Origin of the sequence: Collinsella intestinalis, assembly GCF_902501455.1 — a bacterium.
In the GTDB taxonomy this organism is placed as follows: Bacteria; Actinomycetota; Coriobacteriia; order Coriobacteriales; family Coriobacteriaceae; genus Collinsella; species Collinsella intestinalis.
This window is the reverse complement of the sequence record NZ_CABWIC010000003.1, coordinates 1-57,671: the sequence shown is the minus strand read 5'-3', so window position 1 is coordinate 57,671 and position 57,671 is coordinate 1. Positions and strand designations below refer to the sequence as shown.

Sequence of the window (57,671 nt, the reverse complement as noted above, 5' to 3'; positions counted from 1 at the left end):
CCGACCTGGGCTACCCGCCGCTCGTAACCCCGCTGTCCCAGATGGTGGGCTCCCAGGCCCTCATGAACGTCATCTCCGGCGAGCGCTACAAAGTCGTCCCCGCCGAGATCAAGGACTACGTGCGCGGCCAGTACGGCCGTCCGCCCGTGACCATCTCCGAGAAGATCCGCCGCCAGATCATCGGCGACGACGAGGTCATCACCTGCCGTCCGGCCGACCTGATCGAACCCGCGATGCCGCGCCTGCGCGAGGAGATCTCGCAATACGCCCGCTCGGAGGAGGACGTGCTGTCCTATGCCCTGTTCCCCGAGCAGGCACGCGACTTCCTGGGTCGCCGCGAGGATCCGTTCTACGACGTCCCCGTCCAAGAGGTCAACGTCTCCATCGACGTGGCGTAAAGACCGCGCAACATAGCGTTTCCCTACGGCGGGCGCCCGCATCTCCTTCGCGGGCGCCCGCATTTTCATGCTCGACCTCCTTGCCCGGTCGAACAACGGCTTGCCCGCGCGTCCCGAACGCACCGTGGCCCGCGACGGCAACGTCGCGGGCCACGGACCACGTTCTATGAAGCGGGTAGGGTCTACGCCGGACGGATGCAGACATCCACGGCGTCATAGGTGTCCACGATGCCCCCATCGTGCGAAACGAGTGCGTGGCCATACCCATCGACGCCCAAGAACAGCCCACAGACCAACTCCTCGCCCTCGATGGTGATGACGCGGACCCGCGTGCCGATAAACGCCAACGAGGCGTTATATGCGGCAAGCAGCGGCGCCAGAGGGCCTTCGGCTCCGCCACGCACGGGATCTTTGATCCAACGATCGACCTCGGCGCTCGACGTCTGCTGCGCGGAGCTATCCGGGCTCGGGTATTTGCGATTCCAACGGTCGGCCGCCGACCAGCCCTCCACGAACTTGAGGATGCCGTCTCGAATGGCATCGGCAAGGACGTCCAAATCGGGACAGGAGGCCCCGGGGGCGAGGGCGTCGCGCAGTCCCGTCGCCGGCAGCGGAGCCAAGGCGCCGTCACTCGCAGGGAGCTCGAGGGTCTCGATGTTCACACCGATGCCGCACACGGCGAACGCGCCCTCGTCGGACATGGCGAGCTCCGTGAGCACGCCCGCGAGCTTGCGGCCACCCACGACGATGTCGTTGGGCCACTTGAGACGCGCGCCCGGGCAACCCGCCTCACGCAAAGCGCCCATGGCGCCCATCGCACAGGCAACGGGCAAAGCGGGCAACGCGGTGGCGGACACATCGGGCCTGAGAAGAACCGAGAGATACAGGCCTCCGGCGGGAGACGCCCACACATGGGTGCGCTGACCACGGCCGGCAGTCTGAACGCGTGCACGAAGGGCGGCGCCATGCGGCGCGCCCTCACGGCCGCGTCTCTTCATTTCGGCATTGGTCGAACCGATCTCATCGACCACCTCGATGAGCGGCAGATTCTCCCCCATCTCGATCCCCTCTTCCGCTGGAGGCCCCTCGCATATGCGAATAAGGCGGCGCGGGCGGGTACTCCCGCCAACGCGCCGCCTCAGCAGATTCAGCGGGTAAAACACCCTACCTGTCTAGCATACGGAAAAATCTTGCCTCGAGCTCTGGGTTTTCGACGAACGCACCCCTACGGGCGAGAGTGGCGGTTTTTGTGCCCGGTTTTTGGACACCGCGCATGGTCATGCACATATGCTCGGCCTCCATGTACACGATGGCACCCTTGCAGTCGAGCTCGGCCATGAGCGCATCGGCGACCTGCGCGGTCAGCTGCTCCTGCAGCTGCAGACGACGGGCAAAGACCTCGACCGTGCGGGCAAGCTTGGAAAGTCCCGCAACGCGACCGTTGGGAATGTAGCCGATGGCCGCCTTGCCGTAGAACGGCAGCATATGGTGCTCGCACAGCGAGTAGAAGGTGATGTCGCGCTCGATGACGAGGTCGTCGCCGGAGACGGCGAAGGTCTTGGACAGATGCTCGGAAGCGCTTCGGTCCATGCCGTCGCAAAGCTCGGAATACATGCGCGCAACGCGGTCGGGTGTCTCGACAAGCCCCTCGCGCGTGGGGTCCTCGCCGATACCCTCGAGCAGCAGGCGAACCGCCTCGCGCACCTTGTCCTGATCGACCATCTCTACCAGCTTTCCTCGCACCACGGGGTGCCTCGCGACTCAATCTGCAAGATATGGTACCACGCGTCGACAACCGCGCTTAATCCATCGCGTGCGTGGCGTAAACGCGCTCATCCCCCCATAGGCGCACGGCGTCCGCAGGGGCAATCCCCGCCGCAACGGCCTCGAGCGTCTCGGGCATGTCGATGAGGCGTTGATTCGAAGATCCCCGGAAACGAAGCGTGATGTCATGCAGGTCCTGCACGAAGGGGCCATCCACCAAAACATCCACGCACCTCAAGATGCGATCGGTGAACTCAGTGTGATGGCGGCCACCGTCCACGAGCTCCACATCCCAGGTATCCCCCGTGAAGCACCATATGGTCTTGCCACTCTCGCGCGGAAACTCATCACGCACGCGCTCGACGAAGGCGACGAGTCCTTCCTGATTATCCGGCTCCATGGGTTCGCCGCCCAAAATGGTCAGGCCGTCGACATACGCCGGGCGCAGGCTCTCGATGATCTCGTCGGCCACCTCGGCCGTGAACGGCTTGCCCGCGGCGAAGTTCCACGCCACCTCGTTGAAGCAGTTCTTACACCCCCGGCGGCATCCGGACACGAACAGCGTCGTACGAACCCCCTCGCCGTTGGCGATATCGAAATGCTTGATCTCAGCGTAGTTCATGAGCCCGATTCCTCCTCAAGAGCCCTCATGCGTCAGCCCGAGGCCCTAGCAGCACAGCCCCACATAACCATAGCAACTGCAGGGCAAGAGCAGGGGCTGTCCGGGCGCATACCATCCGTCGCGAGTTCCGCACGAACAGAAGGCCCGGTGGGGCCTTCGTCGTGAGCAGGGCTGCCCGAGCAGCGGATGGTATGCGCCCGGACAGCCCGCCAGGATCGCCCCCTACAGATGCAGCACGCGATCGCGAATCTCCTCGGTACGGCCCTGATTCCAGAACTGCGTACCGATATAGCCGCACGTACGGCGGGCGACGTTCAGCGTCTCCTGGTTGCGGTTGCCGCAATGCGGGCACTCCCACACCAACTTGCCGTCGTCCTCCACGATCTTAATCTCACCGTCGAAGCCGCACTCCTGGCAGTAATCGCTCTTGGTGTTCAGCTCCGCGTACATGATGTTGTCGTAGATGTACTGCATGACGCGGATGACGGCCTTGAGGTTGTCCTGCATGTTGGGCACCTCGACGTAGGAGATGGCGCCGCCCGGGGACAGGCGCTGGAACTGGCTCTCGAACTTGAGCTTGTCGAACGCGTCGATCTCCTCGGACACATGGACGTGGTAGCTGTTGGTGATGTAGCCCTTATCCGTCACGCCGGGGATGATGCCGAAGCGGCGCTGCAGGCACTTGGAGAACTTGTAGGTGGTGGACTCGAGCGGGGTACCGTAGATGGAGTAGTCGATATCCTCGGCGGCCTTCCACTCGTTGCACTTGTCGTTCATGCGCTGCATGACCGCCATGGCGAACGGCGTGCCATGCTCGTCGGTGTGGCTCGCGCCCGTCATGTACTTCACACACTCATACAGGCCGGCATAACCCAGGCTGATGGTGGAATACCCGCCAAAGAGCAGCTTGTCGATCTTCTCGCCCTTATCCAGGCGTGCCAGGGCGCCATACTGCCACAGGATCGGGGCGGCGTCGGACAGGGTGCCCAGCAGGCGCTCGTGGCGGCAACGCAGGGCGCGATGGCACAGCTCCAGGCGCTCATCGAAGATCTCCCAGAACTTGTCCATGTCGCGCTGGGAGGAGAGAGCCACATCAGGCAGGTTGATGGTCACAACGCCCTGATTGAAACGACCATAGTACTTGGGTTTGCCGGGCTCGTAATTCTTGGCGCGGGCAACATTGTCATAGCCGTTACCCGTGCGATCGGGCGTGAGGAAGCTGCGGCAGCCCATGCAGGTGTAGCAATCGCCGTTGCCCTCGGTCTCGCCCTTGGAGAGCTTGAACTCGCGCATCTTCTTCTCGGAGATGTAATCGGGCACCATGCGCTTGGCGGTGCACTTGGCCGCGAGCTGGGTCAGGTAAAAGTACTCGGAGCCCTCGTAGACGTTATCCTCCTCGAGGACGTAGATGAGCTTGGGGAACGCGGGGGTGATCCACACGCCCGCCTCGTTCTTCACGCCCTCGTAGCGCTGGCGCAGGGTCTCCTCGATGATCATGGCAAGATCGCGCTTCTCGGCCTCGCTGCGGGCCTCATTGAGGTACATGAACACCGTCACGAAGGGAGCCTGGCCGTTGGTGGTCATGAGGGTGACGACCTGGTACTGGATGGTCTGAACGCCACGGCGAATCTCGTCGCGCAGGCGGGTCTCCACGACCTCGGAGACCTTCTCCTCAGGCGCCTCGACCCCGAGCTCCTTGAGCTCGGCATCGACCTGGCGGCGGATCTTTTGACGGCTCACCTCGACGAACGGGGCGAGATGCGTGAGCGAGATGGATTGGCCGCCGTACTGGCACGAAGCGACCTGGGCGATGATCTGCGTGGCGATGTTGCAGGCGGTGGAGAAGCTGTGCGGGCGCTCGATGAGCGTGCCGGAGATGACCGTGCCGTTCTGCAGCATGTCCTCGAGATTCACGAGGTCGCAGTTGTGCATGTGCTGGGCGAAATAGTCGGAATCATGGAAATGGATGATGCCCTCGTTGTGGGCCTCGACGATCTCGGCGGGCAGGAGCACGCGCTGCGTGAGGTCCTTGGAGACCTCACCGGCCATATAGTCGCGCTGCACGGAGTTGACCGTGGGGTTCTTATTGGAGTTCTCCTGCTTGACCTCTTCGTTGTTGCACTCGATAAGGGACAAGATCTTATCGTCCGTGGTGTTCTTCTGGCGCTTGAGGCCCTGGACGTAGCGATAGATGATGTAGCGGCGAGCGACCTCAAAGCGGTCGAGGGCCATGATCTCATCCTCGACCATGTCCTGGATCTCCTCGACGGAGACGGTGTGGCCGGCGGACTCGCAGCGATCGGCGACGTTCTGCGCGGCGTAGACCACCTGGCGATCGGTGAGGCGCTCGGCCTCCTTGACCTCGCTGTTGGCGCCCTTGATGGCGTCGATGATCTTCTGGATGTCGAAGTTGACCTCAGAACCGCTGCGCTTGATGATCTTCATGGCGTTCCTCCGCGAATCGCTCTACTAACCCGTACATGCCACAATGATGGGAAAACCTCGGCTCCACACGATATGACAGCGCGCGGACAAACCGAGGCCATAAGTTGCCTGGGACAGTATGATAGGCCATTTTTGCATCAATATCTGGTATCACTTTTTTAGACCAACACTATATATTGTGTTTCAGCAGGTCAGAGATAATGTGCTGACTTCTTCCCGCATTCAAATCTGCGAACCTGCGGGACGCCGAAAACAAGACGTAGGCGCCCAACCTGCGCGGATGCAAAAACAGCGACGCAAAAGGCCGGCGGGGTGTCCATAACTTCTCCGCTTGACACGGGACGATCGCCTCGAGGCATGCTGGGCGAATCATGATCGGCCTACATGTTGTGCGCAGCGCGCAACCAAGCTCCCCCACGAATAACGGAGCCAGAGGTCCGGTCGCGAAGAGGTCGCATGGATTCGCCAAAAGAAAACGGACGCCCCGAAGGACGCCCGTTTACAATGCTATGGAGGCGAAGCCCGGATTCGAACCGGGGGTAAAGGCTTTGCAGGCCTCTGCCTTACCACTTGGCCACTTCGCCGTATATGCAAAGGGCCGATTGAAATCGGCCCCGGCACATTCAATGGAGCGGACAACGGGGCTCGAACCCGCGACCCCAACCTTGGCAAGGTTGTGCTCTACCAACTGAGCCATGTCCGCATGTGGTGGGCGATACAAGATTTGAACTTGTGACCCCTTCCGTGTCAGGGAAGTGCTCTCCCCCTGAGCTAATCGCCCGTCTCAGGTGTGCGCCTCAGCGCGGGATTAACTATAGCCGAGCGGAATTTCAGATGCAACAACATTTTTCAAAATTTTTGAAATCGTTTGGTTTTCCCTGGTAGAACGCGAGAACCGACCAATTTCCCGCACCTTTGCAGAGCGCATCGCATCATATTGCCGTATGCGGAGCCCACATCCGACCGTCCACAAACGGCCCTCCCCCTCCGACGAAAGCCTCTCCGAAAACCAGTTTCCATTATTTTCAAATGAGGCCTTGCGCTTGAACGGGCGATTGCGTATAGTACTTCTTCGCAAGCGGACATGGCTCAGTTGGTAGAGCACAACCTTGCCAAGGTTGGGGTCGCGGGTTCGAGCCCCGTTGTCCGCTCCATTGCATTTGAGGAGCCGGTTGTTTCAATCGGCTCTTTTCATATCACGGCGGCTTGGCCAAGTGGTAAGGCAGAGGCCTGCAAAGCCTTTACCCCCGGTTCGAATCCGGGAGCCGCCTCCATCGCAGCATCAACGGGCGTCCCATGGGGCGCCCGTTTTGCATAGGGCGGCTCTTTGCCCCTATCCCACCAGCTTGATCAGACGGACCTGCGTACCCGGAGCATCCGCACGGCGTCGAACCTCCACGCTGTCCACGAGCATGCGCATGAGCTTGATGCCGCGACCGCGTTCGAGGCTCTCGGCGGGCTCCTCCCCGTCTGCGATCTCATAGCCGCAACCGCAGTCTCGCACCTCGATGATCACGCGATCGGGATATGCATAGACGCTCATGGAACCGCCCTCGCCGCCGCAGGCATGGTCGTACGCGTTGGAAAGCGCCTCCCCCGCCGCAAGCGCCACATCGAAGCACTCCTCACGCGTGAGCGGAAGCGTGCCCAAAAGCTCCGCCACGCGATGGCGGTATTCGGCAAGGTGCTCGACACCCCGCTGGATGGTGAAGCTCTTGCTCCACAGCGGCGGTACATCGGGTGCTATGACCGGGATTGCGGGGCGCTCGACGGTCGATACATGCAGGATGTCGATCAGGCGCGCGATCTGCAAAAAACGCGCGACATCGGGAGATGCGTTCACGAGCGACAGGAGCCCCTCGCGCCCGTAGAGGGCGCGGGCGCGCGACAGCAAGAAGGCGAGGCCCGTCGAATCGATGAACGTCACGTTCTGGCAGTTCACCAAGATGCGACGCACGCCGCTGTCGATCAGGGCGTCGACCTGCTCGCGCAGGCGCGGCACCGACGCGAGGTCGATGTCGGTCGTGGGCGCGATGACGGCTATGTCGTTCCATTCATTCATGCTGCTATGGTTCCCCAAACTCCCCCATCCGATACGCCGTCCCACCGCGGGACGGCCTCGCACACGGCCCTAGGACTCGTCCATGCGCAGCGCGACGAGAGCGATATCGTCGTCGAGCGCGGAACCGGTGAACGCATCGAGTTCCGCCAGGACCTTTGAGCACAGACCGTCGATGCCGGCGGAAGCGGAGCGCAGCAGAGTCTCTCGCAAGCGGGCCTCGCCGAAAAAGCCGCCCGAAGCATCACGGGCCTCGATGGCGCCGTCGGTATACATGAACAGGATGTCGCCGGGATTGAAGGCGAACGCGCCGTTCTCATACACCATGGAGGGGAACGCCCCCACAACGCCCGACTGAACGCTCAACAGCTCCGCCTCGACGCCGCCGGACGCATCCCGTCTCAGCAGCATGGTGGGCGGATGGCCCGCCGAGCAATAGGTCGCCCTGCCGTGACGCAGATCGATCTTGGCGATGAACACCGTCACGAAGGTCTCCACCCTCGAAAAGCTCATGAGCATGCGGTTGAGTGAGCGCGCCATGCGCGCGGGGCTCGAACCCTCCCATGCATAGGCGGTGAGCGCCGTCTTGACGAGGGCCGACATCGAGGCGGCCTCGACGCCCTTGCCCGACACGTCGCCCAAGATCATGACAGCGCGGTCATCGGGCAAACGGATAAGCGTGTAGAAATCGCCGCCCACAAGCGCCTGGCGCGTAGCGGACGAGTAGAGCGAATCTGTCGTGATGCCGGGGACGGAGCCGAGGTCGTTGCGCATGCCGGCCTGCAGCGTCTGCGCGATGCGGCGCTCGCTCTTCTGCTGCAGGGCGCCCTCCATGATGAGCTCGAAATCGTGCGCTACGTGCGTGAGGTAATCGAATTCCATGTCGTCGACGGGCTCTTGGGAGCCATCACGCAACAAGAGGAAGCGACGCGGCGGAAGCACCGTGGAGAAGGGGCCCGCGTCCTCGACGAACACCGCCTCCTCCAAATTGGGACCATTATCCATAAACACGCCCTGGCACGGCAGACCGTGGCGCTCGAGCCACTCGCCAATCCACGTGATGCGGTCGACACGGGCCAGCCTGATCTGCTTGGGGTCCTCCGTGACGGAAAGCGGCCCCGTGTCCGCGTTGAAGGCGTCGGAGCGTGACGAGGCGCCCACGCGAGCGGCGGGCGCGGTCACAGAGAAGAACATCTCGTCGGCGTCGCACGGCAGGTCGATGCGGCGCCCGCCATCGAGCTCGATGATGTAGACGCCGCGCTCCATGTCATTCAACACAGGCAGCAAGCGGCAGGAGAGTTGCTCGAGGACCTCCTCTATCATCTCGCGCCATGCGGCAACCGGATCCGACCCTGCGGCGTACAAGGCCTCGCGAATGCGCGTGAGCGACCGTGTGAGGCCGGCCGTGCGGGCGGCTCGCAGGGAGCTCACCACGCCGACCAATTCGATGGAGAGATAGTCGCAGATGACCTCGAGCACACGCACGTCGGATACCCGCGGCGAACAGGGCCGCGTCCATCCGAGCTCGACGATGCCGAGCACCTGCGTGCCGAAGTAGACGGGAACGGCGATGAGCGTCTTGAAAGGCGGCATGTCCTGGCTGCGGACATTATGACGGATGCGCGCATCCAGATCGTAAAACGATCCGGGGACCGTCGGGTCGTCCGGATCACCGGGAACGAGCGAGATGCGGCACGCCCGCTGCTCGCGCAGGACGTGCGTCGCCACACCAGCGCCATAGGGAATGAACGCCGGAACACGGGAGCCCATGAGGCCGCGGCTCACGCCGCGCAGCTTGAATCCGCCACTCTCGGCGAAATAGATCGTCGTGCCCGCGGCGTCGAGCGTCTCGGCCATACGATTCAAAACGGTATCGAGCAACGTGGGCATATCGTTGGAACCCACCGTGGACATGATCACGGACAGCGTGCCTGAAAGGCGCTTGTTCGCCGCTTTGAGCTCAGACAACAGGCGCTGCGTCTTGCGGTCGTAGGCGTACTGCTCCTCGAGGCTCCTGATGGCCACGACATAGCGATGCGCATGTCCCCCCTCGCCCTCGGGGGTCCCGGAAAGCTCGATGGCGCGCACGCGGACGGGAATGAAGGAGCCGTCCGCAAGTTTGAGCATGAGCGTGTTCTCGGAACCGTCTGCCGTGAAGGGCACCTTGTGGCCCATTGAGCGCTCAAATGAAACGCTATACAGCAAGTCCTTGATGTCGGCGCCGACGACCTGCTCCCTGCCGATCTTCCCTAGCGAGAGCATCTGGCGGTTCACATGGGCGACCGTGCCGTCGGCGTCGCAGATGGCGACGGCGTCGCTCGTCACCTCGACGAGTCGGGCGACATCACTCAATTCCTCGTTGTGCATGCGTTCCATGCGCATCCTCCCGCCGACTCGACACGGCACGGGCGCGCTCATCGCACGACCGCGTGCGATAGATAGTAAAAAACCCAAACCCCGAAGGGTTTGGGTACTGTTCACGTGGTGTCGGAGGCGGGACTTGAACCCGCATGACCAAAATCGGTCACTAGCACCTCAAGCTAGCGCGTCTGCCAATTCCGCCACTCCGACGTTCGCAACAGGGAGTATATTAACCTGGATTCCGCCGACTGTGCAAGTCTTTTTTCCAAAAAAGTTAGAAATATTTTTCCAGACGCCATTACACCAGCTCAGAGGCAAAAAGATCGATCTTTCCGAAGGCGTCGACGGCAGAAGCGGCAACACGGTCGGACGCGATCTTGGTATATGCCGGGTGCGCGAGCGGGATGAGGGGCAGGCTCTCCCCCGCCATGGATAGGGCATCTTGGATCAGCGCACGGCGGGTTGCGACGTCTATCGTCCGGCGCGCCTCGGCGAGAACGTGGTCGAGCCGCTCGTCTCGATACACGCTGATTCCCGCCGACGATCGATCATATGTGAGCAGCTCATCCGCAATCGCCTCGAGAGCGGGCACGGGCGGCTCAAGAGTTCTCAGCGCGCAATCGAACTCGGCGGAGCGATAGCGCTTCACAAAATCATCCGTATCCAACGCCTCGGTCTTGACCGAGAACCCAGCGGCCTCGAGATCGCGCACGACATGCGCCACCACCCGGGCGCCCGTTCCTCCCTTGCGGTAGATCAGATCGAGATCGAGCGGATCGGGCAAGGGCGCATCGGTCTCGGTGCCCTCTTCGGCAGAACCCTCCCCTTCCACGGGATCATTCTGCAGCGCCGCGAGCTTGGCGGCCTCGACCAGCTGAAGCGAACCCTCAGGATCGTACGTGCACGCATCCCAGGGCTGTATCTCGGCAACGCGAGGGGAAATGGGACCGAGGGCGGGCTCGCCGCTGAATTTGAGCACCTTGCGACACAGGGCCTCGCGATCGACGGAAAGACAGGCGGCACGACGCATCTCGGGGCGGGAAAACACCCCGGACACGCAGTTGAGGGAGAGATAGAGCAAGCCGCCCTCGACCCCGTGCGCAAGACGGGCATCCACCGCCATCGAACGGCCGTCAGGAGCGGGGGTCGCGATATCCTCGGCGTCAGAGAGCTGGTCGACGGGAACGTCGGTGATATCGATATTGCCAGCTCGGAACTGCTTGTACGCCGCGACCGTGTCAGCCATGGGGTCGAGCAAGACGCCCGCGGTAAGCGGCGCGCCGATGGCGCAGTCGGCGAAAGACGCGAGCATCACACCGCGCCCGCGCTCCCACGGGTACTTGAGGGCAAAAGGCCCGTTGCCAACAGGCTTCAAGGCAAATGCCTCGGGATCAGCCAATGCCGCGGCGGGGACGGGACCCAGCGCGGGATGAGCCGTCACGTGATCGAAATATGGACACGGCTGGGTGAGGGTGACCACGAAGGTGGCATCATCGGGGCAGCGAAGACCGACCATCTCCGAAGCCCGACCCGCGCGCAGCGCCGCGTAGCCATCAACCAGGTGCAGCAACGAACCCCACCGCCCGAACAAGGGCTCGGCATCAGATGCGCTCTCACCGCTGGGAATGGCGCGTACAAGGCGCTCCCATGCGATCTTGAAAGACGATGCGGTCACGCGCTCCCCATTGTGAAAGACAGCGTGCGCCGGAAGCTTGAACGTGAACGTGCACGCGTCGTCTGAGACGGCGCACGACAGCGCAGCGCCGGGGACAAGCTCCCCGTTGGCATCGAACCGCATCAGGGGCGTGAAAACGGCGGAGAGCACCTGCAGGCCCGCACGATCTTGAACCAGCAGGGGATCGACCTCGGAAAGCTTCCCAACACGGCATTTCAACCAGGATGCGGGGACGGTCTCCGCACCACCTTGGGATCCGCCCTCCTGCCCCCCGCACGCGGAGAGCGCGGACATCGCGGCGATGCCCATGGCCGCACCGCAAAGGGTTCGTCTATCGATCATCAAAAGTCCTCCCGGCTTTCGCGCGGTTGCATATTGCATCCACTCTAAACGAAATGAGCGCGCAAGGACCGACATTCCACGCACTATTCAGGCGGCGCATCGAGGCACTTCACCCTGTTCGGTAAAAAGAAGGACCCGCAGGGAGCGGGTCCTTCGAATGTTCGATGCAAAGCGCGTCGTCAGACGGGCTTACAGATCGATATGAGACTCCTTGATGGGGAACGGAGCCGCATAGTGGCAGGCGCAGAAATGGCCCTCGCCGATCTCACGGAACTCTGGGGCCTCCTCGGAGCACTTGGCCTGAGCGATCGGGCAGCGGGTGTGGAAACGGCAGCCGCTCGGCGGATCGATCGGGCTCGGCGGATCGCCGGCGAGGATGATGCGCTTGCGGTTCTGCTGCACATCCGGATCCGGAATCGGAACTGCAGAGAGCAGGGCCTGCGTGTACGGGTGGTTCGGCTCGGCGTACAGGCTCTTCCAATCGGAGAGCTCGACCATCTTGCCGAGGTACATGACGGCCACGCGGTCGGAGATGTGCTGCACGACGGACAAGTCGTGGGCGATGAACAGATAAGCGGTTCCGTACTGCTTCTGCAGGTCCTTCAGCAGGTTCAGGACCTGGGCCTGGATGGAAACGTCCAGGGCGGAAACAGGCTCGTCGCAGATGATGAGCTTCGGGCGCAGGATGAACGAGCGAGCGATGCCGACGCGCTGACGCTGACCGCCGGAGAACTCGTGCGGGTAGCGGTTGATGTGCTCGGGATTGAGGCCGACAACGTCAAGCAGCTCGCGAACGCGCTCGATACGCTCCTCGGGAGTGCCGATGCCGTGAATGACCATAGGCTCAGAGATGATCTCACCGATGGTCATACGGGGGTTCAAGGATGCATAGGGATCCTGGAAGATGAACTGCATCTCTCGGCGCATGGCCTTGAGCTCCTTCTTGTTCATCTTGGAGATGTCACGACCCTCGAAGTAAACCTTGCCGGAGGTCGGCGGATCGAGGTGCATGATGGCGCGACCGGTGGTGGACTTACCGCAACCGGACTCACCGACCAGGCCGAACGTCTCGCCAGCACGAATCTCGAAGGAAAGGTCGTTGACAGCGGAGACGACCTTCTTGGAGAACTTACCACCCATGAAGCCGGAGCCGGTGGGAAACTCCTTGTGCAGGTGCTCGACCTTGAGCAGGGGCGTGTTGTTATCTGCCATTTAGGCCTCGCCTCCCTTCGTGGCGGCGACGTTCACGTCGTCGGGAATGGCGGTCGGAACCGTACCGCGGGAACGGGACGTATCGGGTGCGAAGCGCTTCACAAACGCATCGTCGTCGGCGTAGTGGCACTCGGAATAGTGGCCGTTGTCCATGACGAACTTCTGCGGACGCTCCTTGTGGCAGAGCTCGGTTGCATAGGGGCAACGAGGCGCGAAGGCGCAACCCTTGGGGAGGTTCACGAGCGACGGCGGATTGCCGTTGATCGGCGTGAGGGGCTTCTTCTCGTCGGTCGCCTGCTCGGGAATGGAGCGAATCAGACCCCAGGTGTAGGGGTGGCGGCTCTCGTAGAAGATCTCCTCGGCGGTACCGAACTCAACCGGGTGACCGGCGTACATGACCATGATCTTGTCGGCCATGTCGGCAACGACGCCCAGGTCGTGGGTGATCATGATGATCGCGTTGCCGTTCTTCTCCTGCATCTCCTGCATGAGCTCGATGATCTGAGCCTGAATGGTAACGTCGAGAGCGGTGGTGGGCTCGTCGGCGATCAGGATGTCAGGGTCGCAGGCAAGGGCCATGGCGATCATGACGCGCTGACGCATACCGCCGGAGAACTGGTGGGGATACTGGTTGACGCGCTTCTCGGGCTCGGGGATGCCCACGAGGTCGAGCAGCTCGGTGGCGCGCTTCAGGGCCTCCTGCTTGGAGTAGCCGCGATGCAGGCGCAGGCCCTCGCCCACCTGACGACCGATCTTGTAAACCGGGTTGAGGGAGGTCATGGGGTCCTGGAAGATCATGGCGATATCGTTGCCGCGGACGTGCTGCATCTCCTCTTCGGACATGCTGAGCAGGTCATGGCCGCGATACGTGACAGAGCCGCCCTCGATCTTGCCGGGAGGCATGGAGATGAGGCCCATGATGGTCATGGCGGTCACGGACTTACCGGAGCCGGACTCGCCCACCACGCCGAGGGTCTCGCCGCGGTCGAGCGTGTAGGACACGCCGTCGACGGCATGCACGACGCCGTCCTCGGTGTGGAAGTACATCTTGAGATCGTCGACTTCCAGCAGGTGCTGGCCCTCGGGAATGGGCTGGGTCTTCAGATCGACGTAGTTGTCATTCTTCTTAGCCATGATTTACGCGTCCTTCATCTTCACGTCAAGAGCGTCACGCAGGCCGTCGCCGAGCAGGGTGAACGCGAGAACGGTGGTCAGGATGGCAAGACCGGGCAGGATCATGAGCCAGGGCTCGGTCTGCAGGAACTTCTGACCCTCCTGGATCAGCGTGCCCCACGAGGGATCCGGCGGGATGACGCCCATGCCGAGGAAGGACAGGGCAGACTCGGTCAGGATGGCACCGCCGATGTTCATGGTCGCGTACACGACGATGGAGGCGACGGAGTTGGGGAAGATGTGGCGGGCGATGATGCGAGCATCAGACGCACCCATGGCACGGGCGGCGTCGATGTAGTCGCTCTCCTTGACGGAGAGGATCGCGGAGCGGAACACACGGGCGATCTGCGGCCAGCCGAGAATACCGATGGCGAAGAACACGTTCTGGATGCCGTTGCCGATGACCGCGATCATGGCGATGACGAACAGCGTGTACGGGAACGCCAGGAAGGTGTCGGCGAGACGCATGATAATCGTATCCCAGATGCCACCGTAATACGCAGCGATGGCGCCCATCACCAAGCCGATGATGGTGGAGATGCCGGTTGCAACGATACCGACGGTGAGAGAGATGCGGGCACCGTAGATGACGCGGGAGAGAACATCGCGGCCGAGGGTGTCGGTGCCGAACGGATGCTCAAGAGACGGCGCAAGGCGGGAGTTTGCCGCCATGGTGGCCGTGTCGGATGCGGTCGGATCGCCCAGAACCTGCGGGACCCACAGATCGGCAGTGACCGCGACGAGGATGATGATGGTAAGCCACACGACGGCGAACATCGCGAGCTTGTTCTTCCTCAGACGCTTGAAGGCGTCGCCCCAAAGGGTGCGCGTGGGCTTGTCGGACTTATCGGCGACGACATGATGCTCCGCCGCGACGGCACGGGCCTGATCGCCCATGTTGCTCATTGGATACTGCACGCTACTCCCCTCCTACTTATCGCTCTTGCTGCCAAGGCGGATACGCGGATCGAGGAACGCGTAGCTCACATCGACAATGAGGTTGATGATCATGACCACGAACACGATGACGGTGACGGAACCCATGACGATGGGCCAGTCGCGCTGAGTGATGGCGACGTAGGTCATCTGACCGATGCCGGGCCAGTTGAAGACCGTCTCGGTCAGGATGGCACCGGCGAGCATGGCACCGAAGTCCATACCAATATATGTAACAACCGGGATGAGGGCGTTCTTGAGCGCGTGATGGAAGATGATGGAGCGCTTGGAAAGACCCTTGGCCTTAGCGGTGCGAATGTAATCCTGGTTCATAACCTCGACCAGCTGGGAGCGCATGATGCGCGCCGTGTAGGCGGTGGAGACGGCGGCCAGGGTGACAGCCGGCAGGATGTAATAGGTCCACGCGGGGAACTGCGGGAACGGACCGGGCACGCCGGAGACCGGAAGGGCGACCGCGCCACCCGTGGCATTCTTAAGCCAGATGCCGAAGATCAGCTGCAGCAGCAGGCCGAGCCAGAAGGCGGGCATTGCGACGAGCATGGACGTGGTGAGCGTGACCAGGATGTCCCAGAAGGAGTAGCGCTTGATGGCGGAGATGATGCCGGCGCCGATACCCACGAAGGCCTCGATCACGATGGCGACCAGCGCGATCTGAACCGTATGCGGATACGCCTCGAAGATCATGTCCTTGACCGCACGGCCCTTCTGATAAGAAGTGCCGAGGTCGCCCTGGAGCAGATTGCCGAGGTAGTTGAAATAACGGTCGACCATCGGGGTCTCGATGGTGTTACCGTCTTCATCGAAGACGATATTGCCGTTCTCGTCCGTCACGATCAAGCCGTGAGCGGCGCGGATGTTCATCTCCGTCTGGGGATCCATCTTCTTCTCGCCGGCGATCAGCTTGATCGGGTCGCCGGGCACGACATTCTGCATGATGAACAGAATGAGCGTGACGCCGAGGAAGACCGGGATGAACTGTAGGATTCGCTTGAGGATGTACCTGAGCACAGCGATACCCTCCCTAGTCTCATGGACACTACACCTAGCTGCAGTAGCATGCAGCATAAACTGTGATTATACGTCACTTGTCACTGAATACTGCGGGGATTATGCGTAGATATGCAGTCCACGCCCCCATTTCCATACAAATCCAAAGCTCGTTACACAAAAAGCAGGACACCGCTTGCGCGATGTCCTGCTGTTCATAGCGCTTCTCGCTTTACGAGCGATCGAAACTAGGCGAGCTCGGCGGTCTCGAAGTGCGGCTTGGTCTGAGCGTCGTAGTTGAAGGACTTCATGCGCTCGGAGCCAATGTAGTTGTGAGCGTAGAACATGATCGGGATGACCGGCATGTCCTTGCCGATGGTTCCGCAGATCTTACGGCAAGCGGCCTTGCGCTCCTCCTCGTCCTGAATCTGACGGGCGGCCAGCATGGCGGCGTCCATCTCCGGGTTGCTGTACTCCTCGTAGTTGTTGTCAGCACCGGTGAAGAAGTTCGGGTACAGGAAGTTGTCCATGGTCGGGTAGTCGGCAGTCCAGCCAAGGCGGCCGAGGCTGAAGTTCTTGTCGGACAGCTGCTGCAGGTAGGTAGCCCACTCGACGGTCTCCTGGGTGACCTTGATGCCCACGGCCTCGAGGTCGAGCTGGACAGCGGACATGAGGTCGCCGTGATCGCCGTCGCCGTTGTAGTTCAGCGTGATCTCGACATCGCGCTTGCCGTCGGCGTTGGCGGGGTAACCGGCCTCATCGAGGAGCTTGGCGGCAGCCTCGGGATCGTACTTGCAGTCCTCCCAGACGTTCTCGGGGGAATCGTCGATGGAGGTCGGCATGATGGAGGTAGCCGGCTTACGGGAGCCCTCGAACAGGGTGTCGACGATGTTCTGGCGGTTGATGGCCAGGGAGACGGCGCGACGGACCTTCGGGTCGGCGAGGACCGGATCCTGCGGGCTCGGGATCAGGAAGTAGGTGGAGAGCTCGGTACCGAGCAGGCACTGCTTGCGGGGAGTGGAGGTAAAGCCGTCCTCGGACTCGCCGTACTTCTCAATGCACTCCTTGATCTTGCCGCTCGGGATGGAAGCGAAGTCGATGGAGCCGGCCTGGAACTCGTTGAACGCGGTATCCGGGTTCTTCTGGATGGACATGTACACGCCGTCGAGGCTGGGCTTCTCACCGTAGTAGTCCTCGAAACGGGCGAGGGAGATGTACTGGTTGTGCTTCCAGGGTTCGGTCATCATGAACGGACCGTTGCCGATGGGCTGCTCGAGGAACGCCTTGGGATCCTCGTCAGCGCAGGCCGGAACGGGGGCGAGGCCGGGATGGCAGCAAACGGCCGGGAAGTCGGCCATGGGGTCGGTCAGGGTGACCTCGAGGGTCAGCTCATCGACGGCCTTGAGGCCAGAGAACTCGTCGGTGTCACCGGCGTTGAACTCGGCGTAACCGGCAACCGGGGCGAGGTGGTAGCAGATGTCGGAGGGAGTATCCATCTTGGGAGAGGCGACGCGCTTCCAGCCGCGGATGAAGGACTCGGCGTCGACAGGGTCGCCGTTGTGGAACTTCATGCCCTCACGGAGCTTGAAGGTGTAGACGCGACCGTCCTCGGAGACCGTAGGAGCCTCGGCAGCGCAGCAGGGAACGGCGGAAGCGGAATCCCAATCCCACTCCATCAGGCCGTCGAACACGCTGAAGACGACCGCGGTGCCCTGGTTCTCCTGGGCGTTATACGGATCGATGAACGCGGGCTCGGAGAGGTAGAAGTTCATGACCTTCTTGCCGGAAGCGTCGCCGCCACCGCCGTTCTCGCCGCCACCGCAGCCAGCGAGAGCAGCCACAGCGCCGGTAGCAAGGGCGCCACCGATGAAGGTACGACGACCCATCACGGGCTGGGAAAACTTGAAATTAGCCATGCCATCCTCCTTATAATGCAGGTTCACGGAGCACGACGCCGGTTGAGCACCCCTTTGGTGCGACCGGGGGTGCGAACACGTTGCCTTGCCCCGTTGCGCTTCGCGATGCCGCTAGGCTGTTCGGCTTCGCGCGATGGCCAATACCATAGCGCACTTTTGCATAATGGAGTACAAGTTTTCTGCCCGATTCCTGGCATTTTCTTTAGCTTGTTAGAGTATATGCAGGTAGAACAGCACTTTAGTGCATAAAAGAACGGCGAGGGGAACCTGAATACCCGACACAATGTTTCAACTGTGTAACGGAAGATCATCCCTCGCACACCTTTGACGAGAGCAGATCAACCGCCGGCCAATTTCCCGACGCCTATTAGCCGCCGATACGCTACAGCCTGGGCGACCGCTCATAAAAAAGACCCGACCGGACGATGCCGATCGGGTCCAAAAGCCTTATGAGCTCAAATCCTTACAGGCCGACAATGCCCTGCGGGAAGAAGAACATCGCCAGGACGACGCAGGCGGCGAACACGCAAGCAACGATGACCGTGAGCTTGTCGAGGTTCTTCTCCATGACGCCGGTTGCGGTGCTGGAGTTATACAGGGAGCTGGCGATCATGTCGGAAACGCCGGTGCCCTTGCCGGAATGCATGAGAACGAGCGCGATGAGCAAAAGCGTGGACAGCACCCACACGGCGAAGAGAACGATCTGCAACGGACCCACGAGGACTCCTTCTAACCAAGAGAAACGTACAGCGGATAATAGTAGCACACTCCCCTGTCCTTCCGCGAAATTTCACTCACCTTCACCCTGACGAACGGATGCCAGTCAGGAGACGCGCGAAAAAGCCGCCGCCCTAAACGGGCGACGGCCTCTGTATGCGATCGACGCAAATGAATGGACGAGCGCTACTCCTCGATGGCGAGGACGCGACCCGTCATCTCGGCGCTGGGCTCGAGACCGGCCATGGTGAGCATGGTCGGGGCGATGTCGGACAGGCGACCGTCCTCGATGCCGACGAGCTTGGCGGTGTCACTCACGACGATGAACGGCACGCGGTTGGTGGTGTGGGCGGTGAAGGGCTTCTTCTCGCCATCAACCTCGTCAAACATGTGATCGGCGTTGCCGTGGTCGGCGGTGATCAGCGCAAAGCCGCCCTTGGCCTGAATGGCCGGGATGACCTTGGAGAGAGCCTCGTCGACGGCCTCGACGGCCTTAACCGCGGCCTCGAACACGCCAGTGTGGCCGACCATGTCGCAGTTGGCGAAGTTCACGATGTAGAAATCGGCGCGATCCTCGTTGATGGCCTCAACGAGTTTCTCGGTGACCTCGGGAGCGCTCATCTCGGGCTTGAGGTCGTAGGTGGCTACCTTGGGGCTGGCGACGAGGACGCGCTCCTCGCCGGCCTTGGGCTCCTCGATGCCACCGTTCATGAAGAACGTGACATGGGCGTACTTCTCGGTCTCGGCGGTGTGAAGCTGCTTGAGCCCGTTAGCGGCGATGACATCGGCCAGGACGTTCTTGGGGAACGTCTTGGGGAAGGCGACCTCGACGTCGAAGGACGGGTCGTACTCGGTCATCGTCACAAAGTGGGAAAGCTCGATCTTCTCGCGCTCGAAGCCGTCGAAGTCGGCGTCGGTGAAGGCGCGGGTCATCTGACGGGCGCGGTCCGGGCGGAAGTTGAAGAAGATGACGGCGTCGCCGGCGTGAATGCCCTCGTTGTGGCAGGCGAACGGATCGACAAACTCGTCACCGCGCGGGTCCTTCTCGTAGAAGGCCTTGATGCCGGCGACAGGATCGGCCTCGACGTCGGAAGCGTTGACCAGCACGTCGTAGGCGCTCTGGATGCGCTCCCAACGGTTATCGCGGTCCATGGCCCAGTAACGGCCGGTGACGGTGGCGATGCGGGCGTCGCACCCGGTCTTCTCAGAGACCTCGGCCAGGAAGGCGGCGAGCTCGGAAACATAGCCGGCGCCGGACTGCGGGTCGACGTCGCGACCGTCCATGAAGCAATGGACGCGAACGGTCTTCACGCCGTGCTCGGCGGCCATGGCCACGAGAGCCTCGCAGTGGCTCTGCATAGAGTGCACGCCGCCGGGGCTCATAAGACCCATGAGGTGCAGGGTCTTGTCGGTAGCGGCGCAATCATCCATCGCCTTGACGAAGACCTCATTCTCCTTGAGGGAGCCGTCCTTGATGGCGTTGTTAATGCGCGAGAGCTCCTGGAAGACGATGCGGCCGGCGCCGATGTTGAGGTGGCCGACCTCGGAGTTGCCCATCTGACCGTCGGGCAGGCCGACGTCCTCGCCGGAAGCACCGAGGGTGGTGTGCGGATAGTTCGTATACAGGCTGTCGATAAAGGGCGTGTTGGCCGCGCTCACGGCGTTGTCGGAGCCCTCGGGCGCCAGACCGAAGCCGTCCATGATGACGAGCAGTGCAGGAAGGTGGCGGTTAGCCATGGTGAATTCTCCCCTAGTAAAAAGAATGGGCCGCAGCGCCTGAGCGCCGCGGCCCGATTGCAAGACGGGTATTACTCCGCGGCCTTCACGACCATCTCGGAGAAGTCCGCGGCCTTGAGAGACGCGCCGCCAACGAGGGCGCCGTCGACGTCGGGCTTGGCCACGAGCTCGGCGATGTTGCCGGGCTTGGCGGAGCCGCCGTAAAGCACGCGGATGCCATCGGCCATCTCGGCGCCGAAGAGCTCGACGAGCGCCTCGCGCACGGCGTGGCAGACCTCCTGGGCGTCATCGGCGGTGGCGGTCATACCGGTGCCGATGGCCCAGATGGGCTCGTAAGCGACGACGAGCTGGTCGGCGGAGGCGAGCTCGAGACCCTCGAGGCCGGCCTTCACCTGGGTGACGACGTGCTCCACGTAGGTGCCGGCCTCGCGAACCTCAAGAGGCTCGCCGCAGCAGAAGACGGGAACGATGCCGCCGGCGACGAGCGCCTTGGCCTTCTTGTTCTGGTCCTCATCGGACTCGTGGAAATAGTCACGACGCTCGGAGTGACCGATGATGCAGTAGGTGCAGCCGGCAGACTTGAGCATCGGGACGGAGGTCTCGCCGGTGTAGGCGCCGGAAGCCTCCCAGTAGCAGTTCTGGGCGCCCAGGGCGATGGCGGAACCCTCGAGCTTGTGAGCGACGCAGCACAGGTCGATGGTGGGCGGGCACACGAGGACCTCAACACCGGCGGGGACCTCGGGCAGGGCCTCGACGAGCTCGGCGGCGAGGGCCTTGGCGGCCTCGCGGTCGTTGTTCATCTTCCAGTTGCCCGCGATAAGGGTGGTGCGATTATTCGGCATCGTTCAGAGCCTCCACTCCAGGAAGGGCCTTACCCTCAACGAGCTCCATGGAAGCGCCACCGCCGGTGGAGATCCAGCTCATCTTGTCGGCCAGGTTGAACTTGTTGACGGCTGCGACGGAGTCGCCTCCGCCGATGATGGAGGTGCAGTCGGCCTCGGCGACGGCCTCGGCGATAGCCTGGGTGCCGTGGGCGAAGTTGTCGAACTCGAAGACGCCCATGGGGCCGTTCCAGAACACGGTCTTGGCGCCCTTGATGGCCTCGGCGTAGAGCTCCTCGGTCTTGGGGCCGATGTCCATGCCCTCGCGGTCATCGGGGATCGCGTCAGAGGCAACGACCTCGGGCACGGCGTCCTCGCCGAAGTGGTCGGCAACGCGGTTGTCGATGGGGAGCAGGATCTTGACGCCCTTCTCCTCGGCCTTCTTCAGCATCTCGCCGGCGCGCTCGACCCAATCCTCTTCCTTGAGAGAGTTGCCCACGGTCAGGCCCTGGGCGAGGAAGAAGGTGTAAGCCATGCCGCCACCGATGATCAGGGTGTCGGCGGAGTCGATGAGGTGATCGAGGACGCCGATCTTGGAGGAAACCTTGGAACCGCCGACGATGGCGACGAGCGGGCGCTCAGGGTTGGCGAAGATACCGGTGAGAGTATCGACCTCCTTCTCGAGCAGGAAGCCGGCCACGGCAGGCAGATACTCGGCGGGGCCCACGACGGAACCCTGGGAGCGGTGGGCGGTGCCGAAGGCGTCGAGGACGAAGACGTCGCCGTAAGAAGCGAGCGTCTTGGCGATCTCGGGGTCGTTCTTCTTCTCGCGCTTGTCGAAGCGGACGTTCTCGAGAACGAGGACCTTGCCGGGCTCGAGAGCCTCGACAGCGGCAGCGGCCTTCTCGCCGTACGTGTCGGCGACGAAGGTCACATCAAGGCCGGAAAGCTCGGCGAGCTTGGCGGCGACGGGCTCGAGGGAGAACTCGGGCTGGAAGCCGGTGCCGTCCGGACGGCCGAGGTGGCTCATGAGGATGACGCGGGCGTTGTGGTCGACCAGGTACTTGATGGTCGGGAGGGCAGCGTTGATGCGGGTGGTGTCACCGACAACGCCGTCCTTGATCGGCACGTTGAAGTCGACGCGGACGAGGACGCGCTTGCCGTCGACGTCGATGTCGCGGACGGTCTTCTTGGTGAAAGCCATGTCCATTCCTTTCTTATTTGACGAGCGGTGGACGATGCGTCCATCCGCTTGAAAAAGGGCGCGACCCCGGGCATACGCCATGAGGCCGCGCCCTCCTATAGACGCTTGGTCTAGATGCGAGAATAACCGCGCAACTTAGGCGACGAACTTCTCGAAGTACTTGATGGTGCGGACCATCTGGGAGGTGTAGGAGTTCTCGTTGTCGTACCAAGAAACAACCTGAACCAGGGTCTGGCCGTTGCCGAGGTCGGCGCACATGGTCTGGGTGGCGTCGAAGATGGAGCCGTGGGTCTCACCGATGATGTCGGTGGAGACGATCTCGTCCTCGTTGTAGCCGAAGGTCTCGGAGATGGTCTCGGCGTAAGCCTTCATAGCGGCGTTGACCTCGTCCTTGGTGACGACCTTGTCGACGACGGCGTAAAGGTTGGTGAGGGAGCCGGTCGGCGTAGGAACGCGCTGGGCGGCACCGATGAGCTTGCCGTTGAGCTCAGGCAGAACCAGGCCGATGGCCTTGGCGGCACCGGTGGAGTTCGGGACGATGTTCACGGCGCAGGCGCGGGAGCGACGCTTGTCACCCTTGCGCTGCGGGCCGTCGAGAGCCATCTGGTCGCCGGTCCAGGCGTGAATGGTGGTCATGATGCCGGACACGATGGGGGCGAAGTCGTTCAGACCCTTGGCCATCGGGGCGAGGCAGTTGGTGGTGCAGGAGGCGGCGGAGATGATGTCGTCCTCAGCCGTGAGCTCCTCGTGGTTCACGTTGTAGACGATGGTGGGCAGGTCGTTACCGGCCGGAGCGGAGATGACGACCTTCTTGGCGCCAGCGTTGATGTGAGCCTGGGCCTTGGCCTTGGAGGTGTAGAAGCCGGTGCACTCGAGCACGACGTCGACGTCGAGGTCGCCCCAAGGCAGGTTGTTGGCGTCGGCCTCCTTGTAGATCTTGATCTCCTTGCCGTCAACGATGATGGCGTCCTCGGTGGCCTCGACCTTGTGATCGCGGGAGTAGTTGCCCTGCGTGGAGTCGTACTTCAGCAGGTACGCGAGCATGTCGGGAGAGGTGAGGTCGTTGATGGCGACGATCTCGGAGCCCTCGTGACCGAACATCTGACGGAAGGCCAGACGACCGATACGACCGAAGCCGTTGATAGCAACCTTAACTGCCATGTGTGTCTCCTTTCATTGGACCTCCCGCGGGCTGGCTGCCCGCCGTTGAAGTCCGAAAACTAACCACTCACCAAATATACCTTTTTTCCGCTTGCTCAATCGTGTGATTGGCAACTTTCGGACAAAAGTCCCAGTTTGAAACGTTTCACCATGCTATCGACCCCTAAGACCAGGGTTGTCATCGATGGTTGAGACGCTTCAATCCCCTTCATGCGACGCCATCGCCTCCTCAACCATCTTCTCCAGGCGCAACACACGGTGATAGAGGGCCGACTTCGACAGAGGCGGTTGCGCCATCTCCCCAAGGTCGCGCAACGACAGGTCGGGGTGATTCTCGCGCAGGCGGCAAAACGTCTCGAGCGCCTCGGGCAGTCCTGGGCGCAACCCCAAATCATCGAGGGCCTCGATAAGCTCGAGCTGACGTTGGGCCGCGCCGGCGCTGCGCGTCTGGTTGGCGAGCTCGGCGTTCACGCGTCTGTTCACCTGGTTCTTCACGTGCTTGACCGCACGAGCCTCTTCGATCTCCGCGACGGCGCGCGTGGCCCCGAGCTTCGCGAGCAGGCGCCTGATGTCCTCCGCGCTTTTGATATAGACCGCATAGGCGCCCCGGCGCGGGTTGACGCGAGCCTGGACCCCCATGCCGCAGATGAGATCGGCCAGGTCGTGGGCGAATTGCTCGCCTTGCACGGCGATCTCGAGATGGAAGTCACCGCGCGGATCGGCCACGAAGCCGCCGGCAATGAGGCTGCCCCGCACGAACGCGCGGCGGCAACAGGCGCGGTTCGCGACGTGTTTGGGCACGCCGGCAACCAAACCGCCCGAGCGGTCGAGAATGCCCAGCAGGATGAGGGCCTTTTCCAAATCGGGCTGATCGGGCAGGACGATGAGGTAATTGCGCACGCGGTGCAGGACGGAGCGGCGGACGGTGAGGTCCGTCTTGAGCTTCAATATCTTGTGCGTGAGCTCGATCATCGTGCGCGCAACCGCACCCGTCTCCGTGGCGACCTGGAGCTGGTATCCCCCGCGCCCGCTGATCGAGAGCGTGCCGCACACCCGGACGAGCGCGGCGAGCGTCGAGACGTCGCAGTACGCGCACTCGGGAGCGCAGCGCGCGAGCTCGTCGCGAACCTCTGCCGTAAAGGACATCTACCTCATCACCTCCGCGAGCGCAGCGGCAAGGCGCCCGGCATCATGGACGGCCGGGGATTCCCCACCCGTGAAATCTCGTACGACGACGCGCCCGGCTAAAGATCCGATGCGCTCGAGGTCCGCGACGCTCGCCTCAATCGGGCCGAACGGCGCCTGCTTGACCGCGTCGATCATCGAGGCCGAAACCGGCCCTTCATCTTCTGCGGCATGCTCAGCCGCCTCCTGCGCAGCACGCTCGACGATACGCTGCCAAGCGCGCTTCTCATACGGATGGACGAATTCGGGGCCTTGCGCCCGATGGACCAAAACCGCGTCAAGCGCCCCCTCGAGACCGCAGGCGACCAAGGCCTCAACATGATCTGCCACGCTCATGCCGGCAGTCTCCCCCAACGAGTCGATTTTGGGGCAGACGAACACCCGTGTGGCGCTGGTTGCTGCAAGCGCATCGCGGATCCCGGGGACCAACACGTTGGGAATGATTGAGGTGAACAGCGAACCGGGACCAAGAACCACAAGGTCCGCGTTGAGAATCGCCTCGACGGCCTCCTCGTTCGCCGCGGGGCACGCAGGTTCCAGGCGCACCTCGGACATGGTGCGCAGACCATAGGAGATGCGGGCCTGGCCGTACACCGCATCGCCCTCGCGCGTGCGCCCGGAAAGGCTCACGAGCTCCAGGGTCGAGGGGTGCACATGCCCAACACACTCGAGCAGGCGCTCGCACGTGCGAATCGCGCCGACGAACGAATCGGTCTCTTTGGCAAGAGCCACCAGCAGCAGATTGCCGAGCGCGTGGTCGTCGATGTAGGGGAAACGATGGGCGAACGCGCGAGCGAGCGGGGCGGTGGGGTCGGCGGCCAGAGCGGACAGGCACTTGCGCACGTCTCCGGGCGGCACGATATGCTCCCGCTCGCGCAAGAGGCCGGTCGATCCGCCGTCGTCGGCCATGGCGACCACCGAGTCGATATGTGCCCCCATGAGCCGGAGGGCCGCTATGAGGCGCGGTTGGCCGGTACCGCCGCCGATGGAAACCGCCCTGAGGCTCTGATCGGGCATCGTTAGCTCCTGAGATTCGCCTTGGCGAGGTCGCGATGGGAGATACTCACGTGGTACTGGTGACGCTCCAAGTAGCGCCCGGTCGCCTCGGCGATGGCGACGCTGCGATGCTGACCGCCAGTGCATCCGATCGCGATGGAGAGTCTCGGCTTGCCCTCGGCGATATACCCGGGCATGACGGCATCGAGCAGGCGGAACCAGGCGTCGAGGAACTCCTGCGTCTTGGGATGGTCGATCACGAAGTTGGAGACCTTCTCATCAAGACCGGTAAGCGTGCGCATCTCGGGGTCGTAGAAGGGATTGGGCAGGAACCGCACGTCGATCATGAGGTCCGCCTCAACCGGAAGCCCATGTTTGAAGCCGAAGGAAAACACGTGGACGTCCATCAGCTGCTCGTCGCTGAGCTCTGAAAATGCGGTCTGAAGGCGCCTACGCAACGTCGCCGTGCGCATACGGCTCGTATCGATGACGAGGTCGGCGCGCTCACGGATGCTCGCCAGCGCCATCCGCTCACGCTGGATTGCGTCGGCCATCGTGTCGCCGCGCTTTGCGAGCGGATGACGGCGGCGATTCTCGCTGTATCGGCGAATAAGCACCTCGTCCGAAGCCTCGAGGAACAGTACCTTGCAGGTCATCTCATGGTCGCGCAGTGTCTCGATGGTGTCGAGTAACTCATCGAAGAGCCCCTGGCTGCGCAGGTCGCTCGTAACGCACAGATGGCGCCCCACGCCCGTGTTGATACCGATGATCTCGGCGAGTTGCATGATGAGGCTTGGGGGCAGGTTGTCGATACAGAAATAACCCATGTCCTCAAACACGTGCATGGCCTGCGTGCGGCCGGAACCGGACATGCCGGTGATGATGACGATATCGGGGACGCGGTCGGCGCGCTCGGCCGAGATGGTATCTGGGCGCTCGGACATGATGGGCCTTTCATCTGGATCGAAGCGTTAGCGAATCATTGGTACGAGTATATCCCCTCATGCGACGGCAAACGAAAACACCGCGCCTCGGCCGAAGCCCAGACGCGGTGAAGTTATGCCATACGGGAACAGGCGTTAGATGTGGCTCACGATGAGGGTCATACAGCCCTCGAACGAGAGGTCGTCGCACATCGAGGTTGCAACGAAGTGATCCCCCGCCTTGAGCGGGCTGCCATTGACCGAGCCCTCGCCCGCCATGACCGTCACGCAAAGGAACGGGTTGCCGGCGCTCGCCGCGGGATACGTAAGGGCGCCATCGAGATACACACGGTCGACGGAGTAGGCGGGGCAATCGACCAGATGCGTGACACCATCGACCTCGGGGGCCGTGATCTCTCCCGTCTCCGGGGCCTTCGCCTCATAATCGACAACGTCAAGGGACTTGTCGATATGCAGATCGCGCAGGGACCCGTCGTCCTGACGGCGGTCGTAGTCGTACAGACGATAGGTGACATCGCTGGACTGCTGCGTCTCGAGAATCACGGTCCCACGCTTAATGGCGTGCACCGTGCCGGCGTCGATCTGGAAGAAATCACCAGGGTGGATGGGGATCTCGTTCAGGACCTCGTTCCAGCGGCCTTCCTCGATGGCGGCGGCGAGCTCCTCGCGAGAGGCCGCACGCTGGCCGACGATGATCGTGGCGTCGTCATCGCAATCGATGACATACCAGCACTCGGTCTTGCCGAGTGACCCGTTCTCGTGCTCGGCGGCATACGCATCGCCCGGGTGAACCTGGACGGACAGGTCGTCGGTGGCGTCGAGGATCTTGACCAGCAGGGGGAACCGGTCGCCATCGAGGCCGCCGAACAGCTCGGGACGCTCATCCCATACCTGAGAGAGGAACATGCCGGCAAGTGGGCCCGAGGCGATCTTGCAATCCCCGTTAGGATGGGCGGAGATGCCCCAGCACTCCCCCACCGGGCCGTCCGGAATCTCGTAGCCGTACATCTCCTCGAGCTTACGGCCGCCCCAGATCTTGCCGTGAAAGACCGGTTCCATGAACAGCAGGTCGGTTGAAGTATCCATGCGCACCCTCCTTGCCTTCGCGCGAGATGTTCTCGCACCTTAGTCCCACCCATGATACCGTCCCCCGCGTCGGCGCACTCCCCTTTTCCCATCGACAAATCGCATTTACCGAAATCGAATCATCGACGATTCGAGGAGGGGCAGGATGGAATTGAAAAACGACGGGCGCCCCAATCCAGGGACGCCCGTCGCCAGGCTTCAGATCGGAAAAGTTCTGGCTACGCGTCGATGGCCGCCTTGAACCAAGAGGTCAGGCTCGTGGGGTGCGTGATGGCGGTGCCCACGACAACGGCCCACGCCCCAGCGTCGATTGCAGCGCGAGCCTCGGCGGGCGTATGGACATGGCCCTCGCAGATGATGGGCAGGTCGGGGAACTCGGCCGTGGCCTGGCGCAGCAGCGGCAGATCCGGGCCCTCATCGAGCGTGGTGTCGATCGCGGGCTTGTTGTGCGAGAGCGTGGTGGAAACCAGATCGAAGCCAAGTTCCACGGCGTGACGGATGTCCTCGATGGTCATGCAGTCCGCCATGAGCAGGACGCCCTCCTCCTGCAGCGGGCGCACCGTATCCTCGAGCGTCTTGCCGTCGGGGCGCGGACGATCGGTGGCGTCGATGGCGACGATGTCAGCACCGGCGGCAACGCAGGCGCGCGCATGGCGCAGCGTCGGCGTGATGTAGACACCCTCGTGCCCGTCCTTCCACAAGCCGATGACCGGAATCTCGACGCGGCCCTTGATGGCCGCGATATCGGAGAGGCCCTGGCAACGGATGGCCGCGGCGCCGCCGAGCTCGCAAGCACGGGACATGCTGGCCATGATCTCCGGAGTACGCAGGGGCTCACCGGGGTAGGCCTGGACACTCACGACGAGCTTGCCCTTGAGCGATTCAATGATGGGATGCATGCGCTCCCCTTTCGGATTGAAGATCCAAGCGCTAAAACGGCCCGATCGCACCTGTGCGACCGGGCCGGGGCGCTTACATTACAAAGATGCCAGCAGATGCTCGGCGGCGCCGATCAGCGGGGCATCGCCCTCGAGCTCGCCGATCAAGATCGGGGTCTCGAGAAGAGGATCGAGCGCCTGGCTCGCGTAGCCCTCCGCCACACTCGTCTTCCACGTCTCGCTGCGCCAGTCGGGACCCTGATGGATAACACCACCGGACAGCACGATGACCTCGGGGTCGAGGATGTTGGCAAGCGAACCCAGGCTCGCACCGAGCGCGAAGCCCGCCTCGTGAATCACGGAGATCGCGCGCTCATCACCCTGGCGGCAAAGGTCGTTCACATCGCGACCGACCGTTGGACGGGACTCATCCACGCGTCCGTAGCGCTCCTCGAACATGCGGCCGATGGACGTACCGGAGGACACGGATTCAAGATGCCCGGAGCGACCGCAGGCGCACGGGATCCCCTGTGCACTCGTCGACTCGATGTGACCCATGTGGCCGGCAGCGCCATGGAAGCCGCGCATCACACGGCCGTCCTCGACGTAGGCACCGCCGATACCGGTGCCGATACCCAGGCAGAGCACGGAATAGCGGTCACGGCCGACGCCCCAATGGGCCTCGCCCAAGCCATGGGCCTGAACGTCGCCGACAACGGCGACCGGCATCCCAAGAGCCTCGCGTAGGCGAGGACCGAGCTCGATGCCGCTCCAGCCGGGCATGATCTCGTTTGCATAGGCGATGGAACCAGTCTTGGGGTCGACCACACCGGCGGCGGCCACGCCGACGCCGATCACCTTGCGGTCGGGATCGCTCGCAAGCGCCTCTCGAATCGCACCCTCGATGCGGGAGTACACTGCCTCCCCGCCCTCGGAGGGATTCGTGGGAATCTCGGCAGAATAAACGGGATACGGACGGGAGCCGTCCGCCGGATACTCCATGATGGCGCTGGCGATCTTGGTGCCGCCGATATCGACGGAGCACACATAACGCGTATCAGCCATAGTTGCCTCCAATTAGAGCAGACCGCACTCGACGAGAACGTTGCGAATGGCCTCGACGTTGGCGCCGGAAAGAGCCTTGACCGGACGAAGCATCTGATTGGACTCGAAGACACCCATGAGCTGCAGGGCGGTCTTGAAGGCACCGACGCCGGCGCCGTAACCCTGCACGCCGTCCGTGCAATCGAAGATGTGGGAGAGCTCGTTGAGCTTGTCCTGCTCGGCCTTGACCGTGGCCCAGTCGCCTGCCTCAGCGGCCTTCCACATGCGGACGTAGCCCTCGGGGTCAACGTTGCCCAGGCCGGGGACGGAGCCGTCCGCGCCGGAGAGATATGCGCCGTCGACGACGATCTCGTGTCCGGTGAGCAGGCTCATCGGGTGACCGAGCTTCTCATTCTCCTGGCAGAGGTAACGGAAGGAGATGTCGTCACCGGAGGAGTCCTTCACGCCGGCGAGCACGCCCTCGGCGCCGAGCTTGGCCAAAAGCTTCCAGGGAAGCTTGGTGTGCACGCAGACGGGGATGTCGTAGGCGAAGATCGGAAGGTCGAGCTCCTCGTGGAGGATGCGGAAATGCTCCTCGACCTCGGCAAGGCCGCCGAGGGCATAGAAGGGGCACGTGGCAACCAGGACATCGGCACCGAGCTCCTGAGCACGGCGACCATGCTCGAGCACACGCTCGGTCTCGGTGTCGATGATGCCGACAAACACGGGCACGCGATGGTCGACGATGCGGACCGCCTCACGGACGACCTCGTCGCGACGCTCGTCGGTGGAGAAAACAACCTCGCCGGAAGAGCCGAGGAAGAACAGGCCGTCGACGCCCGCCTCGATCATGCGGTTGATGTTGCGCTCAAAGGAAGCAACGTCGAGCTTACGGTCCTCGGTATCGGGGACGACGACCGGCGGGATGACACCACGGTAGATCTTGTTTGCCATGAGGGTATCTCCTTATGTTCGCTGCCCGAGCCTCGCCCGGGCACAGTAGATGAACGAAAAGGGCGCCCCGCCGCGCATGCGGCGCGGCGCCCATATCCCGCGATGCGACGGACCGGAAGATCGCTCCCGAAACCGAAGCACCCGGAATCAAGCCGCTATTTTCCCAAGTTGGGATGGAGCAGCGAAGGCGCAGCCCCGAGCAGCATCTTGGTGTAGGGGTCCTGCGGGTTCTCGAAGACCTGCTTGGCAGGGCCCTCCTCCATGATCTGGCCATGATTCATGACCACGATCTTGTCGGAGATGTAACGGACCGTCTGGATGTCATGGGAGATGAACATCATGGACAGGCCGAGGTCCTTCTTGAGGTCGGTGAGCAGATTCAGGATCTGAGCGCGGACGGACACGTCGAGGGCCGAAGTGGGCTCGTCGGCGATGATCGCATCGGGCTTGAGAGACATGGCACGGGCGATGGCCACGCGCTGGCGCTGACCGCCCGAGAGCTGGCCGGGCATGGCGCGCAGGGCGCTCTTGGGCAGACCGACGAGCTCGATGAGCTCCTTGATGCGCTTCTCCTGCTCGGCCGTGCTGCCGACCTTATGGACCAGCAACGGGTCGAGGAGCTGATCGTGCACGATCATGCGGGGGTTAAGCGCGGTAGCGGGGTCCTGGAACACGACGGACACGACGCGACCCATCTTCTTGCGGAGGTCGGACGTGCGCTTGGTGACGTCCTCGCCCTTGAAGTAGACCTTGCCGGACGTCGGCGACTGAAGACCGCACATGACGTTGGCGGTAGTGGACTTACCGCAGCCGGACTCGCCCACGATGCCGATGGTCTCGCCGGGCATGAGCTTGATGGTGACGTGATTGACCGCGTGCACCAGATTGGGGTGCAGCAGAGAGCCGGTGCGCGTCTTGAACGTGACGGAAATGTCGTCGAGGAAGATGATCGGCTCCTTCTGGGCGTCGCTCATCTACATCACCTCCTGCTCGGTAGCGGCCACGCGCTCGAGGTACGGCGTGAGACCGTTCTCCTTGAGGTAGGCGTCAGGCAGCTCGGAGAAGCGGTGGTTCTTCCCGGGGAGCTCCTTGATAACGGGATGGACATCGAGGCCCAACGTGGGGTGGCTCGAGCGCGGGGCGAAGCGGTCGCCACGCGGGAAATCCTGCGGCGACGGCACGGAGCCGGGCACCTGGTGCAGGCGGGAGCCATCCTTGGCGCCCTCCTCGATCGAGAGCACGGAGCCGAGAAGGCCGCGGGTGTACTCGTGGATCGGGTTCGTGAGCAGCTCGGTGGTGGGAGCCTGCTCGATGACCTGGCCTGCATACATGACCGTGATCTCGCTGGCGACCTCGGCGACGAGAGCCAGGTCGTGGGAGACGAAGATCATCGCGAAGCCGAGCTTGGCCTGAAGATCGTTCAGAAGCTTGATGACCTGCTTCTGGACGGTCACGTCCAGAGCGGTGGTGGGCTCGTCGCAGATGATGAGCTTGGGGTCGCGGGTCAGGGCCATGGCGATGAGCACGCGCTGGCGCTGGCCACCGGAGAGCTCGTGCGGATAGCTCTCGAGCGTGCGCTTGGGATCGAGGCCGACGAGCTCGAGGAGCTCCTCAGCGGAACGGGTACCGCCGCGGCTCGTGAGCTGCTTCATCTGGGTGGAGATGAGCATCGACGGGTTCAGGGAGGACAGGGCGTCCTGATAAACCATGGCAATCTCGTGGCCGAGCAGCTTGCGATGCTCGTCCTTGGTGAGTTTGAGCAGGTCGGTGTCGCCGAAGAGGACCTCGCCGGTAACGGTCTCGTTGGGGTCGGTGAGGCTCATGATCACCTTGGTGGTGATGGACTTGCCACAGCCGGACTCGCCGACGAGGGCCATGCACTGGCCGGGACGGACCTCGAAGCTGACGTTGTCGACGACCTTGACGTCGCCATGGGTGTCGAACTGGATGCTCAGGTTCTTCACCTGGAGCAGCGGCTTGACGGACAGGTCGGGCACATGGCGATCGGTGCGCTGCAGCTCGACCTCGCGCAAAGCGGCCAAACGGCGGTTGAGGCTCTCGGCCTGCTCGGCATAAGCGCGAACGGGGTCGGAGGCGAGGATGTCGTCGGCGCGACGGGACTCGACGTCCTCGTCGTCGCTGGCGACCATGGCGCCGGGCTTGGCCGCCATGGCGTCGGTGAGGCCCTCGGAGAGGATGTTCAGCGCAAGGCAGGTGACCATGATGGCGATGCCCGGGAACAGGGCTTGCCACCAACGACCGGCGAGCACGCCGCCGCGAGCGTCGGCGAGAATGTTGCCCCAGGTGGCGGTGGGCTCGGTGATGCCGGCGCCGATGAAGGTCAGAGAGGCCTCGAAGATGATGGCGTCGGCCACGAGGGTCACGGTGAAGACCATGATGGGCGCGATGCAGTTGCGCAGGACATGCTTGATGAGGATCCACGGAGCCTGGGCACCGGAGACGATGACGGCACGGACATAGTCCTCACCGTACTCAGACACGATGTTCGCGCGAACGATACGCGCGATCTGCGGCGTGTACATGAAGCCGATGGAGAAGATGATGGCCGGAACCGAATTGCCGAGGATCAACACGAGGACGGCGGCCAGGGCGATACCCGGGACGGACATGATGATGTCCAGGACGCGCATGATGACCTCGGAGACGCTCTTGCGGGCGACCGCGGCGATGGCACCGACGATCGAGCCGAAGAACAGGGCGAACAGGGTCGCACCGAAGCCGATCACCAAGGAGTAGCGGCCACCGTAAAGCATACGGGAGAGAATGTCGCGACCCTTGTCGTCGGTACCGAACAAAAAGCCGTTACCGGGAGCCTGGCGGGCGGTGAAGATCTCGAGCGGATCATGCGGGGCGATCAAGGGAGCCAAGATCGCGGTAAGCGCCACCAGGATAAGGAGAATGAGGGAGATCTTGCTGCTCATCCTCATGTTCTTGAAACCGCCGAACTTCATGCCCTTGGAAGCAGCTTCCTCGAGCCTGGCAGTTTGCTCTTCACGAATCTTAACCATGGCCTACACCGTCCTAATGCGCGGGTTGATGAGCAGGTACAGCATGTCGACCACGATGTTGATGATGACGAAGGCCAGGGCCACGACGATGACGACACCCTGGACGAGCATCGTCTCGCCGCCGGTGATGCCGGCGAGAATGGCCGTGCCCATGCCGGGCAGGTTGAAGATGACCTCGATGACGACGGCGCCGCCCATGAGGTAACCGATCTTCAGGCCGAGCGTGGTGACGGGCGTGATCAGCGCGTTGCGCAGCACGTTGCGGGCGATGACGACAAACTCGGGCAGGCCGCCGCCGCGGGCGGTGCGGACGTAGTCCTTATCGAGCTCCTCGACCATGGCCGTACGCACGATACGGGTCATCTGGCCCGTGAGCGGGAACGCAAGGGCGATGGCCGGCATGAGCATACGGGCCATATACCCACCGGGGTTCGCAGTGAAGTGCGGCAGCGGACCGGACGCGGGTAGCACACCCATATACGAAGAGAACAGCAGGATCAGCAGGACGGCGAACCAGAAAGACGGCGTCGCGATTCCCGCAATGGAGAACACGCGAATCAGCTGATCGGGCCACTTATCGCGATACAAGGCGGCGATGACGCCCAGCACGAACGAGACGACCGCGCCGATGATGAGGCCGATGAACGTCAGCTGCATCGTGACGGGCAGGGCGGTGGCGATACGGTCGACGACAGGCGTGCGGCCGGCACCATACGTGCCGAGGTCGCCGTGGAGCAGGCCGCCAATGTAGTTGACGTACCGCTCGGGCAGCGGGTCATTCAGACCCTGATCTTCCATGTACTGCTCGATCGCTTCCTGCGAGGCGCCCTCTCCAAGGGCGTTGCGGGCAGGAATACTCGGATCGGTGAACGACATAAGGCCGAACACAAGCAGCGTGACACCCAGTGCCATGATGGGCAACGCGACGAGGCGTCGTCCGATAAGGCGCAAAAGGTTATTCACTTCTTCCCCCTCTACATTCCAAAAGCCTTGTGGGGGGCTCGGGTAGAACACGTCACCCGAGCCCCCCACGCTCTTATATCCTATTCGCGTCCAGACAGACGGAGCGGATGCAAGTGTTTACGCCGATATTACTCGGTAACCGTGGCGCAATCGATGAAGGACATACCGGTGGTGCCGATGCCCTTGAAGCCGTCGATGCGGACGCCCTCGCCGTTGGGGGTGTCGCGCCAAGAGGCGGTCACGGTCTTGACCTGGAGCACCGGGTACAGGACGGCCTGCTCGGCGATCATGTCGAAGCACTTGTTCCAAGTCTTCTGCTGATCGTCACCGGTCTGGCCAAGAGCGGAGGCCATGAGCTCGGTGAGCTCCTTCCACTCAGCGGACTCGCTCCAGCGAGCGCGGACCTTCATCCAGGCGTTGTCACCGTACCACCAGTTCATCAGCAGGTCGGGGTCGGCGCCGAAGCAGGAAGGATCGCCAGGGGCGAGCAGGAGGTCGAAGTCGCCGCCGGCGTCGATGTCGGCGTAGGTGTCGGCGGTGGTGCGGGTCACGATCTCAGCGTCGAAGCCGAGCTCCTTGAGGTCCTGCTGAACCTGGACGGACATGCTCTTGACCTGCTCGTTGTCGGTGGTGAGGAGCTTGATGGAGCCACCGGTCACGCCGGCCTCCTCCAGGAGCTTCTTGGCCTTCTCGACGTCGTGCTTGTAGACGACGGAAGCCTCGTTGTAGTTGGTGTAGGACTTGGGCAGGTAGCAGGTGGGGGCGGTGGCGAGACCGGCGAAGGCGTTCTCGATCATCTTCTCGTAATCGAGAGCGAACATGACGGCCTGGCGGGCCTTGACGTTGTCCCACGGAGCCTTCTGGGTGTTGAAGAGCATGAAGCGGGTGCCGAAGCCGTCAACGGTATCCATCTGGCAGCCGGCGTTCTGAAGCTGGTCGACGGCGTCGGCGGTAACCATCTCCATGACGAGCGTGGTGCCCTCCTGCTGGGCCTGAACGCGGGCGGTCGGGTCGACGAGGATGTCGATGTGCAGCTTCTCGTCCTTGGCGGGGTGATCGCCGTTGTACTCCGGGTTCGGGACCATCTCGACCTTGGAGTCATCGATGACGTCGTACATCCAGGGGCCGGAGCCGACGGGCTTGGCGGTCATGTCCTCCTTGGTGGAGGAGGCGGGAACGACGCGGACGATGGCGAGGCGCTCCTTCAGCAGGGAGAAGTTCGGCACGGCCGTCTTGACGGTGACGGTGGTGTCGTCCTTGGCCTCAACGGAGGCGATGGGGGCGAGCATCGGGATGTAGATGTTGCCCTCGGCGGTGGAGCGCAGGAAGGAGTCGGCGACGTCATTGGCGGTCACCGGGGTGCCGTCGGAGAACTTGGCGTCCTTGCGCAGGGTGATCTCGTAGGTGGTGTCGTCGACCTGCTTGGGATCGTCGGAGGCCAGCTCGTTGAAGACGCTGTAGTCGTGGAAGTCGAGACCGTACAGACCCTCGACGACGTGCCAGTTGGTGCCGCAGGCGAGAGCGGAAGAGGTGCTGGAAGGATCGAAGTTGGTGGTGGTGTAGGCAGAGCCGGCGGTGATCACGCCGCCGCCCACAGTACCGTCAGCCGCAGGAGCGGAGCCTGCGGGCTTGTCGCCACCGCCGCAACCGGCGAGACCAAGGCCAGCGACGGCGGCAGCGCCACCGGCAAGACCGAGGAAGGAGCGGCGGGACACGCCCGTGTTCAGAAGATCGCGCATGGGAACTCCAATCAAGCGCTCGGCGCTGCAACTCGGCAGCGCACATTACAGACCCTTTCAAGCCTAATGGGTCATTCGTTTTTTGTGCCGAACCCGTCGATGAACGGTCATCCTTCCGCCCAGGCGGGAAAACGACCGTTCACGAGATTGTTGACATTCTTCCGGGATGGTATTAAGGACCATACCAGTTTTCCAGGAATACGCTTTATCATCCTAAAGTACCCTGGTATTTACTGGTTTTTGCTGGTATTAGAACTGCCCCTCAAACTATATACATAGGCAGATAATTTAATACCACTTATTCACCTTCGGCAGCATCTTGCTCGACGCGCTGGGCCTCGAGTGCGCGGAGCGATTCGAACACCGAACGGGCCACCTCGGCAGGCACGCCGGGGACCTCCGCGATCTCGGCCTCCGACGCCGCGCGAAGGCGCTTCATGGAACCGAACCGCTTCATGATCGCCTTCTTCCGCGTGGGGCCGACGCCGGGGACCTCGTCCAAGACGGAGACGGTCATCGCCTTGCCGCGCAGCTCGCGATGGAAGGTGATTGCGAAGCGGTGGCTCTCATCGCGGACCTGTTTGATGAGATACAGAGACGCCGACCCGCTGGGCAGCACGATCGGCGTATCGTCCCAGGGGACGAATACCTCCTCATCGGCCTTGGCGAGGCCACAGACCGGGATGTCGAGACCGAGCTCTTCGAGCTGCCTCATCGCCGCGGTGAGCTGGGGGCGGCCGCCATCGACCACCAGCAGGTCGGGTCTGCTGCCGAACCGCTCGTCGGCCATGCGCTCGGGGGCGTAGCGACGTCCGAGAACCTCGGACATGGAGACGAAATCGTTGGCCTCATCCAACTCCGCACGGATCTTGAAGCGACGGTACTGGCTTTTGTCGGGCTTGCCGTTCGTAAATACGACCATGGACGCGACGGTGAAGGCGCCATGCAGGGTCGAGATGTCGAAACACTCGATGCGCATCGGCGGCGCGTCCAGGGCCAACGCGCTCTCGAGCTGCAATAGCGCCTGATTGGTGCGATCGTCCGAGTACCCCGTCCGCATCATGTAGCGCATGAGGGCATGACGGGCGTTGCGCTCGGCCATCTGCAGCAAGCGGTGCTTCTCGCCACGCTGCGGGCGGTGCAGGCGGCACACGCGCCCCCTCTTGCCCGTCAACCACTCCCCCACCACGTCCGCATCCGGCAGCTCGATCGCAAGGTCGACCTCATGGGGGACGTCGGCCGTCTCATCGTAGTAACGCTTAACGAAGCCGGATGCCAGCTCGACCTCATCGACGTCGAGGCCCTTGTCCAAGATAAACTCGCAGGTTCTCTGCACGCGCCCCTCGCGCACGACGAACACGCAAGCACCGGCGATGGTCTCCTCACGATAGAAGCCGATGAGGTCCAAATCCACGCTCGTGGGAAACACGACCTGCTGACGATCGTCCAGTCCGTCGATAACCTCAAGGCGACGCTTGATGCGCCCCGCACGCTCGAAATCGAGATCGGCGGCAGCCTCGGCCATATCGGCTTTCAGCTCATCGACGAGTTCGCGGCGTTGCCCGGATAGGAATCGCTCGACACGACGGACGTTCACGGCGTATTCCTCACGACCGATCATGCCGGCGCACACGCCGGGCCCGCGCCCGACGTGGTAGTCGAAACAGGGACGCCCCTGATTCGAGCAGATGAGCTCGATGACGTCGGTATCGTCCGGACGTTTTTCAAGCAAGCGGCGGACGCGCTTCCACTCGGCACACGAGGCCGTGCAGATCGGGCAGACCTTGCGGAGCGTGTCGATGGTCTCGCGGGCGGCGCGACTGTCCGTGTACGGACCGTAGTAGCGCGTGTCGGGGCGATGCTTCTCGCGCGTGTACTTGATGGCGGGGAATACGTCACCACGCGTGATGGCGATGTAGGGGTAGGACTTGTCGTCCTTGTAGTCGACGTTGAAATACGGATGGTATTGGGCGATGAGCTCGCGTTCGAGGACGAGTGCCTCATGCTCGCTTTCGACGACGATGTAGTCGAAGCTCGCAACGAGCTGCATCATGAGCGGGATCTTTGCGCGATCGTCGGTCAGCGTGACGTACTGGCGCAGGCGAGCGCGCAGGTTCTTGGCCTTGCCGACGTAGATGACCTCGCCCGAAGCGTCTTTCCAAAGGTAACAGCCGGGATCGTCGGGCACCTCGGCAACCTGTTCGACAAGGCTCGGGGCATGGTCGCCCCCCTGGGCGCGCACGTGCTCGGAGGCGGCGCGGGCGGAAAAGGGCGCAAGAGGCATGGAGCGGGAGGGCGGGGTATCGCCGGATGAGCGGCCTAGCATACGCGCCGACCGAATTCCGCCCCGATGACAACATGCGAAGGGCATCCCTTGGGAGCGAGCGTTCTCATGGGCAGCCTACCGCCTCACGGCCTTTGCATGGGCGCGCAGCTTCTTGACGCCCTGCAGCGCTGCGTAGAACCCGCCCTTGATGGGGACGTCGCGGTCGGGGGCGATTCGAACCGTTCCCTCTTTGGCGAACTTCGTCTTGAACTCATTGAGATTCATGGTCTCTGGGGCGAACTCGCTGCCGATGCCCATAAGGTCGTAAGACGTGCAACCGAGCTCGGCAACGTGCATCATCTCGAAATGCACCAGAGCGTCGGCGACATGCATCCTACCCGCACCCGACACCGTGGCCGCGTAATACCGCGTTGCAACGGAACCCGAAACGGTCACAAGCGACCAGCCCACGAGCTCGCCGTCGATACGGGCGGCATACACACGGCAGTGATCGGGGCCGAGCACCCGCATCATGTTGGCGTAGTAGGAACAAGGAGCCGGAACGAACCCGTCGCGCGCAGCGGTATCGCACATGATCTTGTGATATTCCTCGAAGGATGCGACAGCGAGATCGGTCTCGTCGGCCATCGAAGCGGGGCACTCGCGCAGAGCCTTGCGGACATCGCGGCGGCCGCGCGGCTTCATGCGGGAGAAAATGGCCTCCTCGCCGCCGGACAGGTCGACGACGACAGTGGTGTCATACGGCAGCGTCGAAAGGCACGAACGCGTCATGGGGAGCTCATGGTCGACGGCCAGGCGCATGAAGACCTGGGAACGGTCGGCCTGCCTGATATGCGCGACGAGGGCCTCGAGAGCCTCCGCCTCGTCCTGGGCGCTCGGTGCGTCGGCCCACACGGGGGCATGATGGGCTCGCAGGTAACGATAACCATGCGTCTCATACTGCACGAAAGAGGCGAGCGCCGCCGTTTCGCCGTCGCGAAGCACGGCAACGTAACCCCACGGGGAGCGGCCATCGACGGTCGACTCGAAATCCTGCCACACGGGCAGCTGCTCAACGGGGATGTCGACCCCAAGAGCCTCGAGAGCGACCTCGTACTCCTCGCGCGATAGCGTCTTCACCTGCATGCAATCACCGGTCCATATATGCCATATCCTCACGATACAGCGGTTAATCATATCCCACGGAAACGGGCGGACCGGCCGAACGCGAGCGGTTCTATTAAGAATGCATCGACGGCGCGCGTCTTTGTCGTGAGCTTGCGCGCGGGCCGCTCCGAGTGCGATAGAATCGCAGGATGTCCAGCGAACCAAGCGCGGTTATACCGCGAGGAGTCATCGGAGTTCTCATGCAGCCAACCACACCACGTACCGACTTCATTCCCGTCGTCCTCGGCGGAGATATCGGAGCTTACGCGCTGTGCCGTCAATTCCATGAGGCGTTCGGCATCCTCCCCATCATCATGAGCTCGGGGTTCGTCGGCATGATCCAGCACTCCCGCATCGTCGATCGACGCCTGGTCGCCTCCCTCTCGGCACACGACCTTCTCGAGGCGATCACCGCCATCGCGCTCGAAGACCGCGAGCGTCGCGTACTCGTCGTGGCCAACACGGACCCGCTGATCGAGGCGCTCGAGACGATTCACGAGAAGCTCCCGTTAAACGTCGTATGCCCCATCCCGCCCCGCGCCGCATTCGACGCCGTATGCGATAAGGACACGTTCGCTGAGCTATGTGCGGCGCACGGCCTCGAGACGCCGCGGACCGAAGTTGCACGCCTCGCTGGAGACGAGCCCATCGCGCCGTGCGCGATCCCCTTCCCTGTCGTCGCCAAGCCCTCCGTTTCCGCCGGGTACTACGACTTCCTCCTCAAGGGCTTCAAAAAGGTCTATTTCCTCTCCTCGCAGGCCGAACTCGACGAGTTGTGGCGCGACCTGAGGAACGCCGGCTTCACGGGTGACTTCCTCGTGCAGGAACTCATCGGCGGAGACGACACCCACATGGACTCGCTCACGCTCTATATCGGCCGAGACGGCGCCCCGCGCTTGCTCGGCGCCGCCCAAGTGCTGCTCGAGGACCACGCCCCGACGATGCTCGGCAACCCCGTCGCGATGGTCATCCGCGAGAAGCCCGAGCTATGGGAAAAGGCCTCCGCACTTCTCGCCGACGCCGGATACCGCGGCTTTGCCAATTTCGATATCAAGCGCTGCCCAGTGACGGGCCGCGAGGTCTTCCTCGACTGCAACCCCCGCATGGGCCGCAACTCCTACTACAACGTCGCAGGCGGCGTGAACCCCATGGAGGTTCTCGTCCGCGATGCCATCGACGGGATCATCGACGAACCGAGGCGCGCCGACAAACCGGCGCTCTATTCCCTGGTTCCCCTGCCCTTGCTCAAGCGCTACGTCCCCGCAGGCCCGCTCCTTGACGAAGTGAAAGACCTGGCGAGTGCCAAGCGCGTCTTCGACCCCCAGCGCTATGCCGCCGACGCATCATGGCGTCGCAGGCTCGATGTCGCGTTGACCGAGACCAATCAGTACCGGAAATTTGCAAAGTACTATCCGGAGCGCACCGACACTTCTTTCTAGAAACAAGCGCACAGCAGCCGCCCAAATTGCCGACATGAAAAAGCGGGACGCCGAAGAAGGCGCCCCGCTTTTTCAGATATCGACCGCGCGCAGCCCTAACCGCGGTGAAGCGCGCGCGACACGCGAGAGAAAAGCGCATCGAAAAACGGTGCTTCAGACCTGCCGAGCGCATACGCACTCCCATAGGCCACCAAAAGGGCCGGCAGGCCCGCAAGGGCCGCGTACATCAGGCCGCGCAACATTGAGCCGCCCACCGGACCGACAACCGTCGTGAGCAATATGAGCAGACCGGCGCCGACGGCAGATCCCAGCAAGCCGAACACGAGCGCCCGCGCGCCCGAAAGCATGACGGAGGAGAACCCGAAGGATCCCACCTCGCGACGAATACTGAGCAGCGTGACAACATCGACGGCGAGGAAGTGGAAGGTGGAGCTCAGCGGCACAACATAGAGACCATAGACGGGCGTGAGGACGATACAGAACACCACCTGCGTGGCCGCCGCGACGCAAGCCGCAAAGGCATAGATCTTCATCTTCATGAGCGAGGAGCAGACCTTCTGCAGATAGGTCGAGAGCGCGTACAGTGGCAACGCGACGGCCTGAACCTGCAGGTACGTTGCAGTCATAGCCGCATCCTCGGCGTCGAAGCCACCGAGAAGCGCCACGAGGACCGGCGCGAAGACGATAAGCAGCAGTGCGCAGGGGATCATGGTGAAGATGATCTTGCGCATGCCGGATGAGAGTGCACGGCGATAGGCATCCATCCGCTCAGCGACGCGGTAGTTCGAAAGCTCTGTGAACATGGTGACCGAGATGGGGATGGCCAGGATCGAGAAAGGCAGCACATACCAGACGCGGGAATAGTACGCGATGGCGGCGCCGCTCGAGGTGACTTGGAGCGCGCAAGACGACTGGACGGCATTCGTGGGATACGACGCGAACGTGACGATCAACGTCGGAAGGCCGATTGCAAGCGTTTCGCGCAAAGCGGGGTCATGCAGGTCGATTTTGAGACGCAGCCTCACTCCATGACGGCGCAATGCCGGCAGCTGGATAAGCACCTGGGAGACCACGCCCAAGGGGTTGCCGACGGCCAGGATGATCAGTGCCTGGTCCCATGCGAGCAGTCCGCCTTTGACCACCAACGAGTACAGCATGAACGACGCGATGGTGATGATGTTGTTCACCATGGGGGCGGCATTGGAGGCGAAATAGTCGCGCTCCGCGTTGAGCACACCCGAAACCACCGAGGACACGCCATACAGGATGACCTCGAAAGCGAAGAAGCGGAAGAACCATACCGCAAGATCGAAATCGAAATCCGCGCTCGCGCCCGCCGATTGCGTCCAGATGATCGGACCGGCGAATATGAAGCTCAAAACCGAGAGGACGCCCATAATGACGAGCAGGATGGTGAGCAGATTCGAGGCGTACTCGGCCGACGCCTCACGGCCGCGATTGTTGCGGACGGAGAGGTAAACCGGCAGAAATGACGTGACGAGCATGCCGCCCATCACGAGCTCGTACAACATGTTCGGCATACCAGCAGCGACGGTGTAACAACTCGCAACGGACATAAGCGCCCCGGAAAGCGCATTGGCCTGCGCCATCGTCCGACCGAAACCGGTAATACGGCTCAGAATGACAAGGATGCTCGTCGAGTTGGCCTTCCGGGCGGCGAGGCGCTCGACCTCCTCCTCCGTCTCCTCGCGCAGGCACTCTTCAAGCTCGTCTTTCAAGGGGCTCTCCGCATGCGAATTCGACGACAGGCGAGAGCGCTTCGCGGCAGTGAGGTAGACGGCGGTCTCATCGGGCGCCGTCGTACTCAGCGACGTCTCGCGACCACGCTCGGTGGACCCACGTTGCGCGGCGGCGAGAAAAACGGCGGTCTCCCCGGGAGAAGAGGAAGTCGCGTTACCGTGAGCAGCGTTTGGACGCACGCCCGATCCGGAACCCCTACCGTCACGGGGGGCAAAATGGGCACCTATTCTCGATTCTTCTCCTGGCATGCAATCAGCCTCTCAAGAAAAAGCGCCCCCGGGAATCCGGGGGCGCTTGCATTCACACATTCACGCCGTGCGGCCACCGCGCACACGGCTCGGCACTACACCGGAGAGCCGCCGCCGACGTAGTTGCCGCCAGCATAGAGGGATGCGACCACAACACCGACGCCGGGCATCGAAGCATGGACGTACCGTCCCCCGCCAATGTACAGACCGACATGGTAGATGGAGCTCGTGGAACCGCCATTACCCCAGAAGACGAGGTCACCGGGCTTGAGGCTGCCGATGTTGTACACCAGGTGTCCCTTGGAGCGAACCAAGTTGAACTGACTCCGAGAGCTATGCGGGATACCATAGCCGACCTGGGCGTAAGAATAGCTCGTGAGGCCGGAGCAGTCGAAGGCGTTGGGGCCGGATGCAGCCCACACGTAGGGCTTGCCGACCTGCGCGAGAGCGACATCGACAACGCTGGCGGGCGCATTGCCGGAGTTGGTGTTGCCGTTGTTGTTGGGCTTCTCAACGGGCTTGCTGGGCTTGTTGTTATTGCCCTGCTGCTGTTGTTGTTGCTGCTGTTGTTGTTGCTGCTGTTGCTGCTGTTGCTGCTGTTGCTGAAGCGCCTCCTGGCGAGCCGCCTCCTCAGCGGCCTTGCGGGCGGCCTCCTCGGCAAGCTGATCCTTGAGCTGCGTGTCGAGGTTGCTGTAGAACGACTGCTGCTGGCTGACCTTCGAGCTGACCTCGGCCGTCTTGGACTCCTGCTCGGAAACGAGCTCCTTCTGACGGGCCTCCTGCTCGGCAAGCTCGGCCTGCTTCTGCTCGAGCTCGGCCATATCCTGCTTCACCTTGGCGATAACCTGGGCGTCGGCATCGGCGACCTTGTTCGCATAGAACGTGCGAGAGAAGAGATCGGCAAAGTCCGTGGAGCCCAGAACGATGGAGAGCAGGTTCGCGCCACCCTGCTTGTAGGTGGAGGACACACGCTGGGCGATGACCTCCTGGCCCTCGGCGACCTCCGCCTGCTTCTTCTCGATATCGGCACGCGTCTGCTCGATCTGGCCCTGAACGGTGGCGAGATCGTCCTTCACCGTGGCGAGCTGGCTGCTGGCGAGCTCGAGCTCCATGGTATAGGTCTGGAGCGTGGCGTATGCGTCGTTGACGCGCTGCTGGAGCACGTCGGTCGGCTCTGCGAATGCGACCGCAGGAACTCCGGAAACCGAGAGCGTCGCGGAGAGTAGGCAAGCCGTGGCGATGACTGTGGTGCGTTTGAACTTCATGTCACGTCCTAACGTGTTCGGGTGCATCAAGGATACCAACCCCGACCCCTGAGCACCACCCAAAGCCGACGTGCGGCAGAATAGCTTCACAGGAACGGGCGGGACCTACCTTCGACAGATGTCCGCTGTAAGGGCGTTCAGGCAGGTCAACAGCGGCTCAACCGGCACTTCGAGCTGAATGCCGCGGCGCCCCCCGGAAATGTAGACCGCATCATACAACCAACATGTCTCATCGAAGATCACCGGAAACGGCCGCTTCAGCCCAATGGGCGAGCAGCCGCCTCGCACATACCCGGTCACCGCCGTCAGTTGTTTGGTGGGCAGCATCTCGAGCGACTTCTCCCCCGCCACCTTTGCAGCGGCCTTGAAGTCGAGCTCCTCGGCAACTGGCACGCAGCACACCACATGGTTGCCTGAGGGCGCCACTGTCACGAGCGTCTTGAATCCCTGTCCGGGATCCTCTCCCAGCTGCGCGGCAATAGACTCACCCAGACCACGGGCCTCCTCGCCGTCGTCCTCGTACGTGTGCAGGATATACGGCACGCCCTCGCGCTCCAACTCGCGCATTGCGTTCGTCTTTTGAACCTTGGGTGCCTTAGCCATCGATCTCGGCCATCCGTGCTCGGTCACGTTCAAGCAGGGGCGCCAGGAACTTGCCGGTGTAGCTCCTCTTGCACGCAGCCACCTTCTCGGGCGTGCCGGACACCACGATGCGCCCGCCGCCGTCACCGCCCTCGGGACCGAGGTCGATGATGCGATCGGCCACCTTGATCACATCGAGGTTGTGCTCGATGACGAGCACGGTGTTGCCCGCGTCCACCAGGCGCTGCAGCACGTCGACGAGTTGGCGCACATCCTCGAAGTGCAAACCCGTGGTGGGCTCGTCCAGGATGTAGAACGTCTTGCCCGTCTGCTTGCGGTGCAGCTCCTTGGCGAGCTTCACGCGCTGGGCCTCACCGCCGGACAGCGTCGTCGCCGGCTGTCCGAGGCGCACGTAGCCCAGCCCCACGTCGTAGAGGGTCTGCAGCTTGCGCTTGATCTGCGGGATGTTGCCAAAGAACGCGAGCGCCTCGGTCACGGACATATCGAGCACGTCGGCGATGGTCTTGTTGCGGTAGCGCACCTCGAGCGTCTCGCGGTTGTAGCGCTTCCCGCCGCACACCTCGCACGGCACATAAATATCGGGCAAAAAGTGCATCTCGATCTTGATCTGACCGTCGCCCTTGCAGGCCTCGCAGCGGCCACCGGGAACATTGAAGGAGAAGCGGCCCGGCGAGTAGCCGCGCGCCTTGGACTCAGGCACGCTCGCAAACAGCGCGCGCAGATCATCCCACAGGCCGATGTAAGTCGCCGGATTGGAACGCGGGGTGCGGCCGATCGGGCTCTGGTCGATATCGATGACCTTGTCAATTTGGTCGATGCCCTCAATCGCCTTATAGGGACCCACGACACGCGTCGAGTTGTGCACGGCGTTGGTGAGCGCGGGCGCGATGGTATCGGTCACCAGCGAGCTCTTACCCGAACCCGAAACGCCCGTCACCACCGTGAGGGTGCCGAACTCGATCTCAGCCGAGACGTTATGCAAGTTGTTGGCCTTGGCGCCCGTGATCTTGAGGGCCCCGCGACCGGGGTTGCGGCGCTCCTCGGGCAGGCGCACCATACGGCGGCCGGAGAGGTAGGCGCCCGTAAGCGAGTCGGGGCAGGCCATGAGCTGCTCCGCCGTCCCGGCGCACACGACCTTGCCCCCGTGCTCGCCGGCGCCCGGTCCCATATCAACCACGTAATCGGCCGCGCGGATCGTATCCTCATCGTGCTCGACGACGATCACGGTGTTGCCCAAATCACGCAAACGCTCGAGCGTGGCGATGAGTCGCTCGTTATCGCGCTGATGCAAGCCGATGGAGGGCTCATCCAGGATGTAGAGCACGCCCATGAGGCCCGCGCCGATCTGGGTCGCCAGGCGGATGCGCTGGGCCTCGCCGCCAGAAAGCGTCGCGGAGGCGCGATCGAGCGTCAGATAGTCCAAACCGACATCCACCAGGAAGCGAAGACGCTCGCCGATCTCCTTGACGATGGCGTGGCCGATGAAGGCCTCGCGCTCGGTGAGCTCGAGGGCATCGAAGAACGCGAGGGACTCACGGCAGCTCATGCAGCAAACCTCGTAAATGGACTTGCCGCCAACCGTGACGGCGAGCATCTCGGGGCGCAGACGGGCGCCGTGACACGTCGAGCAGGGCTCCTCGCGGATGTAGCGCTCGAGCTTTGCCTTGGTGTTCTCGTTGGTCGTCTCGACATAGCGCTCGTACAGGATATTGCGCACGCCGGCGTACTTGGTGAACCAATGCGTGTCCCGGCCGTCCTGCGTCTTGTAATCGACGCGCATCTTCTTGTCGCCCAAGCCGTCGAGGAAAATTTTTCGCACGCGAGCGGGCAGGTCCTTCCACGGCGTGGTCGGATCGACTTTGAGATGGATGCACAGGGCGCGGAAGATCTGCGGGTAGTAGTTTGACTTGCCGAAGAAACCGCCGAACACGCCCTCCTCGATGGAGAGGTTCGGATCTTCGATAAGGGCCTCGGCATCCACGACCTTTTTAAATCCCAGGCCGTCGCACTCCGGGCAGGCGCCATAGGGGGCGTTGAACGAGAAGTCGCGCGGCTGCAGGTCATCGATGGAGTGGCCATGCTCGGGGCAGGCAAGCGCAAGCGAATAGGTCAGCAGGTCGCCCTCGGTGCCCTCGGGCGCGTCCCGATTAGGCAGCAGATACACGGAGACATTGCCATGAGCGAGCTTGGTTGCCTGCTCGACGGCCTCGGCGATACGGCCGAGGCTCGTCTCGCGAATCACAATACGGTCGACCACGACCTCGATGGTGTGTTTGAACTTCTTATCAAGCTCGATGGTCTCGTCCAGGCTGCGGACCTCGCCGTCGATGCGCACGCGTGAGAAACCCTCGGCCCGCAGGTCTTCGAGCAGCTTGACGAACTCGCCCTTGCGACCCTGCACCACCGGCGCGAGCACGAAGGCTCGACGACCCTGACCGGCGGCGAGAATCTTGTCGGCAACCTGGTCGGTCGTCTGGCGCTCGATCTCACGGCCGCACTCCGGGCAATGGGGCACGCCAATGCGCGCATAGAGCAGGCGCAGGTAATCGTAGATCTCGGTGACGGTGCCGACCGTGGAGCGCGGGTTTTTGGATGTGGTCTTCTGGTCGATGGAGACCGCTGGGGACAGGCCGTCGATCGAGTCGAGGTCGGGTTTGTCCATCTGGCCGAGGAACTGACGAGCGTAGCTCGAAAGGCTCTCAACATAGCGGCGCTGGCCCTCGGCGTAGATGGTGTCGAAGGCCAGGCTTGATTTACCCGAACCGGACAGACCGGTGATGACGACGAGTTGGTCGCGAGGAATCTCGACGTCGATGTCCTGCAAGTTGTGCTCGCGGGCGCCCTTGATGACGATGGATGAATCAGACATGGACGGTCCTTATCTGAAGTGGAATCGGATATGACTCATGGACACATTCGTATCTAACCCCTTAGTGTAGCGCCAACGCCCGGTCGGGGCATAATCCCTTCGGGCGTGGCTCTGCTTCGCTTCACAAAAACGCCCTGCGGGAATATGCCCCGACCGGGCGCACGCAGCTGAAAAGGGGCCGTGTGCCCCGCATGGAGAAGGGCGCCCCGGCAAGAAGCCGAGACGCCCATACGAGGCGAACTATGTTGCCGGAAGTACTTAGCTGCGGGCGGCACCGTCGACGGGGATGACCGCGCCGGTGACGTAGGAGCTCATCTCGCTCGCCAGGTAGACGAAGGCGTTGGCGACGTCCTCGGGCTCGCCGATGCGACCCAGCGGAATGGTGGCGATTAGAGGCTGGATCATCTTCTCGGGCAGGGCGGCGACCATGTCCGTCTTGGTGATACCGGGGGCGACGGCGTTGACGCGGATGCCCTTGGGCGCGAGCTCGCGGGAGAGGCTCTGGGTCAGGCCGTTGACGGCGTACTTGGAGGTCGGGTAACCGCAGCCGGAGGGCTGACCGTACTTGGAAACCATGGAGCTGGTGGTGGTGATGGTGCCGCCGTGACCGGCCTCGATCATGAGCTGCGCACCCGCACGGCAGCCGTTGAAGACCGCGGTGACGTTGAGGTCCATGATCTTCTTCCAATCATCGGCCGTGTAGTCGAGCAGCGGAGTGGACTGAGAGATGCCGGCGTTGTTGACGATGGTATCGACTCCGCCCATGTCCTCGGCGGCGGCGCGGAAGGCCTCGGTAACGGCGTCGAGGTCGGCCAGATCGCACGTGCGACCCCAAACCTTGGCCTCAGGATAGGTGGCGAGCAGCTGCTCAACAGCCTTGTCGGCGGTCTCCTGGCGGGAACCGAACACGGTCACAACCGCGCCTTCCTCGATAAAACGAGCGGCGATGGCGTAGCCGATACCGCGAGTGCCGCCGGTGATGATTGCTTTCTTGCCTTCGAGCAACATGGGCATTCCTTTCGGACGTGGGGCGCGCACGTTCTTTCGCGCCCATCTTTTCAACCGTAGCCATTCTCCCCCAAAGATAAAACGGTTATTCGCCCTATGGGCTGACGTGATTCGGCAGACGGACGCCAGGCCGACAAGGTCGGGACCACATGCGCGCTACGGGTCGTGAGGCGCCTCGACCGACCCCGTTCAAGCCGCTCGGCGAGGGTACAATGGAAAGGTTCCACCTGAAGGAAAGGAAGCACCCATGAGCTGCGAGCATGCAACCGCGGCGGGCGGTCAGACCGCCCCGCAGGAATTTGAGGAAAACAATCTGTCCGAGGTCAAGCGCGTCGTCGCCGTGCTATCTGGCAAGGGCGGCGTGGGCAAGTCCCTCGTCACCGGCACCCTCGCCGTCGAACTGGCACGCGCCGGCCACAAAGTCGGCATTCTCGACGCCGACATCACCGGCCCGTCGATCCCCAAGATGTTCGGCATGAGCGGCCGCCACGCCATGGGCCTTGGCAACCTGTTACTGCCCGAGATCTCCGACCACGGCGTCAAGGTCATGTCGAGCAACCTGCTGCTCAAAAATGAGACCGATCCCGTCTTGTGGCGCGGCCCCGTCATCGCCGGCGCAATCCGCCAGTTCTGGAGCGAGACCTCCTGGGGTCCGCTCGACTACCTGCTCGTTGACATGCCCCCCGGCACCGCCGACGTCGCCCTCACCGTCTTCCAGTCGCTGCCCGTCGATGGCATCGTCATCGTGACGAGCCCGCAGGACCTCGTTTCCATGATCGTCGCCAAGGCCGTGAACATGGCCGAGAAGATGAATATCCCCGTCCTCGGCATCGTCGAGAACATGGCATATGTCGAGTGTCCCGATTGCGGCAAGAAGATCGAGGTATTCGGTCCCAGCAAGCTCGACGCCGTTGCCGAGCAGTACAACCTGCCGTTCCTCGGCCGCATGCCCATCAAGCCCGAGCTCGCCGCCGCCTGCGACGACGGCGCCATCGAGACCGAACTGCCCGGCGGCCTGCTGCCCGAGGCCCTCGCCAGCGTCGAGGCGCTCCCCGAGCACGAGGCTCCCGAACCCGATGCGGGCGCCTAGCATGGGCCGCCCTGCCACCATATCCACATCCTGCGACGCGCCGCTCTCCCCCGCGGAGGGCGGCGCGCCCATCTACGACGTTCTCGTCATCGGCGGCGGTGCGAGCGGACTTGCCGCCGCCATCACCGCGTCGCGCGCCGGGGCGCGCACGTGCATCCTGGAGCGCGACGTCGAGACGGGCCTCTCCATCCTCGCGACCGGCAACGGGCGCTGCAACGTCTCGAATAGCCGTCTCGACACACGCCGATACCGTCATCCCGACACCGTGCGCAAAATCTTCGGCACCACCCCGGAGCGAGATGTTGCCACATTCCTCGAAAGCACGGGCATCGCGACCGCAGAGGAGGGCGAGGGGCGCCTGTACCCCATGAGCCGCCGTGCGGATTCTGTGCGCGACGCGCTCCTCAACACCTGTCGACGCGAGGGCATCACCGTCATGGCGTGCGCCGAACCGAAGCGGCACGTTACTGGCCCAACCGGCCTCCACGAGTTCACGGTCGACCAAGCACGCCTGCCCCTCTCCCATAAGCCCGGTCGCGACGAGAAGGCCCGCATCCGCAACGCGCGCAAGGCGCTCGCAACAGCCGACCGCCTCGATCACAAGGTGCTCGCTCGGGCCGTCGTCCTCGCATGCGGGGGAACCTCTGGGGCTTCGTGCGAAGTCCTTAACCTGCCCCATGTCGCCGAAGCCCCCGTCCTGTGCCCCATTGCCTGCACTTTGCCCCCATCCGGCGACGATGAGACCGGCGGGTGCAACCTTCTCCAAGGTCTCGACGGCCTGCGAGTTGACTGCATGCTCACCCTGATGCGTGACGGGGCCGCCGTGGCATTCGAACAGGGCGAGGTCCTCTTCCGTCCCTATGGCATCTCCGGCATCGCCGCGTTCAATCTCTCGCGACGCATCGAGGCGGGCGACCAGATCGAACTCGACCTGTTCCCCGAGATGAACGAACAGGGCCTCACCCGCTTCCTCGCGCGCCGCGCGGAGACAATCGGCACCTTCGACGGCAACCCCCGATGGTTCGACGGCCTCCTGGCTCGTCCTCTCGCGGCACTCGCCTGCGACGCCGTGGCCGGTACCGAGCGCCCGCTGAACCGAGCGGCATCGATGCTGCACCGCATCCCCTTGCGCGTGACAGGCACCACCGAGCACGCGCAAGCCCAGGTGCGACGCGGCGGCATCCCCCTGCCGGCCATGGAACTCGACACACTCGCCGTGCATCCGATCAGCACGGACGAGAACGCACCGCAAGCACCCATCTACGCTTGTGGCGAGGCCATAGACATGGACGCCGACTGCGGTGGCTACAACCTTGCTTGGGCCTGGCTCACGGGCGTTCGCGCGGGCGCTGCCGCTGCCGCCGCCGTCACCCATCGCCACGGCACATCCGACCTCTCCAAGGAGCCCCATGCTTGAGATTTCCCAGATTTCCTGCCGCCTGGCCGATGGCGGTGATGAGCGCTCGTGCATCGAGGCATGCACCCGCGAGGCGCTCAGCATCCTCCGCTGCCGCCGTGCAGATATCGAACGCATCGAACTGAGGCGCAAATCCATCGACGCCCGCAAGAAGTCGAACGTCCATTTCACGCTGAGCGCCCTCGTGCACTTGGCATCCGAAGTCGACGAGGCCGACCTGCTCTCGCGCCTCCCCGATCGCGACCGCAAGCGCGTGCGCGCGGTCGATGCGGACGACCCCTCCTTCCCCGCTCCCGTGCAGGACGGCCTGTGTGAGCACCGCCCTGTCGTTGTCGGAGCGGGCTGCGCAGGCCTTTTCGCCGCGCTCACGCTCGCCGAGGCGGGCCTTCGCCCCATCTTGCTCGAACGCGGGGATGACGCTACGCGACGCACCGAGGCAGTCGGGCACTTCAACGCCACCGGAGCTCTCGACACCGAAAGCAACATTCAGTTCGGCCTCGGCGGTGCCGGCACCTTCTCCGACGGCAAGCTCAATACCGGGACGAAAAACCCCTTGCATCGACTGGTCCTCAAGACGCTCGTCGAAGCCGGCGCCCCGCGCGACATCCTTTGGGACGCCAAGCCCCATATTGGGTCGGACATCCTGCCCGACGTCGTCACGAATCTGATCGCTCGCATCGAGCGCCTCGGCGGCACCGTCCGCTTCCGAACCCATGCGAGCAATCTGCTCCTTGACGACGAGGGAATCGTCTCAGGGCTCATCCTCGACGGATCCGATGGGCGGGAAACCATTGCCGCAACGCACGTCGTCCTCGCTTGCGGCCATTCCGCTCGCGATGTTTTCGAAATGCTCGCCGGCCTCGGCGTCACGCTCCAGCGCAAGACCTTCGCCATGGGCGTGCGCATCGAGCATCTGCAAGTGGATATAGACCGTGCCCTCTATGGCACCGCGGTGGGCCACCCTGCGCTCGGCGCCGCCCCGTACAGCCTCGTCGCCCACCTTCCAAACGGCCGCAGCGTGTTCTCCTTCTGCATGTGCCCGGGCGGAGAGGTCGTTGCTGCCGCGAGCGAAGAAGGCGGGGTCGTCACCAACGGCGCCAGCATGCACGCCCGCGACGGCCGCAACGCGAACGCCGCATTGCTCGTCAACATCACACCCGAAGACCTCCCAGGAGATGACCCCCTCGAGGGCGTCCGACTGCAGCGCACCTGCGAGCAGGCCGCTTTCCGCGCCGGCGGCGGCGAATACCATGCGCCGGCCCAGCTCGTGAGCGATTTCCTCGCCCGGCGCCCCAGTACGGGCCCCGGCCGCATCGAACCCACTTATCCTCGAGGAGTCACCTGGGGCACCATCGACGATGTCCTGCCTCCCCACGTCGTCGACGCCCTACGCGAGGGCATTCCGCTACTCGATCGAAAGATCCGCGGCTACAACGACCCCGAAGCCGTTCTCACCGCCATCGAATCCCGCTCCAGCTCGCCGATCACCATCCTGCGCGACCGCCAGACCTGTATCTCGGTGAGTACGCCCGGCCTCTATCCCTGTGGCGAAGGCGCTGGCTACGCCGGTGGCATCATGAGCGCTGCCACGGACGGCATCCGCTGCGCCCAATCCCTCGTCACCTCAATCGGGGACGCCCATATCCGATAACCCGCTCTCAACGTGAAATATCACCGCCAAATTAACGGCTCGCCCCAAACGAATATGGCCCGCTTCTCACGATGGAGAAGCGGGCCATATTACACTCACGTATTCAGCGGACTCCCCACGAGCTCAAATTCCCCGACAATCCGGGAACACCCTGCGGGAGAACTCTAACCCCCTAGGCGAGCTCCGCACGGGGCGCATCCACCGAGAGCGAGATGCACGCATACACGAAGCCCCAGCCGGCGAGGTACAGCTCGAGGGCGGAAAGCGCCAACATGCCAGAAACGCCCATCAGGCCGAACAGATTCGCAAACGAGACGAGAATCGCACCAGCGGCGACGGCGACCTGCATGCCCGGACGGCCAGCCGAGCGACGATACATCTCGAAAGCCGTGGCAAGCAGATAAAATGCCAGGAACATGCCCAGGAACGAAACGACCGGAACGAACGTGTCGACGGAGAACGGGAAGTTCAGCGTCCACAGGCCACCCAGCAAAAGAACGAGACCCACCGCGGGCTCGACACCGCGCAGCGTCCATCCTGCGCGCATGGCGAAGGCGGCGACCAGCGACAGGGAACCGGCGACGATGCCGAACCAGGAAAGAAGCTGCTGCAGACGAGCGAAATCCGCATAGCCCCACGCAGGAGAGACGAACAGCGCCGTGGCGAAGACAAAGCACGCGCCCGCCATGGCCACATGGCTCCACGCGAGACCGCGCAAGCGGCTGAACAGCAGGTCGAAATCGGTCATGTTGGTTTCCCTCCCCTTGCGAGACCTGCGCCCCGCATGTAAATTCACGAGCGTAAGTATACCATCCGCACCCAACGAACGGCCTGTTCACCCCCTGTCGATACGGCCAAAGTCACAGGCAGGCACCGGTCGTCCCGTCTCAAACTCACCTCTTGAACCGCGCGCCCGTACGCTTGCGGCCCGGCGCGAAAACGGATCCCTTGCGCGCCGACTTCCGCAGCGCCTCAATCACCTCGTCCTCGCTCGTCCCCTCCGACATCGCCTTGAGCTGAACGACGATATCGCGCAGACGAGCGGCCTCCTCAAAGTCCATGGCCTCCGAGGCCGCTCTCATGTCGTCTTCCATGGTCTCGATCACGCGAGCGAGCTCCTCGGCAGGCAGATCGGCGAAATCGCGTGCAATCCGCTCGCCGACACCCTCGCCCGCATCGTCCTCCCCTTCCGTGCCGGCGGGACTGAAGAACGCACCATGCCCCAGCGTGTCGCCTCGGCTCCGATCCTTCTTCCCCACATTCTCCTCGGCCTCGGCGATGAAGCTCGAGATGTCGTTGATGGATCGGCGAACCGTCTGGGGCTTGATACCGTGTTCCTCGTTGTATGCCGTCTGAATCGCACGCCGGCGATTCGTTTCGTCGATCGCCTCACGCATCGAATCGGTAATCGAATCGGCGTACATAACGACCTCGCCCTCGGCATTTCTCGCCGCCCTGCCGATTGTCTGGATGAGCGAGCGTCGGTTGCGCAGAAAGCCCTCTTTATCGGCATCGAGAATCGCCACGAGCGACACCTCGGGAAGATCGAGGCCCTCGCGCAACAAGTTGATGCCTACCAGCACGTCGATCTTTCCCTGGCGAAGACTACGCAAAATCTCGACTCGATCCATGGTCGCCGTATCCGAGTGCATGTAATTGACGCGAATACCGGCATCAAGCAGATGGTCGGTCAGATCCTCCGCCATACGCTTTGTCAACGTGGTGACCAGCACGCGCTCATGACGTGCCACTCGTTCACGAATCTCATCGATCAGGTCATCGATCTGCCCACGCACCGGGCGCACGTCGATCTTGGGGTCGAGCAGGCCCGTCGGGCGAATGATCTGCTCCACGTTGTTCTGGCTCACTCGCAGCTCATAGTCGCCCGGTGTGGCGCTCACATAGATGAACTGCGGAATGCGCGCCTCAAATTCGTCATAGCGCAGGGGGCGATTGTCGAGCGCCGAGGGCAGGCGGAACCCGTGCTCGACAAGCGTCACCTTACGAGAGCGGTCTCCCTCGTGCATGCCGCGGATCTGCGGCACCGTGACATGGCTCTCGTCGATGATGCACAACATGTCCTTGGGGAAATAATCTATAAGCGTGAACGGGGGCTCGCCCGGTTTGCGACCATCCAGATGTCGTGAATAGTTCTCAATGCCGGTCGTGAATCCCATGGTTTCGAGCATCTCGAGATCATAGCTCGTGCGCTGCTCCAAGCGCTGCGCTTCGAGCAATTTATCGTTCGCCTTAAGCTCCGCGACTCGTGCCTCGAGCTCTTCCTCAATGGATTTTAAGGCTGCGGTTACCTTGGGCTTCTCCGTCACATAATGCGAGGCGGGCCAAACCGGGATAGCGTCGAATTCGCGCATGATCTCACCGGTGACCTCGTCGATCTCCGCGATAAGCTCGACCTCGTCACCGAAGAACTCGAATCTCAACGGATGCTCGGCATAGGGCGGGTAGACATCCACCACATCGCCTCTCACGCGAAACGTGCCGCGTGCAAGGTCGTAATCGTTGCGATCGTACTGAATGTCGATAAGCGAATGAATGAATTCATCGCGCTCAAGTGGCTCCTTTTTATCCACGTTCGGAGCCAGCCCTGCATAGTCCTCGGGAGATCCTATGCCATATATGCACGAGACCGACGCCACGACAATCACATCACGACGTGAAAGCAGGGATGCCGTCGCCTGATGCCGAAGCATCTCGACTTCCTCGTTAATGGAAGAGTCCTTCTCGATATAGGTATCACTCGAAGGAACATACGCCTCGGGCTGATAGTAATCGTAGTATGAGACGAAGTACACGACCGCGTTGTTCGGGAAGAACTCTTTAAGCTCACTCGCGAGCTGAGCGGCGAGCGTCTTGTTCGGTGCCATGACAAGCGTCGGTTTGCCCAAAGCCTCGATGGTCTTCGCCATCGTGAAGGTCTTGCCGGATCCGGTGACACCCAAGAGCACCTGATAGCGATCCCCATCGCGCACGCCCTGCACCAAGGATGCGATGGCCTGGGGCTGATCGCCCGAAGGCTCGAACGGAGAAACGACCTCAAAAGGCGCAGGGCTTCCAGACACGCCGAAACGCCTCAATTCGCCGCCGACGCGCTCAACTTCGAACTCAGCCACGCAAATCGCCACCCTTCCTAGCGAAACGCCTGCGGATATAGCTCCTGATACCGGGCTTTGGCCATATTGACGCGAACAAGATATGCCTGTGTCTCAGGGAATGTAATGGCATTATGAAGCAGCTTGTCCTGCTTTGCCCATCCATCCACATTGCCCATACCGGCGTTGTACGCGGCAATAGCCCGATCTGTCGCCCCATTGAAGTACGTCAAAAGATACGACAAGTAAGCACAGCCATATTCTATATTGACGGTCGGGTCCTCGAGATTCTCGTAAGAATAGCGTTTGCCGTCGACGAGACCTTTAGCCACCATGTCTTGAGCGGTTTCAGGCATCAACTGCATAAGGCCACGAGCACCCTGATGGGAAGAGGCCTCAGGATCCCAGCTGGACTCCGATCGGATGACGGCGGCAACCAAATACGGATCTACGCCATGAGTAGCCGCTGAAGCAGTGATCTCGTCCTCGTAATGCAAGGGATACATCGACTTAAAAAGCAACGAAGGGGCGAAAGCAAAGGCAAACGAAACAAGCCCGAAAATGAGCACGACGGTAAGAGGGAACACTCGATACCATCGAAGAAAAGAGCCGCGTCTGTTCATCAGTTTACTTCCCATCAGCCAGTCGAATGCCCCTATCCTCAAGCCAAAGGTCGAGTGATCGGAAAAGCGTATCATCTGCAACTGAATTATCGATGACGGTATCGGCCATCATTTTTAACTCATCTTCAGACGGCTGGAGGTCCGAACGTGCATCGAAATCAGAGCCGCTCATGCCACGCTCAATTGCACGTGCACGACGAGTGTCAAGCGGCGCCGTAATGGCAATTACCTCATCAGCCAAGCCGAATGCATCGGTAAACGACGCGGGAGCGGAAATCTCAACGACGGTGAGCGCGGGTGTAGGCACGACGAGCGAGCAACAAGGAACCGGTAAGAGAATATTAGAAAGATAATCCAGCAGGACAGGATGGACAATTTCATTTAGCTGGTGAACAGAGCCCTCATCGACAAAAGCCCGCTGAGCGAGAACAGATGAGCGCACTTCACCCGATTCATCGAGGACATCCCATCCAAAAGCCTCCGCGATGGAATCAACGATCGCAGAGCCGGGGACATAAAGACTTTTTGCGATTACATCAAGATCGAGATGGCGTGCGCCAGAACGGGCGAGGTAGGAGCATGCAGTAGATTTACCAGATGCAATATTGCCGATGACAAACAAGGTGAAGGGCATACGCGCCTCCAAAATTAGCTACCTATAGCAAAAGAGGGCCCCCGAGGGGACCCCCTTGCGCTCCCGCGCCGGGAAAGCGCGAAAGCCGTCCACCGGTCAGCGGCGCCCTGCTCTCCCACGGGCTGACCCCGCAGTACCATCGGCGCGGTGC

Annotated in this window: 44 protein-coding genes and 6 tRNA genes (1 of these 50 running past the window's edge); 7 read left to right on the top strand and 43 right to left on the bottom strand. The window is 62.6% G+C overall.

The annotated features are described in order from the left end of the window. On the top strand, window positions 1–398 hold the end of the coding sequence (locus AOBCEHNH_RS00970) for an oxaloacetate decarboxylase subunit alpha (RefSeq protein ID WP_152062824.1). It extends 997 nt beyond the left edge of the window; 398 of the gene's 1,395 nt are visible here — the last part of the coding sequence; the start codon falls outside the window, past its left edge; it ends in the stop codon at window positions 396–398. A gap of 182 nt (window positions 399–580) precedes the next feature. On the opposite strand, the gene AOBCEHNH_RS00965 is transcribed toward AOBCEHNH_RS00970, so the two are convergent. The 7 genes from AOBCEHNH_RS00965 to AOBCEHNH_RS00935 all read right to left on the bottom strand — a co-directional run bounded on the left by AOBCEHNH_RS00965 (window position 581) and on the right by AOBCEHNH_RS00935 (window position 6,010). Then, window positions 581–1,456: a biotin--[acetyl-CoA-carboxylase] ligase gene (locus AOBCEHNH_RS00965; RefSeq protein ID WP_152062823.1), complete on the bottom strand. Its 876-nt coding sequence runs from the start codon at window positions 1,454–1,456 to the stop codon at window positions 581–583. A gap of 106 nt (window positions 1,457–1,562) precedes the next feature. Continuing rightward, window positions 1,563–2,120: a GTP cyclohydrolase I FolE gene (folE, locus tag AOBCEHNH_RS00960; protein ID WP_152062830.1), complete on the bottom strand. Its 558-nt coding sequence runs from the start codon at window positions 2,118–2,120 to the stop codon at window positions 1,563–1,565. Window positions 2,121–2,199: 79 nt separating this feature from the next. Next, window positions 2,200–2,784, bottom strand: a complete 585-nt coding sequence (gene nrdG / locus AOBCEHNH_RS00955; protein ID WP_152062822.1) for an anaerobic ribonucleoside-triphosphate reductase activating protein — start codon at window positions 2,782–2,784, stop codon at window positions 2,200–2,202. 222 nt (window positions 2,785–3,006) lie between these two features. After that, on the bottom strand, window positions 3,007–5,229 hold the full coding sequence (gene nrdD, locus AOBCEHNH_RS00950; protein WP_152062821.1) for an anaerobic ribonucleoside-triphosphate reductase: 2,223 nt from the start codon (window positions 5,227–5,229) through the stop codon (window positions 3,007–3,009). Between the two features lie 510 nt (window positions 5,230–5,739). Further along, a tRNA-Cys gene (locus AOBCEHNH_RS00945) sits at window positions 5,740–5,813 on the bottom strand. 43 nt (window positions 5,814–5,856) lie between these two features. Continuing rightward, window positions 5,857–5,932 (bottom strand) — tRNA-Gly (locus tag AOBCEHNH_RS00940). A 3-nt stretch (window positions 5,933–5,935) separates the two neighbouring features. Then, window positions 5,936–6,010: transfer RNA gene (locus tag AOBCEHNH_RS00935), tRNA-Val, on the bottom strand. Window positions 6,011–6,307: 297 nt separating this feature from the next. On the opposite strand from AOBCEHNH_RS00935, the gene AOBCEHNH_RS00930 reads away from it, so the two are divergent. Both AOBCEHNH_RS00930 and AOBCEHNH_RS00925 read left to right on the top strand, forming a co-directional pair. Further along, window positions 6,308–6,383, top strand: a tRNA-Gly gene (locus AOBCEHNH_RS00930). A 46-nt stretch (window positions 6,384–6,429) separates the two neighbouring features. Further along, window positions 6,430–6,503, top strand: a tRNA-Cys gene (locus tag AOBCEHNH_RS00925). A 59-nt stretch (window positions 6,504–6,562) separates the two neighbouring features. On the opposite strand, the gene AOBCEHNH_RS00920 is transcribed toward AOBCEHNH_RS00925, so the two are convergent. From AOBCEHNH_RS00920 to AOBCEHNH_RS00790, 27 genes are all read right to left on the bottom strand, one after another. Beyond that, window positions 6,563–7,291, bottom strand: a complete 729-nt coding sequence (locus tag AOBCEHNH_RS00920) for an anti-sigma factor antagonist (protein ID WP_152062820.1) — start codon at window positions 7,289–7,291, stop codon at window positions 6,563–6,565. Window positions 7,292–7,360: 69 nt separating this feature from the next. Continuing rightward, window positions 7,361–9,664, bottom strand: a complete 2,304-nt coding sequence (locus AOBCEHNH_RS00915; RefSeq protein WP_152062819.1) for a SpoIIE family protein phosphatase — start codon at window positions 9,662–9,664, stop codon at window positions 7,361–7,363. A gap of 106 nt (window positions 9,665–9,770) precedes the next feature. After that, a tRNA-Leu gene (locus tag AOBCEHNH_RS00910) sits at window positions 9,771–9,859 on the bottom strand. 88 nt (window positions 9,860–9,947) lie between these two features. After that, a complete protein-coding gene (locus AOBCEHNH_RS00905) occupies window positions 9,948–11,666 on the bottom strand; it encodes an ABC transporter substrate-binding protein (protein ID WP_193221132.1) in 1,719 nt (572 codons plus the stop codon). Between the two features lie 189 nt (window positions 11,667–11,855). Next, a complete protein-coding gene (locus AOBCEHNH_RS00900; RefSeq protein WP_006723651.1) occupies window positions 11,856–12,878 on the bottom strand; it encodes an ABC transporter ATP-binding protein in 1,023 nt (340 codons plus the stop codon). Further along, on the bottom strand, window positions 12,879–14,012 hold the full coding sequence (locus tag AOBCEHNH_RS00895) for an ABC transporter ATP-binding protein (RefSeq protein ID WP_152062817.1): 1,134 nt from the start codon (window positions 14,010–14,012) through the stop codon (window positions 12,879–12,881). It lies immediately after the preceding gene. Between the two features lie 3 nt (window positions 14,013–14,015). Then, window positions 14,016–14,957 (bottom strand): ABC transporter permease, encoded by a 942-nt coding sequence (locus AOBCEHNH_RS00890; protein WP_006723649.1) that lies wholly within the window; start codon window positions 14,955–14,957, stop codon window positions 14,016–14,018. A gap of 24 nt (window positions 14,958–14,981) precedes the next feature. Next, entirely contained in the window at window positions 14,982–16,016 is a 1,035-nt protein-coding gene (locus AOBCEHNH_RS00885; protein WP_039910423.1) for an ABC transporter permease, read from the bottom strand. A gap of 227 nt (window positions 16,017–16,243) precedes the next feature. Further along, complete coding sequence (locus AOBCEHNH_RS00880) at window positions 16,244–17,911, bottom strand: peptide ABC transporter substrate-binding protein (RefSeq protein WP_152062816.1); 1,668 nt, start codon at window positions 17,909–17,911, stop codon at window positions 16,244–16,246. Between the two features lie 463 nt (window positions 17,912–18,374). Further along, entirely contained in the window at window positions 18,375–18,629 is a 255-nt protein-coding gene (secG, locus tag AOBCEHNH_RS00875; RefSeq protein WP_152062815.1) for a preprotein translocase subunit SecG, read from the bottom strand. Between the two features lie 185 nt (window positions 18,630–18,814). Then, window positions 18,815–20,365, bottom strand: coding sequence for a 2,3-bisphosphoglycerate-independent phosphoglycerate mutase (gene gpmI / locus AOBCEHNH_RS00870; RefSeq protein ID WP_152062814.1), 1,551 nt, complete (start codon window positions 20,363–20,365; stop codon window positions 18,815–18,817). A 71-nt stretch (window positions 20,366–20,436) separates the two neighbouring features. Next, on the bottom strand, window positions 20,437–21,207 hold the full coding sequence (gene tpiA / locus AOBCEHNH_RS00865; RefSeq protein WP_152062813.1) for a triose-phosphate isomerase: 771 nt from the start codon (window positions 21,205–21,207) through the stop codon (window positions 20,437–20,439). Then, window positions 21,197–22,390, bottom strand: coding sequence for a phosphoglycerate kinase (locus AOBCEHNH_RS00860; protein WP_152062812.1), 1,194 nt, complete (start codon window positions 22,388–22,390; stop codon window positions 21,197–21,199). The genes tpiA and AOBCEHNH_RS00860 overlap by 11 nt, the downstream gene beginning before the upstream one ends. Window positions 22,391–22,525: 135 nt before the next feature. After that, window positions 22,526–23,551, bottom strand: coding sequence for a type I glyceraldehyde-3-phosphate dehydrogenase (gene gap / locus AOBCEHNH_RS00855; RefSeq protein ID WP_006723640.1), 1,026 nt, complete (start codon window positions 23,549–23,551; stop codon window positions 22,526–22,528). A gap of 198 nt (window positions 23,552–23,749) precedes the next feature. Next, window positions 23,750–24,697 carry a DNA-binding protein WhiA gene (gene whiA, locus AOBCEHNH_RS00850; RefSeq protein WP_152062811.1) on the bottom strand — a complete coding sequence of 316 codons (948 nt, stop codon included), beginning with the start codon at window positions 24,695–24,697 and terminating at the stop codon, window positions 23,750–23,752. Next, entirely contained in the window at window positions 24,698–25,753 is a 1,056-nt protein-coding gene (locus AOBCEHNH_RS00845) for a gluconeogenesis factor YvcK family protein (protein ID WP_152062810.1), read from the bottom strand. It lies immediately after the preceding gene. A gap of 2 nt (window positions 25,754–25,755) precedes the next feature. After that, on the bottom strand, window positions 25,756–26,676 hold the full coding sequence (gene rapZ / locus AOBCEHNH_RS00840) for an RNase adapter RapZ (protein WP_152062809.1): 921 nt from the start codon (window positions 26,674–26,676) through the stop codon (window positions 25,756–25,758). Window positions 26,677–26,811: 135 nt separating this feature from the next. Then, complete coding sequence (locus AOBCEHNH_RS00835) at window positions 26,812–27,762, bottom strand: type I phosphomannose isomerase catalytic subunit (protein WP_152062808.1); 951 nt, start codon at window positions 27,760–27,762, stop codon at window positions 26,812–26,814. Window positions 27,763–27,980: 218 nt separating this feature from the next. Further along, the gene (locus tag AOBCEHNH_RS00830; protein WP_006723632.1) at window positions 27,981–28,661 is read right to left on the bottom strand and encodes an N-acetylmannosamine-6-phosphate 2-epimerase; all 681 of its coding nucleotides are present in this window, start codon (window positions 28,659–28,661) and stop codon (window positions 27,981–27,983) included. A 78-nt stretch (window positions 28,662–28,739) separates the two neighbouring features. Further along, the gene (locus AOBCEHNH_RS00825; protein ID WP_152062807.1) at window positions 28,740–29,705 is read right to left on the bottom strand and encodes an ROK family protein; all 966 of its coding nucleotides are present in this window, start codon (window positions 29,703–29,705) and stop codon (window positions 28,740–28,742) included. A 12-nt stretch (window positions 29,706–29,717) separates the two neighbouring features. Then, complete coding sequence (locus AOBCEHNH_RS00820; RefSeq protein ID WP_006723630.1) at window positions 29,718–30,638, bottom strand: dihydrodipicolinate synthase family protein; 921 nt, start codon at window positions 30,636–30,638, stop codon at window positions 29,718–29,720. Between the two features lie 155 nt (window positions 30,639–30,793). Next, window positions 30,794–31,612, bottom strand: a complete 819-nt coding sequence (locus AOBCEHNH_RS00815) for an ABC transporter ATP-binding protein (protein WP_006723629.1) — start codon at window positions 31,610–31,612, stop codon at window positions 30,794–30,796. Further along, on the bottom strand, window positions 31,613–33,667 hold the full coding sequence (locus AOBCEHNH_RS00810; protein WP_152062806.1) for a dipeptide/oligopeptide/nickel ABC transporter permease/ATP-binding protein: 2,055 nt from the start codon (window positions 33,665–33,667) through the stop codon (window positions 31,613–31,615). It lies immediately after the preceding gene. Window positions 33,668–33,670: 3 nt separating this feature from the next. Beyond that, window positions 33,671–34,630, bottom strand: coding sequence for an ABC transporter permease (locus AOBCEHNH_RS00805; RefSeq protein ID WP_039910419.1), 960 nt, complete (start codon window positions 34,628–34,630; stop codon window positions 33,671–33,673). 128 nt (window positions 34,631–34,758) lie between these two features. Next, the gene (locus tag AOBCEHNH_RS00800; protein WP_152062805.1) at window positions 34,759–36,369 is read right to left on the bottom strand and encodes an ABC transporter substrate-binding protein; all 1,611 of its coding nucleotides are present in this window, start codon (window positions 36,367–36,369) and stop codon (window positions 34,759–34,761) included. 298 nt (window positions 36,370–36,667) lie between these two features. Next, window positions 36,668–38,653, bottom strand: a complete 1,986-nt coding sequence (gene uvrC, locus AOBCEHNH_RS00795) for an excinuclease ABC subunit UvrC (protein WP_152062804.1) — start codon at window positions 38,651–38,653, stop codon at window positions 36,668–36,670. Window positions 38,654–38,770: 117 nt separating this feature from the next. Then, window positions 38,771–39,781 (bottom strand): lipid II:glycine glycyltransferase FemX, encoded by a 1,011-nt coding sequence (locus AOBCEHNH_RS00790; protein WP_193221131.1) that lies wholly within the window; start codon window positions 39,779–39,781, stop codon window positions 38,771–38,773. Window positions 39,782–40,002: 221 nt separating this feature from the next. Between AOBCEHNH_RS00790 and AOBCEHNH_RS00785 the strand changes: the two genes are divergently transcribed. Further along, window positions 40,003–41,241, top strand: coding sequence for a carboxylate--amine ligase (locus AOBCEHNH_RS00785; RefSeq protein ID WP_006723622.1), 1,239 nt, complete (start codon window positions 40,003–40,005; stop codon window positions 41,239–41,241). A 95-nt stretch (window positions 41,242–41,336) separates the two neighbouring features. Here the strand turns inward: AOBCEHNH_RS00785 and murJ are convergent, their stop codons facing one another. The 5 genes from murJ to AOBCEHNH_RS00760 form a co-directional block, all read right to left on the bottom strand. After that, window positions 41,337–42,980, bottom strand: coding sequence for a murein biosynthesis integral membrane protein MurJ (murJ, locus tag AOBCEHNH_RS00780; protein WP_152062802.1), 1,644 nt, complete (start codon window positions 42,978–42,980; stop codon window positions 41,337–41,339). Window positions 42,981–43,345: 365 nt separating this feature from the next. Continuing rightward, a complete protein-coding gene (locus tag AOBCEHNH_RS00775; RefSeq protein WP_152062801.1) occupies window positions 43,346–44,515 on the bottom strand; it encodes a C40 family peptidase in 1,170 nt (389 codons plus the stop codon). A 105-nt stretch (window positions 44,516–44,620) separates the two neighbouring features. After that, window positions 44,621–45,118 (bottom strand): Cys-tRNA(Pro) deacylase, encoded by a 498-nt coding sequence (gene ybaK / locus AOBCEHNH_RS00770; RefSeq protein WP_006723619.1) that lies wholly within the window; start codon window positions 45,116–45,118, stop codon window positions 44,621–44,623. Further along, window positions 45,111–47,987: an excinuclease ABC subunit UvrA gene (uvrA, locus tag AOBCEHNH_RS00765; RefSeq protein ID WP_152062800.1), complete on the bottom strand. Its 2,877-nt coding sequence runs from the start codon at window positions 47,985–47,987 to the stop codon at window positions 45,111–45,113. Before uvrA ends, ybaK begins: the two co-directional genes overlap by 8 nt. Window positions 47,988–48,245: 258 nt before the next feature. After that, complete coding sequence (locus AOBCEHNH_RS00760) at window positions 48,246–48,995, bottom strand: SDR family NAD(P)-dependent oxidoreductase (protein WP_182282158.1); 750 nt, start codon at window positions 48,993–48,995, stop codon at window positions 48,246–48,248. A gap of 247 nt (window positions 48,996–49,242) precedes the next feature. Here AOBCEHNH_RS00760 and AOBCEHNH_RS00755 point away from each other — a divergent pair, with 247 nt between their 5' ends. The 3 genes from AOBCEHNH_RS00755 to AOBCEHNH_RS00745 are packed head-to-tail and all read left to right on the top strand — an operon-like array spanning window position 49,243 to window position 53,153. Continuing rightward, window positions 49,243–50,085 carry an Mrp/NBP35 family ATP-binding protein gene (locus tag AOBCEHNH_RS00755; RefSeq protein WP_152062799.1) on the top strand — a complete coding sequence of 281 codons (843 nt, stop codon included), beginning with the start codon at window positions 49,243–49,245 and terminating at the stop codon, window positions 50,083–50,085. A gap of 1 nt (window position 50,086) precedes the next feature. Then, a complete protein-coding gene (locus AOBCEHNH_RS00750) occupies window positions 50,087–51,502 on the top strand; it encodes an NAD(P)/FAD-dependent oxidoreductase (protein WP_152062798.1) in 1,416 nt (471 codons plus the stop codon). Next, a complete protein-coding gene (locus AOBCEHNH_RS00745) occupies window positions 51,495–53,153 on the top strand; it encodes an NAD(P)/FAD-dependent oxidoreductase (protein WP_152062797.1) in 1,659 nt (552 codons plus the stop codon). The genes AOBCEHNH_RS00750 and AOBCEHNH_RS00745 overlap by 8 nt, the downstream gene beginning before the upstream one ends. A 172-nt stretch (window positions 53,154–53,325) precedes the next feature. Here AOBCEHNH_RS00745 and AOBCEHNH_RS00740 read toward each other — a convergent pair whose 3' ends face one another. The 4 genes from AOBCEHNH_RS00740 to coaE all read right to left on the bottom strand — a co-directional run bounded on the left by AOBCEHNH_RS00740 (window position 53,326) and on the right by coaE (window position 57,520). Continuing rightward, entirely contained in the window at window positions 53,326–53,901 is a 576-nt protein-coding gene (locus AOBCEHNH_RS00740; RefSeq protein ID WP_118103883.1) for a hypothetical protein, read from the bottom strand. 145 nt (window positions 53,902–54,046) lie between these two features. Continuing rightward, entirely contained in the window at window positions 54,047–56,284 is a 2,238-nt protein-coding gene (gene uvrB / locus AOBCEHNH_RS00735) for an excinuclease ABC subunit UvrB (protein WP_152062796.1), read from the bottom strand. Between the two features lie 17 nt (window positions 56,285–56,301). Next, window positions 56,302–56,901 carry a lytic transglycosylase domain-containing protein gene (locus AOBCEHNH_RS00730; RefSeq protein ID WP_226803171.1) on the bottom strand — a complete coding sequence of 200 codons (600 nt, stop codon included), beginning with the start codon at window positions 56,899–56,901 and terminating at the stop codon, window positions 56,302–56,304. Continuing rightward, window positions 56,891–57,520 (bottom strand): dephospho-CoA kinase, encoded by a 630-nt coding sequence (gene coaE / locus AOBCEHNH_RS00725; protein WP_152062795.1) that lies wholly within the window; start codon window positions 57,518–57,520, stop codon window positions 56,891–56,893. The genes AOBCEHNH_RS00730 and coaE overlap by 11 nt, the downstream gene beginning before the upstream one ends. Between the last annotated feature and the right edge of the window lie 151 nt (window positions 57,521–57,671).

Bases quoted from the DNA above. Each gene is read 5' to 3' on its own strand.
- AOBCEHNH_RS00790 (WP_193221131.1), bottom strand. From the start codon at position 39,781: ATGCAGGTGAAGACGCTATCGCGCGAGGAGTACGAGGTCGCTCTCGAG.
- AOBCEHNH_RS00825 (WP_152062807.1), bottom strand. From the start codon at position 29,705: ATGGCTGATACGCGTTATGTGTGCTCCGTCGATATCGGCGGCACCAAG.
- AOBCEHNH_RS00880 (WP_152062816.1), bottom strand. From the start codon at position 17,911: ATGGCTAATTTCAAGTTTTCCCAGCCCGTGATGGGTCGTCGTACCTTC.
- AOBCEHNH_RS00760 (WP_182282158.1), bottom strand. From the start codon at position 48,995: ATGTTGCTCGAAGGCAAGAAAGCAATCATCACCGGCGGCACTCGCGGT.
- AOBCEHNH_RS00785 (WP_006723622.1), top strand. From the start codon at position 40,003: ATGCAGCCAACCACACCACGTACCGACTTCATTCCCGTCGTCCTCGGC.
- AOBCEHNH_RS00905 (WP_193221132.1), bottom strand. From the start codon at position 11,666: ATGATCGATAGACGAACCCTTTGCGGTGCGGCCATGGGCATCGCCGCG.
- nrdD (WP_152062821.1), bottom strand. From the start codon at position 5,229: ATGAAGATCATCAAGCGCAGCGGTTCTGAGGTCAACTTCGACATCCAG.
- coaE (WP_152062795.1), bottom strand. From the start codon at position 57,520: ATGCCCTTCACCTTGTTTGTCATCGGCAATATTGCATCTGGTAAATCT.
- AOBCEHNH_RS00740 (WP_118103883.1), bottom strand. From the start codon at position 53,901: ATGACCGATTTCGACCTGCTGTTCAGCCGCTTGCGCGGTCTCGCGTGG.
- AOBCEHNH_RS00810 (WP_152062806.1), bottom strand. From the start codon at position 33,667: ATGGTTAAGATTCGTGAAGAGCAAACTGCCAGGCTCGAGGAAGCTGCT.
- gap (WP_006723640.1), bottom strand. From the start codon at position 23,551: ATGGCAGTTAAGGTTGCTATCAACGGCTTCGGTCGTATCGGTCGTCTG.
- AOBCEHNH_RS00815 (WP_006723629.1), bottom strand. From the start codon at position 31,612: ATGAGCGACGCCCAGAAGGAGCCGATCATCTTCCTCGACGACATTTCC.
- AOBCEHNH_RS00835 (WP_152062808.1), bottom strand. From the start codon at position 27,762: ATGGATACTTCAACCGACCTGCTGTTCATGGAACCGGTCTTTCACGGC.
- gpmI (WP_152062814.1), bottom strand. From the start codon at position 20,365: ATGGCTAACCGCCACCTTCCTGCACTGCTCGTCATCATGGACGGCTTC.
- AOBCEHNH_RS00900 (WP_006723651.1), bottom strand. From the start codon at position 12,878: ATGGCAGATAACAACACGCCCCTGCTCAAGGTCGAGCACCTGCACAAG.
- AOBCEHNH_RS00895 (WP_152062817.1), bottom strand. From the start codon at position 14,012: ATGGCTAAGAAGAATGACAACTACGTCGATCTGAAGACCCAGCCCATT.
- AOBCEHNH_RS00920 (WP_152062820.1), bottom strand. From the start codon at position 7,291: ATGAATGAATGGAACGACATAGCCGTCATCGCGCCCACGACCGACATC.
- AOBCEHNH_RS00755 (WP_152062799.1), top strand. From the start codon at position 49,243: ATGAGCTGCGAGCATGCAACCGCGGCGGGCGGTCAGACCGCCCCGCAG.
- ybaK (WP_006723619.1), bottom strand. From the start codon at position 45,118: ATGGCTAAGGCACCCAAGGTTCAAAAGACGAACGCAATGCGCGAGTTG.
- AOBCEHNH_RS00915 (WP_152062819.1), bottom strand. From the start codon at position 9,664: ATGGAACGCATGCACAACGAGGAATTGAGTGATGTCGCCCGACTCGTC.
- whiA (WP_152062811.1), bottom strand. From the start codon at position 24,697: ATGTCCTTTACGGCAGAGGTTCGCGACGAGCTCGCGCGCTGCGCTCCC.
- AOBCEHNH_RS00860 (WP_152062812.1), bottom strand. From the start codon at position 22,390: ATGGCTTTCACCAAGAAGACCGTCCGCGACATCGACGTCGACGGCAAG.
- AOBCEHNH_RS00750 (WP_152062798.1), top strand. From the start codon at position 50,087: ATGGGCCGCCCTGCCACCATATCCACATCCTGCGACGCGCCGCTCTCC.
- uvrC (WP_152062804.1), bottom strand. From the start codon at position 38,653: ATGCCTCTTGCGCCCTTTTCCGCCCGCGCCGCCTCCGAGCACGTGCGC.
- AOBCEHNH_RS00820 (WP_006723630.1), bottom strand. From the start codon at position 30,638: ATGGCAAACAAGATCTACCGTGGTGTCATCCCGCCGGTCGTCGTCCCC.
- tpiA (WP_152062813.1), bottom strand. From the start codon at position 21,207: ATGCCGAATAATCGCACCACCCTTATCGCGGGCAACTGGAAGATGAAC.
- rapZ (WP_152062809.1), bottom strand. From the start codon at position 26,676: ATGTCCGAGCGCCCAGATACCATCTCGGCCGAGCGCGCCGACCGCGTC.
- uvrA (WP_152062800.1), bottom strand. From the start codon at position 47,987: ATGTCTGATTCATCCATCGTCATCAAGGGCGCCCGCGAGCACAACTTG.
- AOBCEHNH_RS00775 (WP_152062801.1), bottom strand. From the start codon at position 44,515: ATGAAGTTCAAACGCACCACAGTCATCGCCACGGCTTGCCTACTCTCC.
- AOBCEHNH_RS00800 (WP_152062805.1), bottom strand. From the start codon at position 36,369: ATGCGCGATCTTCTGAACACGGGCGTGTCCCGCCGCTCCTTCCTCGGT.
- folE (WP_152062830.1), bottom strand. From the start codon at position 2,120: ATGGTCGATCAGGACAAGGTGCGCGAGGCGGTTCGCCTGCTGCTCGAG.
- AOBCEHNH_RS00745 (WP_152062797.1), top strand. From the start codon at position 51,495: ATGCTTGAGATTTCCCAGATTTCCTGCCGCCTGGCCGATGGCGGTGAT.
- nrdG (WP_152062822.1), bottom strand. From the start codon at position 2,784: ATGAACTACGCTGAGATCAAGCATTTCGATATCGCCAACGGCGAGGGG.
- AOBCEHNH_RS00830 (WP_006723632.1), bottom strand. From the start codon at position 28,661: ATGCATCCCATCATTGAATCGCTCAAGGGCAAGCTCGTCGTGAGTGTC.
- AOBCEHNH_RS00965 (WP_152062823.1), bottom strand. From the start codon at position 1,456: ATGGGGGAGAATCTGCCGCTCATCGAGGTGGTCGATGAGATCGGTTCG.
- AOBCEHNH_RS00890 (WP_006723649.1), bottom strand. From the start codon at position 14,957: ATGAGCAACATGGGCGATCAGGCCCGTGCCGTCGCGGCGGAGCATCAT.
- AOBCEHNH_RS00845 (WP_152062810.1), bottom strand. From the start codon at position 25,753: ATGCCCGATCAGAGCCTCAGGGCGGTTTCCATCGGCGGCGGTACCGGC.
- AOBCEHNH_RS00730 (WP_226803171.1), bottom strand. From the start codon at position 56,901: ATGGGAAGTAAACTGATGAACAGACGCGGCTCTTTTCTTCGATGGTAT.